Genomic DNA, 57,671 nt, shown 5'->3' with positions numbered 1-57,671 from the left:
GCATCACCACACCAAATGCCATTACAATCAGGGTAAGCCAGAGGCCGTTGGTGTAACTACCATCAACATCGGCCAGGTAACCCACCATGGCCAGCAATGAGCCAGATCAGCCAGTCTCCTGGCTCTAAAAATGGCCTGGGATGCACGATATCAAGTGTCCCACTCAGGGAACTGGTTTTCACCTGCTGTTTCACATAGGGCAAAACCGCAGGCGGCCACGCGTCAACGAGAGCAATAATGTGGGCGTCTGAAATGGTTTCCGGAGTCTTCCTGAACTGCATCCAGCCGCCAAGCTCCCGACCACCTTTGCCACTGAACGGCAGATTGCCAAAAGCCCAGCGCATCTCGATCTGTTGAATGAATTCCGGTGTAATTGCCTCAATATAATCCAATCCCTTGCATTGGCTCACCGGTTTCGTTTCCGCCTCGACCATCGGCTCCGGCAACTACCTACAGCCCCGCCAGCATTAGCCGTGTTAAAGACACAACAAACCAGTTATAATCCCCGACACAACATGCATTGCATTGCAATGCCCTACCCTTCGAATTCCGAGTACATTAATGTCTGAATTGTCTTTTGCCGAACTCGGCCTGGATCCAGCTGTTCTTGAAGCTGTTGCCGCCGTCGGCTATGAAAAACCCTCTCCCATACAGGCCCAGACTATCCCTGCGCTGTTGGCCGGCAAACACTTACTGGGTGTTGCCCAGACCGGTACCGGGAAAACGGCCGCCTTTGCGCTGCCGCTGCTGAGCCGCATCGACGCCTCCGTTATGGAGCCGCAGATTCTGGTGCTGGCACCCACACGTGAACTGGCCATCCAGGTGGCCGAGGCGTTCACCACCTACGCCAGCAAGTTCCGCAACTTCCATGTACTGCCAATTTACGGCGGCCAGGATTTCTATCCCCAGATCAAAGGCTTGCGCCGTGGCGCCCAAGTGATCGTGGGTACCCCCGGCCGCATGCTGGACCACCTGCGCAAGGGCACCCTGAAGCTGGATAGCCTAAAGGCCCTGGTGCTGGACGAAGCCGACGAAATGCTTCGTATGGGCTTCATCGATGACGTGGAAGCGATTCTGGCGAAGACACCTGAAAACTGTCAGCGCGCGCTGTTCTCCGCAACCATGCCGCCGCAGATCAAGAAAGTTGCCCAGACCTATCTGCGCGATGCGACGGAAGTAAAAATCGAGAGCGAAACCCGCACGGTTGAGCGTATTTCCCAGTTTGTATTGCCGGTATATGCCGAGCGCAAGCTGGACGCCCTGACGCGCATTCTGGAAGTGGAGCCTCTGGATGCGGCTATCATTTTCGTGCGCACCAAGGCGGAAACCACACTGCTGGCTGAAAAGCTGTCGGCCCGCGGGCACGCTGTCGCCCCGCTGAACGGTGACCTGAACCAGCGCCAGCGCGAGCAAACGGTCGAAGATCTCAAGCGCGGCAAGAAAGACATTATCGTAGCTACCGATGTCGCTGCCCGGGGCCTGGACGTGCCGCGGATTACCCACGTTATCAACTACGATGTGCCTTACGACACCGAGGCCTATATCCACCGGGTTGGCCGTACTGGCCGCGCCGGTCGTGAAGGCAAGGCAATCCTGTTGGTGACCCCGAGGGAACGCAGCTGGCTGCGCACCCTTGAGCGCGCAACCAACTCACCCATGGAGCCTTATGAGCTGCCCTCGCCCACGGATCTGAAAAAGATGCGTGAGCAGCAGTTCGAAGCGCAGCTGCTGGAGTTTGCCGAAGACGGGAAACTGGCCAAGGCGATGGCGCTGCTGGACGAGATTGCCGAGCGCAATGACATGGATATGGCGATGGTGGCAGGCGCCATGGCCTGCTGGATGGAAGCAGCTCAGCCAGGTTCCATGCCTCTGGAACAGCCGGAAGCGTTACCCGTGGTTTCTGCGACACCACCACGCCGGGATCGCAAAGGCGGTCGTCCGGGCGATGGTCGCAAGGGTGGCAAGCCCGGTTTCAAACCAGGCTTCAAGAAAGGTCCGAAAGGCCGCGGTGGCCCCGGCCCGAAGGGCAAGCCTCCCGGCAAGGGCGGCAAGCCCGCTGGCAAACGCCCTGCCCGTCAGGCTGACGCCAAGCGCTGATAGACGACGAAACTGTAGTCGTAAGGGTTGTTATCGGACGCGGAGAAATCCTCCCGTCCGATTTCTTCCCACTCATCCCAGTTCACTTCCGGAAAGAATGCATCCCCCTCAACCTCCGCGTGCACCTGGGTGATGTAGATTCGATCCACCATCGGCAGGGCTTCGGCGTAGATCTGCCCGCCCCCAATAATCATCACTTCGTCTCCGCCCTCGATTTCAGCCTGAGCTTCAGCTTTCACCAACGCTTCGTCCAATGACTTTGCTGCTACCGTTCCGGCAGGTGCTTCCCATTCCGGGTTCCGGGATATAACCACGTTCATCCGCCCGGGCAATGGCCGCCCAATGGAATCCCAGGTTTTCCGCCCCATAATGATGGGCTTACCCATGGTGGCCTGCTTGAAGTACCGCAGATCCCCTGGCAAATACCACGGCAACTTGTTGTTACGACCGATGACCCGATTGCGGGACATGGCAACTATCAGGGCTTTTCTCATTTTTTGTCCTCTTGGTTCTCAGGTCCTGGCTTTAAACTTTGGGGGCTGCAAGAGGGCGGGAAACAGTCTCCAAAAAGCGCCTCAAGACGTCCGTGTGCGGCTTCGGCTCCGCCATCCATGGCTCCGCAGATTTTTGGAGACTGTTTCCCGCCCTCTCGCGACTCGACATCGCAGTCAGATGTTCAGGATTCAAGGCTGAAGTATTTAGAACACACAACCCGGTGTAAATACCGCACACACGCCGTAATCGTTTCGATAAGCGAACTTTGTCGTCAGAACGCAGGGTTGCGGGTGGGGCTTTCCGAAAATCTGCGGAGCCATGGATGGCGGAGCCGAAGCCGCGCATGGATGCCTTGAGGCGTTTTTCGGAAAGCCCCACCCGCTACCCTGCCGCCCCCACATTCATCGGACTGGACCCAAGCCCAGGTCAGATCGCGATGGGAGCCTTAATTACAGGATGCGGCTCATACCCCTCAAACGAGAAGTCCTCCAGCTCGTACCCGAAGATCGACTCGGGCTTCCGCTTGATCACAAGCTTGGGTAGCGCCCGCGGCTCCCGCCTGAGTTGCTCGAAGACGATGTCGTCGGTCAGGTGATTTTGGTACAGATGACAATCACCAAAGGTGTGAACGAACTCCCCCACCCCCAGATCACATTGCTGGGCGATCATGTGGGTCAGCAACGCGTATGACGCGATGTTGAACGGTACGCCCAGAAACAGGTCGGCGCTGCGCTGGTATAGCTGGCAGGAGAGCTTGCCATCGGCAACGTAGAACTGGAACAGGCAGTGGCATGGAGCCAGCGCCATGCGGCCCTGGCGGACGTTGTCCTGGGGGCCGATGGATTCGTCCGGGAGTTCCGCCGGGTTCCAGGCGGAGACGATCAGCCGGCGAGAGTTGGGTTTGTTGCGGATCTGGTCGATGACGTCGCTGATCTGGTCAACGGTGCTGCCGTCCGGGCATTGCCAACTGCGCCACTGTTTGCCGTAGATGGGGCCCAGGTCGCCGTTTTCCAGGGCCCATTCGTTCCAGATGGAAACGTTGCGCTCCTTCAGCCAATTGTTGTCGGTGGAGCCCTGCAGGAACCACAGCAGTTCCTGGATGATGCTGCGCAGGTGAACTTTCTTGGTGGTGACCAGCGGAAAGCCTGCCTGCAAATCGAAGCGGATCTGGCGGCCGAAGACGGAGCGGGTGCCAACGCCGGTGCGGTCGCCCCGGTCCAGGCCGTTGTCTACTACGTCTTTCATCAAGTCGAGATAGGCTTTCATTCAACACCTCTGCGGTAAGCAATAACCATCAGGCCGGCGCCGGCCAGAATCATCGGGAACGACAACACCTGCCCCATGGTGAGCCAATCGAAGGCGAGGTAGCCCAGTTGCGGATCCGGCTGGCGTACGAACTCTACCAGGAAACGGAACACGCCGTAGCAGACCAGGAACAGGCCGGAGACCGCCATCCGCGGGCGGGGCCTGGAAGAGAACCACCAGAGGATGATAAAGAACACTACCCCCTCCAGGGCAAACTGATACAGCTGGGACGGATGGCGTGCCAGGGCATCCGGTGCCTGAGGGAACACCATGCCCCAGGCAACGTCCGTGGGCTTGCCCCAGAGTTCGCCGTTGATGAAGTTGCCGATGCGCCCGGCTCCGAGGCCGATGGGGACCAGCGGAGCCACAAAGTCCGCCATTTTCCAGAAACCGCTGCCGACTTTGCGACCGTACCACCACATGGCAAACATCACGCCCAGCAGGCCGCCGTGAAAAGACATCCCCCCTTCCCACACCCGCAGCAGCCAGAGCGGGTCGGCGATGAAGGCGTCGAAGTTGTAGAACACCACGTAACCGAAGCGGCCACCAAGGATGACGCCGAGGGCGATATAGAACAGCAGGTCACCCACCTGGTCTTCGCTCAGGGGTGACCAGGGTTTGCGGGCGCGGATCCGCCCCAGCCACCAGCCAGCAATAAAGCCGACCAGGTAGGTCAGACCGTACCAGTGGATTTTCAGGGGCCCCAGGGAAATGGCCACGGGATCAAACTGCGGGTGCTGCAGCATCAATAACCTCTCAGCTCAGAAGAAAGCGGATGCCGACCAGGATCAGCATGATGGCGAATATGCGTTTCAGTAACCGGGCGTTCAAACGGTGCGCGAGATTCGCTCCGACCCGGGCAAACAATACGCTGGTGAGGATAATACCGAACAGAGCTGGCAGATAGATGAAGCCAAAGCTCAGTTCCGGCAACTCCGGGTTTTCCCACCCGGTCCAGATATTGCCCAGGGCGCCAGCGATCGCGATCGGCAGGCCGCAGGCAGCCGATGTGCCCACGGCCTGCTGCATGTTCACGTTACACCAGCTCAGGTAAGGCACGGTCAGGGTGCCGCCGCCAATGCCGAAGATCGCGGAGGCCCAGCCAATACCGCCACCGGCGGCTCCAAGGCCGGTGGAACCGGGCACTACCCGGCCCGGCTTTGGGTTTACCTCAAGGATCATCTTCACGGCCACCAGAATGACAAAGATACCAATGATCAGTTCCAGCGCCGGCCCGCTCAGCAGGGAGGCCGTCCAGGCGCCCACCAGGGCACCGACTACAATGCCTGCGGTCATCGGTTTGAATATGTCCCAGCGTACCGCCGCATGAAGGTGGTGAGAGCGTATGGAACTCAGTGACGTGAACACAATGGTTGCCAGCGACGTACCGACGGCCATGTGCGCGGCGATTTCAGTACTGATACCCTGTAACCCGAAGCTGAATATAAGCACAGGCACAATAACCAGCCCGCCACCTATCCCGAACAGCCCGGCCAGCGTCCCGGCAAAGGCGCCGAGCGCAAGGTAGAGACCAAATACGCTTAACAGGGTCATAGCACAGCCACACGCAGTCAGAAAACAAGGCTGGTATGATACACACCGACGTCGCCGAGTTCATTATGAGAGCATCGATACCACCATGTGCCTGATTGCCTTTTCCCTGGGACAGAATCCTGACTATCCACTGGTGGTTGCCGCCAATCGCGATGAATTTTTCCGCCGGCCCACGGCTGCCATGGACTGGTGGCAGGACGCAGAGCAGCCTCCAATGCTCGCGGGCCGTGATTTGCTGTCCGGCGGCACCTGGCTGGCCGTCAGCCGGGACGGCCGGATCGCTGCGGTAACCAACGTTCGGGAGGGCACCGCCGAGCCCGGACGACTCAGCCGGGGCGAGCTGCCACTACAGGCGCTGAGGCTGCCTGGCGCCGAACTGGAACAGCAGTTGATGCACCGCCAGGATGACTATTCCGGTTTCAACCTGATCCACCTGGATGGGCAATCCGGCTGGTATTTCAGTAACCGGGACGCCCACCCCGGGCGCAAGGTCCATCGGGGGACCTATGGACTCAGCAACCATCTGTTGCAGACTCCGTGGCCAAAACTGCTGAAGCTCCGTAACGCCATGTCGCGCACGTTGGCAGACACGCCAGCGGGGTCGTCAGAACCGCTCCATGACGCCCTGATCAAACTGTTACAGGACACCACACCCGCTCCGGACCGGGATCTGCCCGATACCGGTGTCGGCCTGGAAACCGAGCGCTTCCTGTCCTCCCCCTTTATCGTCGGCAGCGATTACGGCACCCGCGCGACCACCATTGCGTCCGTCAGCCGCTCCGGGGAAATCCGGGTGACCGAACAGGGCTGGAACCCCATGGGCGAACCGGGCGAACGTCGGCAGTTCTGTTGGCAGCGGTAGCACGCAACCTTTGATATAATCCGCCAAAACCCGCGAAGCAACCGGAGGGCCTCCCATGGCCGGTGAACAAGGCGCAACATCCATCGCCGACTTTGAAAAATCCTTGGATGAGCTGGAAAAGCTGGTTCGTGACCTGGAGCAGGGCGAACTGTCCCTGGAGCAGTCGCTGACCGCCTTTGAACGGGGCGTCAAGCTGACCCGCGAGTGCCAGCAAGCCCTGAAAACAGCAGAACAGCGCGTTGAACAGCTGGTACAGAACAACGATGGCACCCTGGAAACCCGCCCCTTCACACCGGATGAGTCCGCCTGATGACCGCACAGCCCCTGATTGCGGAAGATTTTCTTGAAACCTCACGGGCCCGGGTGGATGCCGCACTGGATGAACGCATCGAAGCCGGTGGCCATGCGTCGGACCGCCTGCAGGAAGCCATGCGTTACAGCGTGCTGGGCGGTGGCAAGCGTATCCGACCGGCACTGTGCCTCGCAGCCGCGCTTGCAGTGGGCCAGACGTCGGAACGAGCGTTGGTTCCGGCCTGCACCCTGGAGCTGATCCATGCCTATTCGCTGATCCATGACGATCTTCCCGCCATGGACAACGATGAATTGCGCAGGGGCCGCCCCACGACCCACATCGCCTTCGACGAGGCCACCGCCATCCTGGCCGGTGATGCCCTGCAGGCGCTGGCCTTTGGCTGGTTGGCGGAAGCCCCCGCATTGAGCGATGCCACACGGCTGGCGATGGTTCGCGAGCTGGCCGCCGCCAGTGGCCACCGTGGCATGGTCGGCGGTCAGGCCATTGACCTGGCGTCCGTCGGCATGACCCTCAGCATTGATGCGCTGGAAAACATGCATCGCCACAAGACCGGCGCATTGATCGAAGCCAGTGTCCGCATCGGCGCCTTGACGGCAGAATCACTGCCGGATCAGCACCTCACTGCACTGACAGGCTACGCAAAAGCTCTCGGACTGGCGTTCCAGGTCCAGGACGACCTGCTGGACATCGAAGGCGATACTTCCGTCATCGGAAAACCCCAGGGCTCCGACCTTGCCAGGGGCAAACCCACGTTCCCGTCACTGCTTGGCAATGACGGCGCCAGGGAGCTTCTGTCACAGCTGTTGAAGACCGCTCTCGACCACCTGGACGACTTCGGGCCCGAAGCAGACCCGCTGAGAGCCATGGCGGATTACGTGGTCGCCCGGAGCCATTGATTGATCCGGGACAGGAAGCGCACACTGTCATTACCCCGTAGGTCGGATTAGCCCCAGGCGTCATCCGACAACCATTGATTCGTCACACAGATCGAGAAAGACCCGAGCAGATGCAGGACACATACATATTCAAGGAAATCCCGCCACAGCGGCCCAATACGCCGCTACTGGACAGGATCGATACTCCGGACCAGTTACGCGAACTGCCGGCCGAGCAGTTGACGCAACTGGCCCGCGAGCTGCGGGCGTTCCTGCTATGGTCCGTTGGCCAGACCGGCGGCCATTTCGGCGCGGGGCTGGGTGTACTCGAACTGACCGTTGCCTTGCACTATGTCTTTAACACCCCGGAGGACCGCCTGGTCTGGGATGTGGGTCACCAGGCCTACCCCCACAAGATCCTGACCGGCCGCCGCGGGCAGATGGGCAGCATTCGCCGCAAGGGCGGACTGGCGGGTTTCCCCAAGCGCGCTGAAAGCGAATACGACACCTTCGGTGTGGGACATTCCAGTACGTCCATCAGTGCAGCCCTGGGCATGGCCATGGCAGCCCGCATGCAGAACACCGGACGCAAGAGCATTGCGGTTATTGGCGACGGCGCAATGACAGCCGGCATGGCCTTCGAGGCACTGAACCACGCCGGTCACCTGCATGCCGACATGCTGGTGGTGCTGAACGACAATGACATGTCCATTTCCCGCAACGTTGGCGGGCTGTCCAACTACTTTGCCAAGCTGCTGGCCAGCCGTACCTACAACCAGGTCCGGGACAGCAGCAAGAAGGTCCTTCAGGGCGCGCCCCACCTGATGGCGCTGGCGAAGAAGACCGAAGAACACTTCAAGGGCATGATCGCCCCGGGCACACTCTTCGAGGAGCTGGGCTTCAACTACATTGGCCCGATCGATGGGCACGACCTGCCCCTGCTGATTGAAACCCTGGAGAACATCCGCGAGCTCGACGGCCCGCAATTCCTCCATGTAGTGACGACCAAGGGTAAGGGCTTTGCTCCAGCCGAGGCCGATCCGATCGGCTACCACGCCATCAACAAGATTGAGCCGGTGCCCGCCAGTAAGCCGGAACCGGTAAAACCCAAGCCGTCCAGGCCCAAGTACGCCAATGTGTTCGGTCAATGGTTGTGCGATGCGGCGGAACAGGATGAGCGGGTCGTCGGCATTACGCCGGCTATGTGTGAGGGATCCGATCTGCTGACCTTCTCCCAGCGCTTTCCGGATCGCTACCATGACGTGGCGATTGCCGAGCAACACTCCGTGACCCTGGCTGCCGGGCTGGCCTGTGATGGTGCAAAACCGGTGGTCGCCATATACTCCACCTTCCTGCAGCGCGCCTACGACCAGCTGATCCACGATGTTGCCATCCAGAACCTGGACGTGCTGTTTGCCATAGACCGCGCCGGCCTGGTCGGCGAAGACGGCCCGACCCACGCCGGATCCTTTGATATCAGCTACCTGCGTTGTATTCCCAATATGCTGGTAATGACACCGTCTGATGAGAATGAAACCCGGCAACTGCTTCACACCGGCCTGATGTTCCAGGGGCCGGCCGCTGTGCGCTACCCAAGGGGAACCGGGCCGGGAGCGGACATCGTCGAAGCGCTAACTCCCCTGCCCATTGGCGAGGGACGCATGGTGAAGGAAGGAAATGGTGTCGCCATTCTCAATTTCGGCACCTTACTGACGCCGGCGCTCGAGGCAGCCGAGGCCCTGGGAGCCACCGTGGCGGATATGCGGTTCGTGAAGCCTCTGGATGAAGAGCTGATCCTGTCACTGGCCGAACGCCACGAGCTGCTGGTCACCCTGGAAGAAAACAGCATCGCCGGTGGCGCCGGCAGTGCCGTTACTGAGTTTCTCAATGCGCACGACGTCAGCCAGCCGGTCCTGCAACTGGGGCTGCCGGACAGCTTTATCGATCATGGCAAGCACGGGGAATTGCTCAGTGACTGCGGGCTGGATGCAGACGGCATTCGCCGCTCGATTGAAATGCGCCTGGAGCGGCTTCGGCACCAGACCCTGAAAGCGGTCAAATAACCAACCGCCCAACCGGCACCCTGTTAAAAGGCGCCCCGGTTGAGCACGGTCGCTTTATTCTTGCGGATCGTCGTCCTGATGGGTCTCAAACCAGTGGCCCAGCTTGCTCTGCTTGGTGTTGAGGTAATGCTCATTGTGGGGGTTCCGGCCAACGTGCAACGGCACCCGTTCGGTGATATCGATGCCGTAAGACGTCAGGGCATCCACTTTACGCGGGTTGTTGGTCATCAGCCTGAGGCTCTTGATGCCCAGGTGTTCCAGCATGTCCTTGCACATGCTGTAATCCCGCAGATCCGCGGCAAAGCCCAGCTTCTCGTTAGCCTCAACGGTGTCCGCGCCCTGATCCTGGAGGTGATAGGCACGAATCTTGTTCAGCAACCCGATGCCACGACCTTCCTGGCGCAGGTACATCAGGATGCCACGGCCTTCGCGGGCAATACTGCGTAACGCTTCTTCCAGCTGATAGCCGCAGTCACAACGCATGCTGTAGAGAGCATCGCCAGTCAGGCATTCAGAGTGGGTACGTGCCAGCATCGGCTCATCGCTGTTCAGATCACCCAAGGTCAGAGCCACGTGCTCCTTTCCGGTGTCCGGCTCTTCGAAGCCGTGCATGTCGAAGACCCCGAACGGTGTAGGCAACCGGCAGGTCTGGATGTAACGAACAGCCACAGTGTTTCCTCGTGGTTCAATCAATCGGGCCGCGCATTCTATCACGTGGGCGCCCTCTTGGCGTAGTCTCTGCACCGTCGTCTCCAGCGCAATGGATTTTACGGACTTACGATCCGGACGGCGATGCGGACCAGTGGCCACTGCGACCACCTTTCTTTTCAAGCAGGCGAACCTGGTCTATCACCATGCCGCGATCAACGGCCTTGCACATATCGTACAGGGTCAGGGCCGCTACGCTGGCTGCAGTGAGCGCCTCCATCTCGACGCCAGTCTGAGCTGAGAGCTTACAGAACGTAGCGATATGTACGGATGCACCATCTTCCCCCGGCGTCAGTTCCACTTTGACCGATGAAAGGTTCAGCGAATGGCAGAGCGGGATCAGGTCATGGGTCTTTTTTGCCGCCATGATGCCGGCAATACGGGCAACCGCCAGTACATCCCCTTTCGGATGCTGACCATCCACAATCATCGCGAGCGTCTGTGGCGACATTCGTATCAGGGCCTCGGCGCGGGCCTCACGCTGGGTCACGTCCTTGGCGGTCACATCCACCATCCGGGCTTCGCCTTTCTCATCCAGGTGGGTCAGCTTGCTCACGCTTTCTCCTGTGTCCGGTTATCCGGCAATGCGATAATTGGAATGAATATCAGAGACTCCATGATAACAGAAGCCGACCTCCCAGCGACCTGACAATCGTCAGATCCCGGGCCACCAGAGACTGATACCGGCAATACCTTGTGCGCCCAGTCCGGTCGCGACGTCACCGTCATCCGGCGTGAGTCCCCCGAGGGCGTATACCGGCACCTGGGCGACGGCCACCTGCTGACGGAAGGACTCCCACCCCATGACCGGGGCACCGGGGTGGGAAGGCGTCGGCGAGACCGGACCGAGGGTGACATAGTCCGCCCCTATGGCTACTGCGTGGCTGACTTCAGCGTTATTGTGGCAGGACACCCCCAGCCATTTGTCAGCCGGAATCGGGCGATGCCCACACTCGCCGGCTTCACGCCATGGCAGATGCACGCCCGCAGCTTCAGGCACCATCTCCAACCGGTCAGCGGCGCCGTGAAGCAGAATCTCCACCCCCTGATCACGACCAACCATCACCAGATCGCGGGCAACCGCCTGGTATTCGATGGCGGTCAGCTTCGGAGCGCGCAGGATCACAAGCTCCGGCCGGGTCATGCGGATGCGCTCCTGAAACTGGTTCAGTATGTCCGCTGGCGCCCGGTATTCCCCGGTAATCGCCAGCCATGACGGCAGCTTGATCGCGCGGATAATCGGCCGGTTGGCAGCCGGAAACTCTTCATCCCGGAGTTCAGCCACCGACCGCCATTGTACCGGCTGGCCTTCCCGACCTTCCGCCTCGCCAATGGCGGCTTCGGTGCGCCAGACATCGAGAAAGACCCGTTTATCACCGTAATCATGGCGAATACCAATTACCGGGCTCAGGGACTCTACAGGCACCTGGAGACCGGTCTCTTCCTGAATTTCCCGGGCCAGGGCCTGTTGCACCGTTTCACCGGGCTCAACCTTGCCACCGGGGAACTCCAGAAGCCCGCCCTGATGGACGTGGTCCGGGCGGCGCGCGATCAGCACTCGGCCTTCGCGGATGATCACCGCTACAGCGACGTGGATTTCAGTAAGTGCCATGGTTCAGGTACGGTATTCGGCGTTGATGGTGACGTAATCGTGGGAGAAGTCGCAGGTCCAGACCCGCTCCATGACCGTTCCCCGCTTGAGGTCGATAGCGATGGTGATGTCCTCACGGTCCATCACTGCCTGCCCGCGCTCTTCGGAATAATCGTCTGCGCGCCCCCCATTGCGAACGAGACAGACGTCACCGAGGTAGATTTCCAGAGCGTTGAGATCCAGCCCCGCTACTCCGGCGCGACCAACCGCCGCAAGAATCCGCCCCCAGTTGGGGTCGGAGGCAAACAGCGCGGTCTTGACCAGCGGCGAGTGGGCAACGGTGTAGGCAACGTCCAGGGCCTCCTGCTGACTTGCCGCCTGACTGACTTCGATGGTAACGAACTTGGTGGCGCCTTCGCCGTCACGCACAATGGCGTGGGCCAGATCCAGATACACCTGCTGCAACGCCTCGCGCAGCTTGGGCAGCAGCGGGCTGTCTGATGTAATTTCCGGACCACTGTATTGGCCACTGGCAATCAGCATACAGGCATCATTAGTGGAGGTGTCGCCATCGATGGTGATGCGGTTGAAGGATACCTCCCCCAGCTCGGAAGACAGTGTCGCCAGCACATCCGGCGCAATCCTCGCGTCGGTGGCAATAAAACCCAGCATGGTGGCCATATTGGGACGAATCATGCCGGCGCCTTTGCTGATACCGGAGATCGATACGGTATGACCATCCAGATCCACCTGGCAGGACGCCCCCTTGGGGCGTGTGTCGGTGGTCATGATTCCGGAGGCTGCCTCCGCCCAGTGGTTCTCAGCGGCATCGCCCACGGTGGCGGGCAAGGCGGAGACGATCTTCTCCACCGGCAGCGGCTCTCCGATCACGCCGGTGGAGAACGGCAGCACCTCCGAGGCATCCACTCCGGCCGCATCCGCCAATGCCTGGCAGCAGGCCAGCGCATCGCTCATGCCCCGCTCACCGGTGCCGGCGTTGGCATTTCCGGTGTTGATCAGCAGATATCGCGGCGCGCTCTGGGCCAGATGTTGGCGACTCACGGTCACCGGAGCGGCACAGAACTGGTTTCGGGTAAACAGGCCAGCCACGCGGCTTCCCTGAGCCAGCTCAAAGACCACCAGGTCCTTGCGCCCCGGCTTCTTGATGCCTGCACTGCCAATGCCGAGCCTGACACCCGGAATCGGGAAAAATTCGGGCAAGGTACCGGGACCTACCGCCATGCTGCGTCTCCTTCAACTGTTCAAAATACGTGACTGTACAACGAAAAACCCGCAGCCTGGCGCTACCAGGTTGCGGGTCGTCGGGTTCATCGCGATATTACGGAGGTTAGGTTAGCTGACCTTGCCGCAACACTGCTTGTACTTCTTGCCGGACCCGCAGGGACAAGGCTCGTTTCGCCCCACCTTGCGCTCCTGTCGAACGAAGGTTTCCGGTGCCCCCTGCTGGTTACGATCCTGTTCGTCTTCGTTCTGCTTCTGCGCTGTGGCACTGGTTTCCTCATGCTGCAGCTTGGCTCTCGCCAGCTCCTGCTCCAGTTCCTGCTTGCGACGACGTTCAACCTCTTCCATCTCTTCCCGGCTCTGGACACGTACGTGGCAGAGCACGCGGGTGACATCCCGCTTCATGGTTTCAAGCATGGTCTCGAACAGGTTGAAGGCCTCACGCTTGTATTCCTGCTTCGGGTTCTTCTGGGCATAGCCACGCAGGTGAATACCGCGACGCAAGTGATCCATGTTCGAAAGATGCTCTTTCCAGAGCGTATCCAGCACCTGCAGGAAGACCTGCTTCTCGAACTTGCGCATGGACTCGGAGCCGGCAACCTCTTCCTTGGCTTTATACTCACCTACGATGGCATCCAGAACCTTCTGGCGCAGGCTCTCCTCATACAGCTTGCTGTCTTCGTCCAGCCACTTCTGAATCGGCAGGTCGATGGCCATTTCAGACTGCAGCTGGGACTCAAGACCCGCCACATCCCATTGCTCGGGCATGCTCTGCGGCGGAATGTATTCGCTGATCAACGCATCCACGACGTCCTCGCGAATGGTGTTAATCATTTCGGAAATGTCTTCCGAGGACATGACTTCGTTGCGCTGCTCGTAAATGACCGTACGCTGGTCATTGGCAACGTCATCATACTCCAGCAGGGTTTTCCGCATATCAAAGTTGCGGCCTTCCACCTTGCGCTGGGATTTTTCAATGGCGTTGGTCACCATCCGGTGCTCAATCGCCTCACCTTTCTTCATGCCCATGGCCTGCATCAGGCTCTTGACCCGATCCGGGGCAAAAATACGCATGAGATTATCTTCCAGGGACAGGAAGAAACGGGAGGAGCCCGGATCACCCTGGCGGCCGGCACGGCCACGCAACTGGTTGTCGATCCGGCGAGACTCATGACGCTCGGTACCGATGATATGGAGGCCGCCTGCGTCCAGCACCTGGTTATGGCGTTCAGTCCATTCCGCCTTGAGACGGGCAACTTCTTCCTCGGTCGGGTTATCCAGCCCCGCAACCTCAAATTCCCAGTTACCACCCAGCACGATGTCGGTACCACGACCCGCCATGTTGGTGGCGATGGTCACCGCGCCCGGCCGGCCGGCCTGGGCAATAATCTGTGCTTCACTTTCGTGCTGTTTGGCGTTGAGGATCTTGTGGTCGATACGTACCTTTTTAAGCAGCATGGACAACAGCTCGGACGCTTCGATTGAGGCGGTACCCACCAGAATGGGGCGGCCTTCCGCCGTGACATCCTTGATCTCATCGATGATCGCGTGGAACTTTTCTTCCTGCGTCAGATAAATCAGATCGTTGTAGTCGATACGCTGAATCGGCTTGTTGGGCGGAATCACCACCACATCAAGGCCATAAATCTGGCGGAATTCGAAGGCTTCAGTATCGGCGGTGCCGGTCATGCCCGCCAGCTTGTCGTACAGACGGAAATAGTTCTGGAAGGTCGTGGAGGCCAGGGTCTGGCTCTCGGCCTGGATACGCACGCCTTCCTTGGCCTCAATCGCCTGATGCAAGCCTTCGCTCCAGCGACGTCCGGGCATGGTACGACCGGTATGCTCGTCGACGATAACCACCTGGTCGCCCTGAACAATGTAGTCAACGTCTTTCTGGAACAGGTGATGGGCGCGCAGGGCCGAGTGCACATGGTGCAACAGGCTCAGGTTGGCAGCGGAGTACAGGCTTTCACCTTCCTTCAGCAGGCCACGCTCGAGCAGCAGTTCTTCGACTTTTTCGTGGCCACCTTCGGTGAGTTCCACCTGGCGGGATTTCTCATCAATGGTGAAATCACCACTGGGCTCGCCTTCCTCTTCGCTGACCTCACCCATTTCCAGATTGGGAATCAGGGTGTTAATGGCCTGGTAAAGCCTGGAACTGTCCTCAGCGGCGCCGGAGATGATCAGCGGGGTACGGGCTTCATCAATAAGGATGGAGTCCACCTCATCCACAATGGCATAGTGCAGACCGCGCTGGACCTTGTCCTCGGTGCTGAACGCCATGTTGTCACGCAGGTAATCAAAGCCGAATTCGTTGTTGGTACCGTAGGTGATGTCCGCCTGGTAGGCCGCACGCTTTTCTTCCGGAGCCTGGCCGGCCACCACAACACCCACCTGCAGGCCAAGGAACCGATAGAGCTTACCCATCCACTCGGCATCACGGCGGGCCAGATAGTCGTTTACGGTAACCAGGTGCACGCCCTTGCCGGACAGCGAGTTCAGGTATACAGAAGCCGTTGCCACCAGGGTTTTACCCTCACCGGTCTTCATTTCGGCGATGTGGCCTTCGTGCAGGGTAATGCCACCAATAAGCTGGACATCGTAGTGACGCATGCCCATCACCCGGCGACTGGCCTCGCGGACCGTGGCAAAGGCCTCCGGCAGCATGGCGTCGAGCTTTTCACCGTCATGAAGGCGGCGGCGGAACTCTGCGGTCTTACCTTGCAACTCGGAATCGGACAAATTGCCAAACTGCTCCTCAAGTTCATTAACGCGCATGACTGTCTTGCGCATTCTCTTGATTTCTCTGGCGTTTTTACTGCCGAACATCTTCGTTGCAAGCTTTGTGAACATAGACCACTGCTTCTTTGATTAATCGGAGGAAGCCGGCATTCTACCCTTATTTGCCGACAGTACAAAAGGCAGGGCTCACACCAGCGCGAATTGCGCCCATGATACGCCCCCGACCGGGGTAACGCTCTGATATTACGGGAGTGGTTTACAAAGGAAAAGGCGCGGGGGCTGGATCCGCCCCCGTGCAGGCGATGTCAGCGACTGGCGCGCTGGATATAGGTTTCCGGATTTTCGGATTTGCCGTTACGGATCACTTCGAAATGAACGTGCGGACCAGTGGACCGACCGGTGCTGCCCATCAGCGCAACCACCTGCCCCTTCTGGACCACATCCCCCACATTGACCTCAACGGACTTGGCATGGGCATAGCGGGTCAGCAGGCCATCACCGTGATCCACTTCCACCAGGTTGCCATAGCCGTATCGCTCATCGGCGTATGTTACAACCCCGCCTGCGACGGCGATAATGTCACTGCCTTCCTTGCCGGCCAGGTCCACCCCGGCATGCCAGGTACGCTTACCGGTAAAGGGGTCCGAACGATAGCCATAACGGGACGACAGCCACCCCCAGGTGATCGGACGTCCCTCGACAAACAGCTCGTCTTCCAGTTTTTTGCGGGACGCCACCTGATCCAGCAGGCGAAGCTGCTGCTCACGGTCGTCAATGCGTCGCGCCAACTGATCAATCATCGCGGTCAGTTCCGGGGCTGTGAACGAATCTCCGGAAAGGCCCGCGTCTTCCGGGCCACCCACGGCTGCCGGTTGATCAAAATCAAACTCGTCACTGGCCACCAGGCCGGACTCCACAAATCGCTGACCCAGTGCGTCCAGCCGCAACAGGCGACCCTGCATTTCACCCAGGCGCAGCGTCAGCGCATCAATCTGCTGCTGCACATTCTGCTCAATCTGGGCCAATTCGGATTTCTGGTTGCTGAGCTTCGCTTTCCACTCAACCACCAGATCCGAGGGTGTGGGTTTTGCCGCTTCGGCCTGGCTGACGGCAATCCGGTAACCGGACCAACCCACCAATACCAGCAAAGCTAGAATCCCCAACACCAGACCGGCGGCAACCGGGGCATTTACTGCGACCACTCTGGATCTTCCGTGGTGCTTGCCAACGAAAATTATATTCATATCGTCTTCTGGTTTCATAGAAGAGCCGCAACCTGATCCTGTAGTGTTGCGCCTCAGACGTTCTGGCCGGGCCTGCTATCCTTAGCAACAACTACGTATTTAATTACTCGCAGCCGCCCGTGGACATATACACATGAGACAATGTAAAAGGAGTGTAATACAGGCACTGCGCGCAAACCGTGCCGAAGTGTAACCAATCGTAACCGGAGTCGTCGAGAAAAACTGCGGCCATGAAAAAGACCTCTGATACCAAAATGACCCCGGAAACCTTCCGCCGGGCCCCCGTGCTTCGCGAACTGATGAGCAAGGCCGAGCTCCATCAGCAAGCTGAGGCAGTGGTACTGGCGGCGTTACCGAACCATCTGGCGACCGGCACCCGATTTGTCAGCTGCCAGGAAGGAGAGCTAGTGCTGTCGGCAGAAACCGGCGGCACCGCCAGCCAGATCCGCTTCCGTCAGCACGAGATCATGGAAAATCTCAGGAAGGAAGAGCTGTTCCGCTTTGTCTGGAAGCTGAGGGTAAAAGTAGCCCCACCGCGTTTCCGCGAAAAACCCAAAGTGGAAAAGGCACCCCTGAGCAAAGAAAATGCCCGACTCCTTAAGGAAGAAGCCGGGCACACGAAGGACAAACAATTACGCGAGGTTCTCGAAAAACTCGCAAGCCACGTCCGGGATTAAAGCGTCCCGCTTTAAGCCTGGGCCGCCAGCACAGGTTTCATATAGGAAATCGGGGCAGTGGCCTCGTCGTCGAAGGTCACCACTTCCCAGGCATCCTCTTCCGCCCTGAGCTTGCGCAGCAGCTTGTTGTTCAGGTCATGACCGGACTTGATGCCGCGGAACTCGCCAATCAGGCTGTTGCCCAGCAGGTACAGGTCGCCAATGGCGTCCAGCACCTTGTGTTTGACGAACTCGTCATCGTAACGAAGGCCGTCTTCGTTAAGAATCTTGTAGTCATCAACCACAATGGCATTATCCACACTGCCACCCAGCGCCAGGTTCATCGCCCGCAGCTTTTCGATATCACGCATGAAACCGAAGGTGCGTGCGCGGCTGACTTCCTTCACGAACGACGTGCTGGAGAAGTCAACGGTCGCGGTCTGGGCGCGCCCCTTGAACACAGGGTGATCAAAGTCGATCCCGAAGCTGACCTTGAAGCCTTCAAACGGCAGGAAGGTAGCCTTCTTGTCGTCTTCTTCAATGGTCACTTCGCGCTTGATGCGGATAAACCGCTTGGCGGCTTCCTGCTCGGCAATGCCGGCTGACTGCAAAAGGAACACAAACGGACCGGCGGAGCCGTCCATAATGGGTACCTCGGCAGCGCTGAGCTCCACAAAACAGTTATCAATCCCGAGACCAGCCATGGCCGACAGCAGATGCTCTACTGTTGCCACACGGACACCGTTTTTTACCAGCGTCGTGGACAGCATGGTCTCACCCACATTTTCCGCGCAGGCGCGAATCTCGACCATAGGGTCCAGGTCCGTTCTGCGGAAAATGATCCCTGAATCAACAGGCGCTGGCTTCAGGGTCAAATAGACCTTCTCCCCTGAATGCAAGCCTACACCGGTCGCACGGATAGTGTTTTTAAGTGTCCGTTGTCTGATCATCGGTTCATCATTCCGTCACAAATTGGCGATATTCTAGGCAAAAATCTGCCCCGGAGAATATCAGAAAGTAAGACTGAGTACCATTTAACCAGTGTGGCTTTGCCTTAAATTTACAATAAGCCAACACAAAGCAATCAGCCCACGTTCAATCCGGGCTATTGGCTCTCACATACTCCAGAAAACCGTTTCCGGATCACAGTTGAGACAGATTATCAATCAGCCTGACGGCGAAGGAATGCGGGAATATCGAGATAGTCGACTCCCTGCTCTTCGCTCTCTTTGCTCTGGTCAACGGCCACATTACCATGGGCAACCGCACGCCGACGCAGCACTGCAGGCCTATCGAGCTGATTGTAATCCGTTTTACCGTCCAGGGTGCGGGTGTTATCCACCACCTTGGTCGGCTTCTCACGATCACCGCCGAGGCCAGTCGCAACCACGGTAACCTTCAGTTCATCGGTCATCTCCGGATCAATCACGGTGCCGACAACCACGGTTGCGGAATCCGATGCGAATTCACGCACAATGTCGCCAACCTCGGAGAACTCGCCCAGGTTGAGGTCCATGCCCGCGGTGATGTTGACCAGAATGCCCTTGGCGCCCTGCAGGTTGATATCTTCCAGCAGCGGGCTGCGCACGGCGGCTTCGGCCGCTTCGCGGGCGCGGTTCTCGCCAGTGGCACGAGCGGTGCCCATCATGGCGTTGCCCATCTCGGACATCACCGTTTTCACGTCGGCAAAGTCGACGTTGATCATACCGTTACGGGTGATCAGGTCAGCAATGCCCTGAACCGCCCCAAGCAGAACATCGTTAGCGGAACCGAAGGCATCCAGCAGGCTGGTTTTCTTGCCCATGACCGCCAACAACTTTTCATTGGGAATGGTGATCAGTGAGTCAACCGTTTCTTCCAGCTCCTTGAGGCCGGCTTCTGCCACACTCATGCGCTTGCCGCCCTCAAACATGAACGGCTTGGTGACCACGGCAACGGTCAGGATACCCATTTCACGGGCCACTTCGGCCACAACAGGCGCCGCACCGGTACCGGTGCCACCGCCCATGCCCGCGGTAATAAAGACCATGTCGGCACCTTTCAGCGACTCGGCAATGCGGTCACGGTCCTCCAGAGCGGACTGACGCCCTACCTCCGGATTGGCGCCGGCACCCAGCCCCTTGGTGATGTTGCCACCAAGCTGGATGATCTGGCGTGCATCCAGGTCGGTCAGTGCCTGGGCATCGGTGTTGGCGCAGATGAACTCCACACCTTCAATGTCACTGTTAAGCATGTGGCGTACGGCGTTACCACCGCCACCACCTACACCCACTACTTTAATGACAGCGTTTTGCTGGACATTATCGACGAGTTCAAACATTCCCCTACTCCTTCGTGCTGTTTTCAGCCTTGTTCCAGGCTGTTTGTTCGAGATTGTGTTTTCGAGATACCTTCGTTTACTGCTATCCCGGAACCGTCAGAAGTGACCGGTGAACCAGGCTTTCATGCGCTCCAACAGCGAGGGTGCGTCTTCACCCTTGAGCACCGGCGTCCGCCCCAGATCCATCTGGCGGAAACCATGAATCAACAACCCCACGCCGGTGGCGTAGATCGGATTGTTGACCACTTCCGTCATACCGGAGACCGCCTGCGGACAGGCCAGCCTTACCGGCATGTGGAAGATCTCTTCGGCCAGTTCCACCACCCCTTCCATGGTGGAGGAACCGCCTGTAATGACGATGCCTGCGGGAATCAGATCCTCGAATCCGGACCGTCTCAGCTCCGACTGCACGAGGGTGAAAAGCTCCTCGTAGCGGGGCTCAACCACTTCCGCCAGGGCCTGACGGGACAGGTCCCGCGGTGCGCGGTCTCCGACACTGGGCACCTTGATGGTTTCATCCGCACCGGCCAACTGGGTCAGTGCGCAGGCATACTTGATCTTGATTTCTTCGGCATTCTGCGTGGGTGTGCGCAGGGCCATGGCAATGTCATTGGTGACCTGATCGCCGGCGATGGGAATCACCGCGGTGTGACGAATCGCACCGCCGGTGAACACGGCGATGTCGGTGGTGCCGCCGCCAATATCAACCACACACACGCCCAACTCTTTTTCGTCTTCCGTCAGGATGGCGTGGCTCGACGCCAGCTGCTCCAGAATGATGTCATCCACCTCCAGGCCGCAGCGCTTCACACACTTCTCAATGTTCTGAGCGGCATTCACAGCACAGGTCACCAGATGCACCTTGGCTTCCAGACGCACGCCGGACATGCCCATGGGCTCCTTGATGCCTTCCTGGCTATCGATGACGAACTCCTGCGGCAGTATGTGCAGGATTTTCTGGTCCGCCGGAATGGCCACCGCCTGAGCGGCGTCAATCACCCGGTCGATATCCGCCTGGGTCACTTCCCGGTCACGGATGGCGACAATGCCGTGGGAGTTGAGACTCTTGATGTGACTGCCAGCGATGCCGGCATACACCGAGTGAATCCGACACCCCGCCATGAGTTCGGCTTCTTCAACCGCGCGCTGGATGGCTTGCACGGTGGTTTCGATATTCACCACCACACCACGCTTCAGCCCCCGTGACGGGTGCGAGCCGATGCCCACCACCTCAATGGTCCCGTCCATCTTGCGCTTGCCGACAATCGCAACCACCTTCGAGGTTCCGATATCGAGGCCGACAATCATGTTTTCCGTTTCAACCGATGACATGTGTTTCACCAAACCGTAGGTCTGAATTTGACGTTGCTATGATTTTTTTCCGGAGCCAGACGCTTCCGACTTCCATTTCACCGCCACACCATTGCTGTAGCGGGCATCCACCCGACTGACTTCTTCCGCACGGGAGATCAGCCGGTTTTCATACACTGTAAGGAAACGCGTAAAGCGCTCTTCCACCAGATCACGCCCCAGCACCACTTCAATGCCGTTGGCCAGGCTGAGGGTCCAGGCGCCCCTTTGTTCCAGAGTCAGGCCAGCAAAGCCAAGGCCATGACCGTTCAAGGTATCGCTCATGGTTCGAGCCATGCGAATCACGTCCTTGACCCGCTCATCCGGCCCGGCAAGCCTGGGTAACCGGCCAGCCACTTCCGGATTGTCCGGAGAAAACAGTTCGCCGGCACGACTCACCAGACGATCTTTGTTCCAGTAAGCCAGCGGTTTCTTCTCACGAATTTCCACCTCCAGCCTATCCGGCCAGACTCGCCGAACCGCTGCCGATTCCACCCACGGGCGCTGCTCAAGATCACTCTTGATTTCGGACAGATCCGTGGCAAAGAAACTCTTGCCAATCCAGTCACCTGCCTTACGCTCCAGGTCGGTGCGACTCTCGCCCACCAGGGTGCCGGTTACATCAATGCCCATGATCTGGCGATCCATCGCGCTCAGCACCTGGCTGGTCCCCCAGGGCACCATCGCCGCTGCCAGAACAATCGCGGCGCCCATACCAACCTGTAGCCAGGGCACGGCCGCCAGCACTGCCTTCAACAATCCGAACCGGTTCCGCTCTGGCCCCAGGGTCGTTGCCCCCCGCCGCCGAGGGGGATCGGGCGGTACCGCCCGGCTCCGGATCAGAAGGCTGTCAAGCATGGCTGTCCTCCAGGGTGTCCTTGAGAATCCGTACCACCAGTTCTTCAAAGCTGATACCCGCCGCTCTTGCGGCCATGGGTACCAGGCTGTGATCCGTCATACCCGGAACGGTGTTGACTTCCAGCAACCAGAAACCGCCATCGCGGTCCTGCATGATGTCCACTCGCCCCCAGGTGCGACAGCCAACGACCCGGAAGGCGTCCAGGGCCAGATGCTGCAACTCCAGTTCAGTCTCCGGATCAAGGCCACAGGGAATGCGGTAACGGGTGTCGTCCGCCTCGTACTTTGCCTCGTAGTCGTAGAACACATGATCGGTGCTCAACCCGATGGCCGGCAGCGCCTGGTCCTGCAGCAGGCTGACCGTAAACTCCGGACCTTCAACCCACTCTTCCACCAGCACCAGCGAGTCCAGCGTGCAGGCCTCCTGATAGGCTTCCACCAGTTCGTCGCGATTGGTCACCTTGCGAATGCCAATGCTCGATCCCTCACGGGATGGCTTGACGCTCAGGGGCAACGACAGGCTCCGCAGAATGTCGTCAACTTCGCTCACCGCTCCCATGGCGCGAAACCTTGGCGTCGGCAGACCGCAACCCTCGAACACGTATTTGGTACGCAGCTTGTCCATCGCCAGAGCGGAAGCCAGCATTTCGCTGCCGGTGTAGGGAATACCGGCCTGAGACAGAATCGCCTGCAGGGTTCCGTCTTCACCGCCACGGCCATGAAGCGCAATGAACACCCGATCAAACTCCGGGCTGTCCACCGTACGCAACAGGCACCCCTTGACGTCAACGCTGTAGGCGTCGACACCGGCGGACTGCAGCGCGGCCAGGACCGCGTTCCCGCTTTTCAGGGACACTTCCCGCTCCGCGGAATCACCACCCATGAACACAGCTACGCGACCGAGCGCTCGCACTGTTTCCGGCGCCGCCTGATATCCCTGTGTATCCATGCGCTTTGCATCACTCACTGGCAATCACTCCTGCCGCCGCGAGGCGGGCAGCAACGCCGCCAATATCCCCGGCACCCTGGGTAATCAGCAGATCCCCGTCCCGCAAGGTATTGGCGAGCAACTGTTCAATTTCACTGTTGTCTTCCACAAACACCGGTTCCACGTTCCCGCGCTGACGGATGCTGCGGCACAGAGCCCGGCCATCGGCTCCGGGAATCGCGGGCTCGCCAGCGGAATACACATCCATCAGCAACAGTCCGTCCACCTCCGACAGCACCCGTACGAAATCTTCGTAAAGATCCCGGGTACGGGTGTAACGGTGAGGCTGGTAAAGCATCACCAGACGACGCTCGGGCCAGGCATCGTGCGCTGCGCGAATTACCGCTTCCACTTCGGTCGGGTGATGACCGTAATCGTCCACCAGCGTGATGGTGCCGTTAGGGGTCTGATAGTCGCCATACACCTGGAACCGGCGGCCCACGCCTGCAAATCCGGCCAATCCGCTACAAATAGCCGCGTCATCAACACCCTCATCAGTGGCTACCGCAATGGCCGCCAGGGCATTCAGTACGTTGTGACGGCCCGGCATCTTCAGTTCCACCTGCAGGTCCGCCCGGCCACCCGGCCGGCGTACCAGGAAGTGGGTACGCAAGCCGTCGGAGCTGATCTGTTCGGCACGGTAATCCGCATCCGGATTGTCGATACCGTAGGTAATAATCGCCCTGGAGATGCGCGGGATGATCTCCCGCACGTAGCCATCGTCCACACACATCACCGCAATGCCGTAGAACGGCAGGTTGTGCAGGAAATCGACGAAAGTTTGTTTCAGGCGCTCGACATCACCACCGTATGTGTCCATGTGATCGGCTTCGATGTTCGTTACCACCGAGATAACCGGCGTCAGGTGAAGGAAAGACGCGTCGCTTTCGTCCGCCTCCGCCACCAGATATCGGGAACCGCCCAATTGGGCGTTGGTGCCGGCGCTGTTCAGCTTGCCACCGATTACAAAAGTGGGATCCAGGCCGGCTTCGCCCAGTACCGAGGCAATCAGGCTGGTGGTGGTGGTTTTACCGTGAGTGCCCGCCACCGCAATGCCATGGCGATAGCGCATGATTTCCGCCAGCATCTCGGCACGGGGCACAATCGGCACCCGCCGGCTGCGGGCCGCTGCCACTTCCGGGTTATCACCGGATACGGCGGTGGAGACCACCACTACGTCCGCCTTGGCGCTGTTCGATTCCCGGTGGCCGATGTGGACTTCGACGCCCATGGCTTTCAGCCGGTCGGTGACCGCGCCTTCACGAATATCAGAACCCGACACGTCGTAGCCCTGGTTCTTGAGAACCTCGGCAATACCGCTCATGCCGGCACCGCCAATACCCACAAAATGGATATGACGAATACGGCGCATTTCCGGCACCTGATAGACCAGCGGCGGGTTGGTTGCGTCAGCCATTGGCGGCCTCCAGACAGTAATTCACGACTCTCTCCGTTGCATCCGGGCGGGCCAGCGATCGCGCAGCCTTCGCCATGTTCAGTACCCGGGACCGGTCGTTCGACAGGTCCCGTAACGTTTCCGCCAGCGATTGCGGGTTCAGCTTCGGCTGCGGAACAAGGACCGCCGCCTGAGCGCTTACCATGTGCTGGCCATTCATGGTCTGGTGATCGTCCACGGCATGGGGGAAAGGCACCAGGATCGCCCCCAGGCCCGCCACACAGAGCTCTGATACGGTCAGGGCGCCGGAGCGACACAACACCAGATCCGCCCAACTGTAGGCTTCTGCCATATCCTTGATAAACGGTTCCACGGACGCCTCAACCCCACTTTGCTCATAGGCATCCCGGGCGGCATCCGCATGTTTTTCACCACACTGGTGTCGCACCACTGGCCGTTCGGCTTGCGGGAGTTTCGCCAGGGCCTCGGGCACCTGCTGGTTAAAAACCTGCGCACCCAGGCTGCCACCGACCACCAGCAAACGCAGCGGCCCTTCCCGCTCCGCCATCCGCTGCTCCGGCGCGGCCAGTTCCGCCAGATCCTGCCGTACAGGATTACCGGTACAGCGAGTCACGACCTTGTCACCGAAGCTGCCCGGGAACGCTTCCAGAACGGTTTCGGCGAAACGTACCAGTAGACGGTTGGTCATACCCGCCACGGCATTCTGCTCATGGATCACCAGCGGGATACGGTTCAGCCACGCGGCAACACCCCCGGGCCCGGTCACGAATCCACCCATGCCGACCACGCAATCGGGCCGGATTCTGCGAATCACGGTGAAGGCTTCGCCTAGACCGCGCATCAGGCGGAAAGGCGCTGCCAGCAACGCCAGCTTGCCTTTGCCCCGTAGGCCGGAGACGTGAACCAGCGCCAGCGGAATGTCGGTTTCGTCGATCAGACGCTCTTCCATACCACCTGCGGAGCCGAGCCAGAACACCTCGTGGCCCTTTTGCTGCAGGGCACGCGCGGTCGCCAGTGCCGGGAACACATGCCCACCGGTGCCGCCGGCCATCATCAGGAAACGACGCTTGTCAGTCATACACTGCGCCTCCCCTGACCCGCTTTCCGGTTTTTTCCCGTGCCAGCCGCTCCCGATCCAGGCGTTCCATTTCCACGCGCGCCAGGATGCCCAGGGAGATGCAGGTAATCATCAGGCTCGATCCGCCGTAACTGACCAGCGGCAGGGTCAGCCCTTTGGTCGGCAACAACCCGGTACTCACCGCCATGTTGATTCCGGCCTGCAGGCCAATCAGTAGCGTAATGCCGTAGGAGAAACACGCGGCAAATGGCATATTGGCTAACTCGGCGCGACGGGCAATCACGAAGCCCGTTACCACCAGAACCGTAAACAGCCCCAGTACAACCAGCGATCCCATCAAACCGAACTCCTCGGCAATGATGGCGAAGATGAAATCCGTGTGAGCCTCCGGCAGATAGAACAGCTTCTGCACCGAGTTGCCCAGCCCGACGCCAGCCCACTCACCGCGCCCGAAGGCGATCAGTGACTGGGTCAACTGATAGCCGGTGTCAAACTGATCTTTCCAGGGGTCGAGATAGCTGACCACCCGCTTGAGGCGATACGGCTGGGTTACCACCAACACCACGCCAAGAACCACCAGGGTCCCGATCAGCGGCATAAACCGGGTCAGCCGGACGCCGCTCAGGAAAATCATGCCGGCGGCCGCGCTCACCAGTACCACCGTGGCGCCGAAATCCGGCTGAATAACCAGCAACATCGAAGCCACAGCCAACACGACCAGGGGCTTGATAAAGCCTGGCCAGGTGTTCAGTAATTCATCACGGCGCCGAACCACATACCCGGCCAGGTAGGCTATCAGACACAGTTTGGCCACTTCCGACACCTGGACATTGAACAGTCCGAACGGGATCCATCGAGTGGAGCCGTTGACGGTCCGCCCCATGGGAGTGAGCACCAGCACCAGTACCAGCAAGCCGACACCCAGCAGAAGCCATCCGCTACGCTCCCACCAGGATACGGGGACATTCACCGCCACCAGAGCCAGAAAGCACCCGATACCGGCGAAGATCAATTGCCGGATCACATAGTGGTAGCTGTTGCCGACGGTTTCCGCGGCTATATCCATGGAGGCAGAGGAGATCATGACCACCCCCATGACCAGCAGGGCCACGGAACTGAGGATCAGCAGTGGCAGTGGTCGCAGATCACTGAACAGCTGCTGCCGGCTCGGGAGTGTGAAATCAGTCTGCATCACAGCCCCTCCACTTGTTGCCGGAACTGATCCCCGCGATCGTTGTAGTCGCGGAACATGTCAAAGCTCGCACAGGCCGGGGACAACAACACCCGATCCCCTGGCTGAGCCAGGCCTGCCGCCTGGACAACCGCGTCCGCCATGGTCTCCGCATGGGCAATCACCGCCGCCGTTCCAATGTTTTCAGCAATGCGGTTGGCATCCTGGCCGATCAGCACGACGGCGCGGCAATGCAGGGTGACCGGCACTTCAAGTGGCGAAAAGTTAGCCCCCTTGCCATCGCCACCGGCGATCAGAACGATTTTCCCGTCCGCCGGGACCAGGCTCTCGATAGCCGCGGCCGTAGCGCCAACGTTGGTGCCCTTGGAATCGTTGATGTAATCCACATCGTTGACCCGGCGCACGAACTCACACCGATGCGGCAGGCCACGAAACTCCCGCGCCACCGTCAACATGGTTTCCATGGGCAAACCAGCCGCTTGCCCCAACGCCAGCGCCGCCATGACGTTGCTGATATTGTGGCGGCCCAGGAGTTTGAGCTCTTCCGCCAGCAACAGGTTGTCAAAACCGAAGGTGATCCAGGTGCCCTCATCATCGTCACGGGTACTGAACGTATCCGGATTCACCCGGTGAAAACCGAAGCACAGGAACCTCAGGTTATCCCGTGCCATCGGCGTGCTCAGGGCATCGTCCAGATTCACAATGGCGTTCTGGCAGCCCCGGAAAATACGTTGTTTGGCCTGGAAGTAGGCCATCTTGGACGGATAACGGTCCATGTGGTCGTCACTGACATTCAGTACCGTGGCCGCCAGGGCATTCAACTCATCGGTCGTTTCCAGCTGGAAGCTGGAGAGTTCCAGCACATACAGGTCAGCCTGACGCCCCAACAGGTCCAACGCCGGGGTACCGATATTACCGCCCACTTCGACCCGGCGCCCCGCCGCCCTGGCCATCTCACCCAGCAAGGTGGTGACCGTGGTTTTACCGTTGGAGCCGGTAATGGCAACAATGGGAGCATCCGCAGCCTCGGCAAACAGGTCGATATCGCCACGGATCTTCGCGCCCCCGGCAACCGCTTTGCGGATGGCGGGTGTTTCCACACTGACCCCCGGGCTGACCACCAGCTCATTGAAGCTGGCAAACCACTGCTCATCGAACGGCCCGGTCTGTACCGGCACGTCCGGCCATTCTGACGTCAGCTCGTCGAGACCCGGCGGATTGTGACGACTGTCAGCCACTGCAATCTCGCGCCCCTGCCCGCACAGATAGCGCACGCAGGAAAGCCCGGTTTTACCGAGCCCCACGACCAGTGTGCGACGATCTGACACGATGACACTCATAGAGACGCCATTCCCCTATCGCAGTTTCAGACTGGCAATGCCAATCAGAACCAGAACCACAGTAACGACCCAGAAACGCACGATAACTCGTGGTTCAGGCCAGCCTTTCAATTCAAAATGGTGATGCAACGGCGCCATGCGGAAGATCCTCCGACCGGTCAGCCGGTAGGACGCCACCTGCAGGATCACCGATACGGTTTCCATGACGAACACCCCGCCCATGATGAACAGCACAATTTCCTGGCGAACGATCACGGCCACGACCCCCAAGGCTGCCCCGAGGGCCAGGGCACCGACGTCGCCCATGAACACCTGGGCCGGGTAGGTATTGAACCAGAGAAAGCCGAGGCCGGCGCCAACCAGAGCGCCACAGAACACAATCAGCTCCCCGGTACCCGGCAAGTGCGGAATCAGCAGGTAATTGGCAAACTGGGCATGGCCGGACAGATAGGCAAACAGACCCAGTGCACCGGCTACCATGACCGTCGGCATAATCGCCAGGCCGTCCAGGCCATCCGTCAGGTTGACCGCGTTGCTGCTGCCGACAATCACGAAATAGGTCAGCAGGATAAAAATCACCGGCCCGAGGGTCAGCGATACGTTCTTGAAAAAGGGCACATACAACGACGTTTCCTGTGGCAACGAAGAACTGAAGAACAATGCAACCGCTGCGGCGCCACCAATCACCGATTGCCAGAAGTATTTCCAGCGGCCCGGCAGGCCCCGCGGATTGCGCTCCACAACTTTGCGGTAATCGTCGACCCAGCCGATAGCGCCAAACAGCAGCGTGACCAGAATCGTTACCCACACATAGCGGTTGCTGAGATCCGCCCACAGCAGAGTGCTGATACCAATGGCAACCAGGATCAGCGCGCCCCCCATGGTGGGCGTTCCGGCCTTGCTCAGATGCGTCTGCGGGCCATCGTCACGCACCGCCTGACCGATCTGATACTGACTCAGTTTGCGAATCATCACCGGACCGATCAGCAGCGATATGGCCAACGCCGTCAGCGTGCCCAGAATCCCGCGCAGCGTCAGATACTGAAACACCGTCAGGGCGGTAAAATATTGTGATAGAACCTCTGTTAGCCAGAGCAGCATGAGTTATTCACCTTTTCTTTCATCCCCTCCACCACGCGATCCATGGCGGAACTGCGAGAACCCTTGACCAAAACGGTCATCGGAAGCTGCGGGCCAGCCAACAGGCGGTCCACGGCATCATTGTGGGACGGGCATATTTCAGCCGTTTCCCCAAAACCTTCGACATACCCCTCACACCCCGGGCCCACGACCACCAGGCGCTCTATCCCGCGGTCGCGGGCATGGGCGCCCACGTCGCGATGCAACGCCAGGCTCTCGGGCCCGAGCTCCGCCATGGCGCCAAATACCGCTACGCGGGTACCCGGCCTGGCCGCCAGCACATCAATGGCGGCCTTCATGGACGACGGGTTGGCGTTATAACTGTCGTCGATCAGCGTCAGATCCCCGGACAGCGCCACCATCTGCAACCGCCCCTTCACTGCCTCCAACGCCGCCAGCCCTTCGCGGATGGCGTCATCCGTCGCCCCGAGCTCACGGGTAGCCGCGATAGCCAGAAGGGCATTGGTGATATTGTGTTCGCCCTGGAGAGCCAGGGAGACGCTACACTGCCAGTCATCGGCACCATGTGCGATGAAACTTTGTTCATCGATATCAACGCTGATCCCGGACGGGTAATAATCCACTGAGTCCCGGGCCTTGCCACTGATGGCAACGACCCTTCGTTCGCCCGCCCGCTGCTGCCATGTGCCAAACGCAGGATCATCGCCGTTAAGAACCACCAGTCCGTCGGGGCCAACACCATCAATGATCTCGCCTTTGGCGCGGACAATGTTCTCGTAACTGCCAAACCCCTCCAGGTGGGCCTGACCGGCATTGGTCAGGATGGCCACGTCCGGACGGGTAATCGCCACTGTGTGGGCAATTTCCCCCAGCCCACTGGCGCCCAGCTCAATGGCGCCAAAACGGTGTTCCTTCTCCAGCCGGAACAGGGTGAGAGGAACACCGATGTGGTTGTTCAGATTGCCCTCTGTCGCCAGGGTGGTTCCCATCTGTGACAGAATGGACGCCACCATTTCCCGAACCGTGGTTTTGCCGCTGCTGCCGGTGACCGCCACAAACCGGGCGGCACTCTCGTTACGGTTGCCTGCAGCCAGCTGCGCCAATGCCTCCACTGTGTCCGCGACCACAATCTGCGGTATATCCACGGACCGGTCTTCGGTATCCACCACCGCACCCACGGCGCCGGCATCCCGAGCGGTCGCAAGGAACTGGTGACCGTCAAAGTGTTCGCCCCGCAGCGCCAGAAACAGATCCCCACGGCCAATCCTGCGAGTATCCGTAGAAACACCGGAAAACAGACGCTGCCCGGCGTCGGCCGCCCGACACTGGCCGCCTGTCAGCGCGATGGCTTCCGCCAGCGAGAAGGCGCGAATCACGCCACACCTCCATTGAGCTGGAGAATATGGCGAACCTGTTCCGCGTCGCTGAAATGGCTCCTCTGCCCGGCGATTTCCTGGTAGGTCTCATGGCCCTTGCCAGCGATCAGCACGACATCACCCTCGCCAGCCTGACGGACCGTTCGGGCAATCGCCTCAGCGCGATCATGAATCACCGCAACCTGGCCCGGATCTGAAAACCCTTCCAGAATATCGCGGGCAATGGCGTCCGGATGCTCACCCCGGGGGTTGTCATCCGTCACCACGACAACATCCGCACCCTTTTCCGCTTCCGCCGCCATTTCGGGACGCTTGCCGCTATCCCGGTCACCACCACAACCGAACACACAGAACAACCGGCCTTTTACATGGGGGCGAAGCGCCGCCAGCGCATTGGCCAGGGCATCCGGCGTGTGGGCATAATCCACCACCACACGCACGCCATTGGCGCCGGTGAACGGTTCCAGCCGACCGGGCGGGGGTTGCAGCGACTCGACTGCTTTCTGAACCCGCTCTACCGGCACGCCAAGACTGAGCACAGCTGCCATCGCCGCGAGCACGTTGCTGGCGTTGAAGCTGCCCATCAACGGCACACTGATGTCGAACGCGCCCCATTCGCCATCCACTGAAGCGCTGAACCCGTGCAGGGTTGGCTCGAATTCCGTCAGCCACAATTCCGTCTGGGCCTCGTGCAGGCTGTAGCGCACACGATCACATTTGCCTTCAAGCTGCTCGTACAGCTGACGTCCGAACGGGTCATCAAAATTGACCACGGCGAAGTGCAGTTCCTCTCGTTCAAACAGGCGGGCCTTGGCCGCGCCGTAGGCTTCCATGGAGCCGTGATAATCAAGATGGTCCCGGGTCAGGTTGGTAAACACGGCACCCGTCATGGTGAGCCGGTCGATCCTGCCCTGGGCAAGCGCGTGGGAAGACACTTCCATCGCTGCGGCACGGCCACCCTGCGCCAGGATCCGGGATAACACCCGGTTGACCTGAACCACATCCGGCGTGGTGTGGGATGCCACCTGAAGCGCACCCGGCATGCCGTACCCCAGGGTACCCAGCACCCCACAGGGTGTTCCGGTCTGCTGGAGCAGCTGTGCGATGTACTGACTGACCGAGGTTTTGCCATTGGTTCCGGTCACCCCGATCAGGCGCAGGCGCTGGGAGGGGTGCTCGAAAAATCGATCGGCAATCTTGCCCAGCTTGCTTCGCAGGCCGGTGACAGGAACGATCAGGGCACCGTGGTGTTCACGGCACTCGCCGGGCTCATCGACCTCAAGAATAATGACGGTTGCTCCCGCCGCCACGGCCTGATCGACATAATGATCGGCAGGCGTCTGGCTGCCAGCCAGTGCAATAAAGGCATCCCCCGACGTCACCTTCCGGCTGTCCGTTTGCAAGCCGTGGATGGTCACGTCGAAGACCGACGGTACCGGTGCGATACCCTGTAACAATGTGCTGAGTGATGTGATACACATAGCCTACCCCCGCTCCCCGGGTGTTTTCGGTCCTGCTGGTGCGTCACCGACTTCCAGTTCCGGTTTCACATTCAGCAGCCGCAGCGCATCGCTCATGACTCTGGCAAATACCGGTGCCGCCACTTCGCCACCGTAATATTCACCGGATTGAGGTGCGTCTACCGCCACCACTGTTACGATTCTCGGATGATCAATAGGTGCCATACCGGCGAAGATGGCCTTGTACTGACTGTCTTCATAGCCACCTTTCCCCACCAGGTGCACGGTACCGGTCTTGCCGCCGGCGGAATAAAAACCCGGCTGCGCGCGTTTGCCCGTGCCATGCTCAACGGCCTCGCGCAGCATTTCCCGTATCTGAAATGAGACCTTTTCAGACAGCACGCGTTCCCCCGGTGGCCGTTCTTCCCGCTTCAGCAGACTCAATGGATAGCGAATGCCGCCATTGGCCAGCACCATGTATGCCTGCGCCAGCTGCAGGGCGTTCACGCTCATGCCATAGCCATAGGACAATGTCGCCTCCTCAACGGGGCGCCACTTGGGCGGTGCCGGCAGAACGCCAACGGCTTCGCCGGGGAACCCGATCCCTGTCGGCTGGCCAATACCGAGGCGGGAGTAAAGATCCCGGATGACGTCACCACCAAGCTCTGTGGCAATTCTGCTCATCCCCACGTTGCTGGACTTGGAAATGACGGTGGTCATGTCTATCACGCCGTAATTGCGACTGTCGCGGATGGTAAAACGACCAAAGCGCCGGTAGCCCGGCGCTGTATCAATCGTGCTGTTGTGATTGAACTTTCCGGACTCCAGGGCCGCCGCCATAGTGACCGGTTTCATGGTGGAACCGGGCTCAAACAGGTCCGTAATGGCCTTGTTCCGCAACCGGTCCGCACTCAACTGACTCCGATCATTGGGGTTGTAGGAGCCCTGGTTGACCATCGCCAGCACTTCCCCGGTATCCACGTCCAGCATGACCAGGGTTCCGCCGCGGGCACTGTGTGCTCCGACAACCGCCTTGAGTTCCCGATAGGCCAGGTACTGAAGGCGCAGATCAATGCTTAAGGCGAGATCTCTTCCGGGTCTGGCATCACGGATCAGCGTCAGATCCTTGATGACCCGTCCACGATTATCCTTGAGCACCCGCTTGCGGCCACTCTCGCCGCTCAGCCACTGGTTGTAGGCCAGTTCTATGCCTTCCTGCCCGCTTTCATCTATGTTGGCAAACCCGACCACATGGGAAGTCACCTCGCCCGCCGGGTAATACCTGCGATATTCCTGGCGGCTGTATACCCCCGGGATACCCAGCGCCAACGCCTGTTCGGCTAGGCCCGGCTGGATCTTGCGACGAAGGTACATGAACTCACGACCTTCATAGGATGCCAGCCGCTGCCGTAAACGAGCTTCATTGATGTCGAGCAGGCGCGCCAGATGACTTAAACGGGGTTCGTCCGGGCCCAGTTCGGATGGATTGGCCCACACCGTCTGTACCGGCGTGCTGACCGCCAGGGATTCCCCATGACGATCCGTGATAACACCCCGGTGGGCATCGATGGATTCCACGCGGATGGTGCGCACATCGCCCTGCTTGCGCAGGAATTCGTTATCGACCACATGCAGGTCCACCAGGCGCCAGCCGAGAACGACCACCACAATCAGGAAAACGCCCAGCACAGAGCCATAGCGCCAGGCTTTCAGCCCGGCAGCCAATCGCTGACTCCATGTTGAGTTCTTTCCCTGATCGGACAAAGCAGTCACCCTGAGTTAGTTATTATCAGTGTTCAAAGGCCCGCTACCGGCGTCATCAGCGGCACCAGCACAATATCCTCTTTACCGGGCACAACCATTCCAAAGCGCTGGGCCGCAAGAGCTTCCACCCGACTATGGGCACTTAATGCGCTCTGCTCCAGCAGCAACTGGCTCCATTCACGCTGGTACTGATCCCGCTTCCCCTGGAGCTGCGACAAGGTGTTGAACAGCTCCCGGTTCTCATGGGCGCTCACAACCACGCCAATGGAAGACGCAATCAGCAAGCCCACCAGCGCAACGGAAATCAGCACCCGTTTTTGTTGCAACGACTCAAAAACCTGCTGCGACACACGAACCGCACTCGCCAGCCCGTCCTTGACCTTCTGCTTGTTCAGACCCGCGGTCTTGACCGCTGGCGCAATAGCTACGGCGCCCATACTCATGCGCTCCCCTGTAAACCCTGTTTGTTATGAACACGCTCAAGCACTCTCATGACTGCGCTCCGCGCCCGAACGTTATCACTCACTTCTTCCGTATTGGCCTTACTGGCCTTGCCGATCAATCGAAACTCCGATGCCTCCTCGGCAGCCGTCACCGGCACCCCTTTCGGCAACCTGGGCCCACGGGCAATATCCCGCATGAACCGTTTGACCAATCGATCCTCCAGCGAGTGGAAACTGATCACCACCAGACGTCCACCCGGTACAAGCCGCTCCGCCGCCGCAGCAAGCACCACCTCCAGATCCTCAAGCTCCCGATTGATAAAAATCCGGATTGCCTGAAATGTCCGGGTTGCGGGATGCTTGTTTTTTTCCTTTTTCGGGACCGCCTGGCTGACCAGTTCCGCCAGCTCCCGGGTGGTCTGAAGCGGCGCTTCCTGCCGACGCTCGACGACACGGCGAGCGATGCGACGGGAGAAACGTTCCTCACCGTAGCGGTAGATGACGTCCGCAATTTCGCGTTCCTCTGCCTTCGCCAGCCACTGCGCGGCGCTGGGCTCCTGCTCGGGATTCATGCGCATATCCAACGGACCATCGCGCATGAAGCTGAATCCACGGGCGGCGTCATCCAGTTGCGGCGAAGACACCCCCAGATCCAGCAACACCCCGTTCACACTTTCCCATCCCTGCTCCCGGATAGCCGCATCAAGCTCGGCAAAAGAACCGTGGTAACAGGAAAAGCGCGCGTCTGCGGAAGCCAGCTCACGAGCCGCCCGAATTGCCTCGGGATCCTTGTCTATTCCCAGCAACCGGCCCTGCTCCCCGAGCTTTCCGAGCACCAAACGGCTGTGGCCACCACGACCAAAGGTGCCATCGACGTACAACCCATCGGGGTCATTAATCAGATAATCGACCGCCGAATCCAGGAGCACGGAGCGATGCGAGAACTTCTGGCCCGCAACCCCCTGCTTGCGATCGGAGGTCATAAGGAAAGTGCCTCCATCTCTGGCGGCATGTCTTCGTCGTCCGAGGACTCATCCAGCCAGGCGAACCAGCGCTCTTCGCTCCAGAGCTCCAGCTTTTTGCCTTGCCCGATCAGCATCAGTTTTTTCTCCAGGTGCGCATAACTGCGCAATGTAGGCGGAACAAGAATGCGCCCCGCACCATCAAGCTCCATGGGCGCAGCATTACCCAGAATCAGGCGCTGCAGCCGACGGGCCGCTTTGTTCATGTTGGGCAAGGCTTCAATCTTGGGCCGGAGGATTTCCCATTCCGGCTCCGGATACACCAACAGACAGCGCTCTTCATCCGCATTGGCAGTCAATACAATGCGACCACCACAGGCTTGCGCGAGTTCCTCACGCACCTTGGCGGGGATCGCCAAGCGACCCTTCGCATCCATATTGATGGCATGACTGCCAAGAAAGTTGCTCATTTGCACCGACTCTGGGGTTCAGAAACCAAAAAAAACCACTAAAAACCACTTTTTCCCACTTCTGCACACTATAGAAACACGCAATACACAATGCAAGCGCCGCTAACGGCGTCGCACCTGTAAAAGTTCCTTTTATGACAAGAGGTTACAGCTCAGGATTCACCAGGGGGCACAGATTACGAAAAAGAAAGGGATAAAAATCATAGACCTGCAAATAGGTCTGAAGATGGCAAGTGAGGTTTAAGATTTTTTGGCTATAAAAGACGCTGTCTGAGAATGACAAACAGCAAAGGCAGGAAAAACGAGCTCGCCGATAAGCCGGGTTCTGTCGTGGACAGTCATTCATCTAGGGCCTGCGTCACCACAGGCCTCAAGCAACCTACCCGAATCCAGCGCGGGCCACGCCATTGGATTCCTATTTGGTCTTGCTCCAGGTGGGGTTTACCATCGCCGTGAACTGTTACCAGTCACGCGGTGCGCTCTTACCGCACCGTTTCACCCTTACCGGCGCCCGAAGGCGCTTAGGCGGTCTGCTTTCTGTTGCACTTTCCGTCGGCTCACGCCGCCCAGGCGTTACCTGGCACCTTGCCCTGCGGAGCCCGGACTTTCCTCCCCCAGCGTACTGGCGGCGACTGTCTGGCGAGCTCGGGCACGACAATACTCCTGCGATCGAAAGCGTGCAAGCGAAACCCGCTCACTCACTCCGGTTTCAGGGCCAACACGCGCTGATACAATTCGTTTTTGGAGCGCCCCGTCAGTTCCGCCGCTATCTTCGCCACCTTCTTGACCGGCAATTCGGCCGCCAGCAACTGCAGCAGTTTATCCGTATCGACAGCCCCGGCGTCATCCACGTCCGACTCACGGCGCACCCCATGGATCATCACCACAAACTCACCACGAGCCCCATTGGGGTCTGCCTCAATAACCTGACAGACCTCTCCCGCCGGCCCGGCGTAGAATGTTTCGAAGGTTTTCGTAAGTTCGCGACCAAGGACGATTTCACGCTCACTCCCCATCACATCGCGAATTTCAGCAACGGTTTCCAGAATCCGGTGGGGCGATTCATAAAAGACCAGCGTAGCCGTCTCCGTAGCCAGCGCCTCCAGCTCGGACCGACGGGCGCCACGCTTGGAGGGCAAAAATCCAGCAAACAGGAAACGATCCGTAGGCAGGCCGGCCGCGCTCAGGGCAGTCACCAGGGCACAAGGACCGGGAACCGGGCTCACCCTGATGCCCCGCTCCCTCGCCTGGCGCACCAGCACATAACCCGGGTCAGAAATCAACGGCGTTCCGGCATCGGATACCAGCGCCACATCCTCCCCGGCTTCCAGTCGATCGAGCAACCGGGAAGCCCTGTCGCGCTCGTTATGATCGTGAAGCGCCAGCATCGGCTTGCTGATACCAAGGTGCTGCAACAGCCGACCACTGTGGCGCGTATCCTCAGCGGCAATCACGGCGACACTTGCCAGCGTTGAGGACGCCCTGGGGGACAGGTCCTCCAGATTACCAATGGGCGTCGCCACAATGTATAGGGTGCCTGACCTGGCCTGGGAACCGGGGTCTGAATTCACTTATGCCTCTCTTGTCTGGGGACCATGACACCAACGTCATGTGAAATGGCCCGGGAGCTGTTAAACTTGCCAGCCTGAGAATGATACAGGGGAGCCCGTCAAATTCCGGGCTCCCGGCATGATGCCGTCGTTTATCCAGCGTCACAAGCGTATTTACCCGGAGTATCGTGAGCCCGCCATGACCAAACACTGTCTGACCCCGAGAACTTTCATCACCGTTCTGCTACTGACAATGCTGGCCGCCGGATGTGCCAGCGTCAACCTGGAGTCCGAGGTGGCCGAAACCGCCAGCCAGGCCATTGAGACCGCTAGTGGCCATAGTGACCGGAACGAGGCTCAGAAATACCTGCTACGCACCGCAGACCGGTTCCAGAATCAGGGTGACCACCAAGCCGCACGAACCATTCTACAGAGCGACCTGCTGAGCCAGACCACTGGCAACCTGATGGATCAGTATCTGTTACTTTCGATGGGCAGCGCCACCACCCTGGAGGATCGGGCATGGGCCGACGAACTCTCCAGCAGCCTGCAACCAGACCAGTTCCTGAACTATGAGCGAGGCCTGATGGCGCGCGCTGCCAACCTGCAGGCCGACACCCTGCAGCTGGCTGGCGACAACCTGTCCGCCGCAGCTACCCTGATACTGCTTGCACAATCGGACTCCCGCCAGGATATGCAGGAGATCCACGACCGCATCTGGCAAGCCCTCAAGGCCACCTCAGACAAGCAGCTATCAGAGGACAGCGGTCAGATCATCGGATACGAAGGCCAGGGCTGGATAGAGCTTGCCGGGATGTTGAGGGAACCCGGCATGAACCTGGATGAGCAGGGTCGCACAGTACGCCAGTGGCAAAACAACTGGCCAGGACATCCCGCCGCCATCGCCATGCCTTCCGAGCTTCAGTTGATCGCCAGCCTGGCTGAGACCCGGCCAGAGCGAATCACGCTCGCACTGCCGCTTGATGGCCCATTGGCAAGCGCGGGCAAAGCCATCAGGGACGGTTTTTTTGCCGCCTACTATGATGACCAGTCCGCGGACCGCAGCAAAACCGAGATTCGGGTAGTCAATTCTGCCGGCAAGGACTTTCGGGACCTCTACCAGGAGTTTGCGGCGGACGGTCAGGACCTTGTTGTCGGCCCGCTGGAAAAAGAGGCGCTGGCCAGCCTTGCCGAGATGGAGTCCATGCCGGTGCCGGTACTTGGCCTGAACTACCTGCCGCAGGGCTCTGAAGCGCCATCCGGCCTTTACCAGTTTGGCCTCTCCGCCGAAGACGAAGCCCGCCAGATCGCCGACCGGCTTGCCAGCGAAAACAATGACCAGGTACTGGCATTGATTCCCCAGAGTGAATGGGGGGACCGCCTGGAATCCGCGCTGCTGGAGCGCATGGCAGAGAACGGCAGTGTCGCGCTGGACATTGAACGCTATTTCAAGGAAGACAATTTCCGGGCAATAACCGCCGACTTGCTGGGCATCACCGCTTCCCGCGAGCGGGCGATTGATGTAGAGCGAACCGCAGGAGTGAATGTCGAGTTTGAACCCCGTCGCCGGCAAGACGCGGATGCCGTGGTGATGGTCGCCGAACCCACCATTGCCAGACAGTTCAAGCCATTGTTTGCTTTCTATTTTGGCGGTGATCTTCCCGTGTATTCACCGTCCATGGTGTATGAGGGTAATGAGGATCCCTCTCGGGATCGCGATCTCAACAACGTCATCTTCACTGACATTCCCTGGGTTCTTGATGACGAAAACGAGTTCCGCAATACTGCGCTCCAGGCACTACCGGACATGCGGGGGCAGCTGGGCAGATTGTTCGCCATGGGCGCGGATGCGTGGAACCTGAGCAAACGCCTGCCACTTCTGAGGCAGGTTGAAGGAACGAACATCAAGGGTCAGACCGGGGTTCTGACCATGGCGCCGCAAGGGAGCATTCACCGCCAACAGCTGTGGGCACGCTTCTCGGGCGGGACACCAGAACTGTTAACATCCGTGCCGGAAGAGGACACCACCAGGGAAGAAGAATAACCACCAGAAAACGGGGAACTCGCCATGGACGGCAAACCAGGCAGCAAAGCCATTGGGACCCATACAGAGGCTGTCGCCGCAAGATACCTGCAGAGCCGCGGCGTCACCATCCTGGAACGCAACGTGTTCAGTCGTGGTGGCGAAATTGACCTCATCGGCCGCGACGGTGAATCACTGGTCTTCTTCGAAGTCCGCTACCGCGGCCATGGCAGCTTCAGTGGCGGCGCGGAGTCTGTGACCCGGGAAAAACAGCGCAGACTGGTGAAAGCAGCATCCTATTATCTGCATCGAAACGGACTCTGGAACGTGCCCAGCCGCATTGATGTCATTGCGATCGCGCCCGGCGATATCAAAAAATACCGGGTACAATGGATAAAAAATGCAATTCAGGCGTGAACATGACCGATACCGAACAACAGATCAACCAGTGGTTTGCTGCGCACATGGAGCACACCGCCCACGCTGCCAGCACGACAGCGCCCGCCATTGAAGCAGCGGCGGATGCCTTTGTGCACACCCTCCTGAGCGACGGCAAGATCATCACCTGCGCCAACGGGAATGCCAATATCCTTGCCCAGTACTTCTGCACGGCGCTGCTGAACCGCTTTGAAAATGACCGACCAGCACTCCCCGCCATCAACCTCGGCGCGGACGCCACCACCTACTCCGCTATCTGTCGCGACAACCGGTTTAATGACACGTTTTCCAGGCAGGTTCGCGCCATCGGCAAGGCCGATGACCTGCTCTTTGTCATTGTCGATGACGGGCACAAAGCAAACCTTATCCAGGCCATCCAGGCCGCCCATGACCGGGAAATGCGGATAGTGGTTCTGAGCGCGAAGGAAAAATCCGACATCACCTCCCTTCTCCACCCGGAAGACCATGAAATTGCCCTGGACAACCTGTCCGCCACCGCGGCAACGCCATTGCTGCTTGTCATTATCAATGCCCTCTGCGGACTGATCGACGGCAAACTTTTCGGCGGGTAATAAAAAAGCCAGCGGAATGCTGGCTTTTTTACTTCTGGACGTCTACTTGACGACCTTCAGTGTCGGACGACCTGACGGACGTTCTCCGGAGTTTTGACCACTTCCCCCGGAATCATGGGTGCCGTCGTCATCAGGATCGGGGGAGCCCGGCTCACTGCCAAACACCATCCCTTCTCCATTCTCCTTGGCATAAATGGCCATGACCGCCTGCAACGGTATAAACACCTGCATCGGGACGCCACCAAACCGGGCGCTGAACTCCAACGCACCGTTACCGATCACCAGCCCACGCACCGCGCCCGGACTGATGTTCAGAACAATCTGCCCATTGGCTACATGCTCGGTTGGCACCTGAACCCCCTGCACACCCGCATCAACGACGATATAGGGAGTACAGTCATTGTCCAGGATCCACTCATTGAACGCCCTGACAAGGTATGGGCGACTGGACGTCATGGTAACTTTGCTATCAGGCACTGCCTTTCTCCTGACCCGTTCTTCAGGCCCTGCATTGCTGTATTAGCTACGGATATCTTCTTCCAGATCGGAAAGGCTCGCCTTGAACCCTTCACGACTGAAGATACTTTCCATGTATTTCTGTAATGGCTTGGCCTGCTTGTCGTCAAGCTCAATCCCCAGAGCCGGAAGACGCCAGAGGATCGGAGCGATACAGCAATCCACGATCGTGAACTCTTCGGACAGGAAGAATGGCATCTCTCCGAACAGGGGCGCTGTCGCCAGCAGGCTTTCCCGCAGTTCCTTGCGGGCAGCCTCGGAAGCCTTGGCTCCCGGTTGTGCCAGGATCTGGTCTACCAGGCCACACCAGTCTTTCTGGATCCGATGGATCATCAGCCGGCTATTGGCACGCGCGACCGGGTACACCGGTAGCAACGGCGGATGGGGAAAACGCTCATCCAGATATTCCATCATGATATTCGGTTCATAGAGAACCAGATCACGATCCACCAGGGTAGGCAGGGCATTATACGGATTAAGGTCGGCCAACTCCGCCGGGGGGTTATCCGGGTCAACATCGACGACATCAACCGTTACACCCTTCTCTGCCAGTACAATGCGCACACGATGACTGTAATGGCTGGCCGGGTCCGAGAAAAACGTCATTGATGACCGCTTGGTCACAACGCCCATAGAACTACCTCACGAGTAAACAAACCGAAATGATCCTGAAAAACGCAAAAATCCAGCGGGCCGGCAATTGCCCGCTGGAACTCAGGGTACGAGATTATACCTGAAATCTCAGTGTACGTCCTTCCAGTACTCCCGATTGAGCAGGTAGGCGAAAATAAAGAAGACCGCCACGAAGATCAGTACGAAGATCCCCAGACGTTCACGCTCCAGTTTCACCGGGTCGCCCATATAGGACAGGAAGTTGGTCAGGTCGTACATTGCCCGATCAAACTCCGCTGCAGACATGCTGCCCTCAATGGCATATTCAGGGCAGACATCGGCATTGTTAATGTTACCGCTCAACGGATCAACGCTGGAACCCTCACCAATTCTGGGCTCAACCGCACACAGCCCCTGCAAGTCAGCCATAACATGGGGCATGCCAACATTTTCAAAGACAACGTTGTTCACGCCGAGTGGACGGGTGTCGTCCTTGTAGAAACCCCGAAGGTAGGAGTAAATCCAGCTCTCGCCACGCAGACGGGACTCCAGGGTCAGGTCGGGAGGAGGCGCACCAAACCAGTCAGCGGACTGGTCCTTGCTCATAGAAACCTTCATCAGCTCGCCAATCTTGGCACCGGTGAAGATCAGGTTCTCCTCGTACAGCTCTGCCGGAATGCCCAGATCGTCGGACACACGCTTGTAACGTGCAAACTCGGCAGAGTGGCAACCCATGCAATAGTTGGTGAACAGGGCCGCACCACGCTGAAGAGATGCCTTGTTAGCGTGGTCGGGCTCCATGGTGTCCAGAGACACGGCGGCACCCGCTGCCAGCCCGAGGGCTGGCAGGATCGCGATGAAAAGACCAAAAATCAGCTTTCTCATTATCCTGTCACCCTCTCTGGTACTGGCTTGGTTTTCTCCATGCGCGTATAGAACGGCATGAGAATGAAGTAGAGGAAGTACAGCGTTGTCAGAATCTGAGCAACGAGTGTCCGCCCTTCTGTTGCCGGTACGATACCCAGGTAGCCCAGAATCACAAAGCTGACGGCAAAGATCGCCAGGGCAACCTTGCTGATCCAGCCCTTGTAACGCATGGAACGCACCGGGCTCCGGTCAAGCCAGGGCAGGACAAACAGGATAGCGATGGCCGCACCCATGACGACAACGCCCCAGAACTTCGCGTCGAGACCGAACAGATCCACCGTGACCGCGCGCAACATTGCGTAGAATGGCGTGAAGTACCAGACCGGCGCGATATGATCCGGCGTCTTCAGAGCATTGGCAGGTTCGAAGTTTGGTTTCTCCAGGAACAGGCCACCCATCTCCGGGAAGTAGAAGACCACGATAAAGAAAATGAAGAAGAACACACCCACACCGAGCAAATCGTGGACGGTGTAATACGGATGGAAGGGAATACCATCCTTGGGGATACCGTTCTCGTCTTTGTTCTTCTTGATATCGATGCCATCGGGGTTGTTGGAACCCACTTCATGGAGCGCCAGGATGTGCAGCACGACAAGACCAAGGAGAACGATCGGCAGAGCGACCACATGGAGCGCAAAGAAACGGTTCAGGGTGATGCCGGAGATCAGATAGTCACCGCGAATCCACAGAGACAGGTCATCACCGATAACCGGAATGGCGCCAAACAGGTTAACGATAACCTGAGCACCCCAGTAGGACATCTGGCCCCAGGGCAGCAGGTAGCCCATAAAGGCTTCTGCCATCAGTACCAGGTAGATCAACATGCCGAAGATCCAGATCAGTTCCCGGGGCTTCTGGTAGGAACCGTACATCAGACCACGGAACATGTGGAGGTATACCACCACGAAGAACGCCGACGCACCGGTGGAGTGCAAGTAGCGGAGCAGCCAGCCCCACTCGACATCACGCATGATGTATTCGACCGACGCAAAGGCGCCCTCGGCGGTCGGGTTGTAACTCATGGTCAGCCAGATACCGGTAATCAGCTGATTGACCAGCACGAGCATGGCCAGTGAGCCAAAGAAGTACCACATGTTGAAGTTTTTTGGCGCGTAATACTTGCCAACGTGTTTGTTCCAGGCGTCAACAACCGGAAGACGCTCATCAATCCAGGATACTAGCTTTTGCATTACGCTGCCCCCTCCGGATCAAGACCTATGGTCAGAGTGCTCTCATCATCGAAACGATACGGAGGAACCTCCAGGTTCTGCGGTGCCGGCTGGTTTGCATAGACACGTCCGGCCAGATCGTACCGGGAACCGTGACAGGCGCAGTAGAATCCGCCCAGCCAGCTCTCTCCCAGATCGGCAGGAGACACTTCGGGGCGGAACTGCGGCGAGCAGCCAAGGTGTGTACAGATACCGACCAGAACCACGTATTCTTCCTTAACGGCACGGTAAATGCCTTCTATGTAGGCAGGCTGAGCGGCATCCTCTGACTGGGGATCCTTGACCTCATCGTTCAGCTTCTCAATGTTGTCGAGCATTTCCTGCGTACGGCGGATAACCCAGACAGGCTTACCCCGCCATTCCACGGTCATCTGCTGACCCGGCTCCAGTTTACTGACATTAGCGGTAACCGGCGCACCAGCTGCTTCCGCTTTGGCGCTGGGATTCCAGGACGCCACGAAAGGGACTGTCGCACCGACGACGCCGACTCCACCTACCACCGACGTAGCACCGATCAGAAACCGGCGCCGGCCTTGGCTCACGTCGCCATTACTCATTATGGTTTTCTCCCATCAGGCGAGGCGCAGAGCACCGCGAATCGGCGCTGCCACACTTCATAAAGGACTTCACAACCCAAAATTATAAGCGCACAAATGGTAATGAAATTACCCTGACCTTACAAGTCGGAAAGCCGGAGACAAACCCACCGCCCAACCTCCCGACAGATTGGAACACACTTTCCAAACAATAAAAAACCCGACCATCGGGCCGGGTTTTCTGGACTGCTGCAATGCTCCAGCGAAATTAACGCTTGGAGAACTGAGGACGCTTACGCGCCTTGCGCAGACCCACTTTCTTACGCTCAACTTCACGCGCATCACGGGTAACGTAACCCGCTTGACGCAGCGCCGGGCGCAGAGTCTCATCGTAATCCATCAGGGCACGAGTCAGGCCGTGGCGAATTGCACCTGCCTGGCCACTGATACCACCACCTTTAACAGTGATGTTGATGTCAAAACGATCAGTAGACTCAGCAACAACCAGCGGCTGACGAACGATCATGCGCAGGGTCTCACGACCGAAGAAATCTTCGATGGAGCGACCGTTGATTGAGATGTTACCGCTTCCCGGCTTGATGAAAACCCGAGCCGTGGATGTCTTGCGGCGACCAGTACCGTAATTTTGTGCTACAGACATATCCGCCTTCCGTTAAATGTCGAGTTCTTTGGGCTGCTGGGCTGCGTGAGGATGCTCAGCGCCGGCATAGATTTTCAGCTTCTTGAACATGGCGCGGCCGAGCGGACCACTCGGAAGCATGCCTTTGACAGACTTCTGAATGATTTGCTCAGGAGCCTTGTCGACCAGCTTCTCGAAGTTGATGGACTTGATTCCACCCGGAAAGCCAGTGTGGCTGTAGTACATCTTTGCAGATGCTTTTTTCCCGGTAACCCGGACCTGGCTTGCGTTGATAACAACGATGTAATCGCCAGTGTCTACATGAGGGGTATACTCAGGCTTATGCTTGCCCCGCAGACGACGGGCGATTTCGGTTGACAGACGACCCAGCGTCTTGCCGGCTGCGTCTACAACGTACCAGTCACGTGTTACTGTTTCTGGTTTCGCACTCAGAGTCTTCATTGATTCCGCCTTGAACGCTATATAAGAAACGTTAAAAACCACCACCGGTAAACGCTTGGCATCCGGAGGGGTTCTGTACCTGTATTGATTGGCAGTGACATCATTCGGGGCTGAGATGATGGCATCGCCTTGAAAAGCCAGGGCGCGAAGTATATCCGAACCTCACAGGAAAGCCAACCCCGAAGCTCGGTGTTTCGTTATTCCCTTACACCTGCAGCTTCCAGTCATAAAGCCGGTAGGCGTTATCCCTAAGCTGCTCGGCCAACTGATCGGCGTTTTCGTGGCGCAGCCCTGCGAGCGCACTGAATATCCGGGGCAGGAAAACGGGCGAATTCGCACCCTTCTTCACACCCTCCGGCGGCATGTCCGGCGCATCGGTCTCCAGCACCAGAGCTTCCAGCGGCAGGCGCGCCACCGTATCTCGCGTCTTCTTCGCGCGCGGATGGGTAATGACACCACCAACACCGATATAACACCCGAGGTCCACCAGTTTGCGGGCCTGCTGATAGCTCCCTGAGAACCCATGGACCAGCGCTTTGCCGTGAAAGCCCCGAGCCCTCAATATTCCATGGATTTCATCGTGGGTTCGTACCGAGTGGATAACCAGGGAACGCCCCAGCCGACCGGCCAGGTCCACCTGCACCTCGAACCACGGAATCTGGCTGGACAACTCGCCCCTCAGGCGATCCAGCCCGCACTCCCCGAGCCCTACGCAGCGCCTGTCCTGGCCTGAAAGCAACGTTTCCAGGACGACCAGATCGTCCTGCTGGTGCTCATCAACAAACCACGGATGGATGCCCAGACAATAAGACACGCCGGGCAAACTGGCGGCGGTCGCGATAACCCGCTCCCAATTCTGTCGATCAACACCGGGTATCACCAGCCGGGAAACGCCTGCATCGCGCGCCTGGTCAAGCACCCTCTCTCGCTGCCCGTCAAATTCCGGGAAATCGAAGTGACAGTGGGCATCGACCAGTTCCATAGCGTTCCGCCGTGATTAATGTTCCCGGGTCTTGTGGAACTGGATGTCGGGATAACGCTCCTGGGCCAGCTGCAGGTTCACCATGGTCGGTGCGATGTAGGCCAGCTGGTCGCTGCCATCCAGTGCCAGGTAATCATTGTTCTTGCGCTGAAACTCGTCCAGTTTACGCTCATCACTGCTGCTTACCCAGCGCGCGGTCGCCACATTGATCGCCTCGTACACCGCCTCGACCTTGTACTCACTCTTGAGACGACTAACCACCACATCGAACTGCAGAACACCGACGGCCCCCACAATCAGGTCGTTGTTCTTGAGCGGCCGGAATACCTGGACGGCGCCTTCCTCGGACAGCTGGATCAGCCCTTTTTGCAATTGTTTGGACTTGAGCGGGTCCTTGAGGCGGATACGACGGAACAGTTCCGGGGCGAAGTTCGGAATACCGGTAAACTTCATACTCTCACCGGAGGTGAAGGTGTCACCGAGCTGAATGGTACCGTGATTGTGAAGCCCGATAATGTCCCCGGCAAAGGCTTCCTCCGCATGTTCACGATCACCTGCCATGAAGGTCAGCGCATCAGAAAAACGCACCTCTTTGCCAATCCGCACATGGCGGGCCTTCATGCCCTGATTGTAACGACCCGACACGATCCGCAGGAACGCTACCCGGTCCCGGTGCTGGGGGTCCATGTTCGCCTGGATCTTGAAGACAAAGCCGGAAAACACATCTTCAGCCGGCTCCACCGGCCGCAAATCGGTCTCCCTTGGCTGCGGCGCCGGCGCCCACTCCACCAGCCCGTCCAGCATATGGTCGACGCCGAAGTTCCCCAGGGCGGTCCCGAAGAAAACCGGGGTCAGTTCGCCCTTGAGAAACGCGTCGTGATCGAACTCGTGGGAGGCCCCTTTGACAAGTTCGATTTCATCACGCAGCTCGGAGGCATAAGCGCCCAGTACGTCATCCAGCTCCGGATTGTCCAGACCGGAAATTACACGACGCTCCTGGATCATATGACCCTGCCCCGACTGGTACAGAATCACCTCATCACGCAGCAGGTGGTAAACCCCCTTGAAATTCTTGCCCATGCCAATGGGCCAGGTCACCGGGGAGCAAGCGATCTTGAGGATATCCTCCACTTCGTCCATCAGCTCCACCGGATCCCTTGTATCCCGGTCAAGCTTGTTCATGAACGTCAGGATCGGGGTATCCCGCAGACGGGTGACCTCCATCAATTTGATGGTCCGTTCCTCAACACCCTTGGCACTGTCAATCACCATCAGGCAGGAATCGACCGCCGTCAGCGTGCGGTAGGTATCCTCGGAGAAGTCTTCGTGACCCGGCGTGTCCAGCAGGTTCACCAAACGGTCGCCATAGGGGAACTGCATCACGGAGGTGGTCACCGAGATGCCCCGCTCTTTCTCCATCTCCATCCAGTCGGACTTGGCATGCTGGCCGGACTTCTTGCCTTTGACGGTTCCGGCTTTCTGGATCGCCTGCCCGAACAACAGGACCTTTTCCGTGATGGTGGTCTTACCGGCGTCGGGGTGCGAGATGATCGCAAAGGTACGACGTTTGGAAACTTCTTGTGAAAGGGTGGACATAATGGACAGCAACCTGAATCAAATACGCTGAAAAGGCCGCCATTATAGGGGGAATAAGATCCAGACGCGAACACTGTAGCCGCTGGAAAGTCGTGGATAGCCCCTAGGCGCCGGACAAGCCGAAGGCCATGACAATGGCGTCCTCCCGCCCGTCGGGCGCAGGGTAATAGCCGGGCCTCTCCCCGATAACCCGAAACCCTTCCGACTGGTAGAGCGCCGCTGCATTGCGATTGGACGCACGGACTTCGAGAATAACCTGCTGCATCCCGTCGTGCGCCGCGTATGCCAACAGATGCCGCAGCAACTGACGACCGGCTCCTTCCCGGCGAATGTCCGGGGCAATGCACAGGTTCAGCAGGTGTGCTTCGTCATACAGGTACGCAACAATCGCGTAGCCGCTCAGCGTGCCTCCGCAATCGTAGGCCCACAGTCGGTAATGCTGCCGGAAACAGTCACGGAACACGGACTCGCTCCAGGGGTGGGAATAGCACCGCAGTTCGATATCCAGAACATCCGGCAAGTCGTCGGGCAACAGCGGGCGGATCACCCGGTCATTCTGGCGAACCTGATCGTATTGCGATTGGGTCACGCCCGGGACCTTGTCAACGGTTTGAGTTGCTCCCAGAGTGCGCGCTTGTAGGAAGGCACCGCAGCCAGCTCGGCCAGGGTGTGGGGGAAATCAACGGCCACTTGCCCCAGCGTGCTGGCCAGCCACGAATCGCGATCTGCGGGCAGACTCCCGGGCAATACTCCGAGCAGGATGACCCGCCGCCCCTCGCGCTCACCCGCCAGAGACTTCAACACCCGGGTAAAATCGGCGAAGCCGTTCCCCGGCACCAGCGGGTTGGCAAAGACTGGCCATTGCAGACTCTCAGTCTTCGCCTGCTCCGCATAACCCAGGGCCTTGAGAATATTGCCGGCAAGAGAGTCCTGCAGACGGGTACTGGCGTCATCCGACATTTCTCCCACCAACAGTGCGCCATCAACCGCCCATAGTCCGAGGGCTACCTTCAGATCGGCTCCTTTCAATGGCGCCTGACTCAGCTCCTCAGGCACCTCATTCACATCGTCCGCCGATGCCTGCCGGGACGCGACATCGTCAGTCCCGGACTCCGTCGTCGCTTCCGGGGCAGAGGTATTCGCAGGTGTGTTTTCTCCGGCCATCAGCGCCTGCAGATGAGCAATCCGCTCACCAGCCCGCCCCGCCACTTCCGGAGCAGGCTTCCTGTTGGCCGACGTTTTCGCAGCCGCCGGGGCAACGCGGGTCTCTGGCGCCGCCAATGCGGGCGGCGCGACCTCCTCGGGAAACTCGAAAACCGGACTGGGAGCCGCGCCCGGCAGGGGCTCACGGGCATACCATGTACGGATACCTGCGACCCCGAGATAGAACTGCCTCTCTGCTTCCGACACTCTCATCCGAACGCCCCGGTTAGTACTTTCACATCGAACACATCAAACATCGGCAACCTGGGGGTGCTGGCGAATGCCACCCCGACTGATCAGGTTCAGGGCCTCGATATAGGCCTTGGCGGAAGCGATGATAATATCGGTATCCGCGCCAACGCCATTCACAATCCGACCACCTCGCTCCAGGCGAACCGTCACTTCGCCCTGGGCATCGGTGCCACTGGTAATATTGTTTACTGAATACAGCTGCAGATTACAGCCGGAGTCTACCAGGGATTCTATCGCCTTGAAGGTGGCATCCACCGGCCCACTACCCTCGGCTTCAACCTTGTGCTCCCTGCCGTCCATCAGCAACGTGAGGCTGGCCCTGGGGACGACGCCGGTTTCCGAACATACCTGCATGCACACCAGCCCGAACCGGCCTTCTTCCTCTTTTTGCCGAGTGTCGCTGGCAATTGCCTGCAGATCCTCGTCAAAAATCTCGTGCTTAAGATCCGCCAGTGCCTTGAAGCGGGTGAAGGCTTCGTTAAGCTCGGTCTCTGTCTCAAACTGGATACCCAGTTCAAGCAGGCGGGTGCGGAACGCATTTCGCCCGGAGTGCTTGCCCAGGACCAGACTGTTGGTGTGCCAGCCGACGTCCTGGGCCCGCATGATTTCGTAGGTTTCACGATGCTTGAGCACGCCATCCTGATGGATGCCGGATTCATGGGCAAAGGCGTTGGCACCAACAATCGCTTTGTTGGGTTGCACCGGGAAGCCGGTAATGGTCGAAACCAACCGGGAGGCCGGGACAATGTGTTGGGTGTCGATGCGGGTATCGATGGAGAACAAATCCTGGCGGGTACGCACCGCCATGACAATTTCCTCCAGCGAAGCATTCCCTGCCCGCTCACCGAGACCGTTGATCGTACATTCAACCTGGCGCGCGCCCCGACTGACTGCGGCCAGCGAGTTGGCTACAGCCAGGCCCAGGTCGTTGTGGCAATGCACGGAAAATACCGCCTTGTCAGCATTGGGAATACGGTTCAGCAACTGATGGATGGTTTCCCCGAACTGTTCCGGGATGGCGTAACCAACGGTGTCGGGAATATTGATCGTGCGGGCACCGGCATCAATGGCCGCCTCAATGATGCGGCACAGGAAATCCAGCTCGGAGCGACCGGCATCCTCACAGGAGAATTCAACATCGTCGACATGGCCACGGGCCCGTTTCACCGCCCGGACAGCCTGCTCTACGACTTCGTCCGGCTGCAGCTGCAGCTTGTGCTTCATGTGAATCGGGGAAGTCGCGATAAAGGTGTGAATACGACCGCTTTGCGCGGGCTGTATGGCTTCGGCTGCGCGGTCTATGTCGCCGTCTGTCGCACGTGCCAGGCCGCAAACGGTGGAATCCTTGATGGCCTCTGCAATGGACTTTACCGCGTCAAAATCGCCTTGACTGGCAATGGGGAAGCCGGCCTCGATGACGTCCACCCGAAGCTTCTCCAGTACCTTGGCAATACGCAGCTTCTCTGCCTTGGTCATGGTAGCGCCAGGGCTCTGCTCGCCATCCCTCAGGGTGGTATCAAAAATGACCAGGTGATCTTGGACCGGCATTTGATTCTCCATGGCAACGGAACGTTATCGTGTCGGGAGAGTATACCATTAGTAATCGAGCAGCAGGGCAGCCAGCAAGACCAGATTGAGCATCAGTGACAGGGCCGCGATAAAACGCCAGTCCTTGGATGAAACACGTTCCACCAGAGGGCCACGGGTGGAAGGTGCGAGAGAAGGATTCGGGAACTCAAGATCCCTCAGGAACTCCGACAAGGCGGAATACCGGGCGTCCGGCTTCAAAGCCACGGCCTTCTGCAGGCAGGCATCCAGCCATACCGGCAAATCCGGGTTAACCTCCCGGGCGCTCCGATAGACCAGCTTATGCCGACTGGACGGCCTTGGGGGCTTGTCGTACGGGAGGCGACCGGTTAACAGCTCATAGGCAATCACTCCCAGGGAGTACCGATCGGAGGCGGCAGTGGCCAACTCCCCCTCCAGACATTCAGGTGCGGCATAGCTTTCCGTACCCAGGCGCGCATCATGCCCCCAGGGCACGTCGATCTGCTCGATACCCCGGATACGGACCGCACCCAAATCTATGATTTTGATGGTGCCTTGCTGGTCGATCACCAGATTTTCCGGCTTCAGGTCCTGATGCACCATTTCCAGGCGATGCAGTGCACGCAGTCCGGACACCACCTGCCGTACCATACCCCTCACCACAGCCGGAGCGGGCATGGGGTTATCATTCATCCACTCGCGCAAGGTCTGACCTTCAATGAATTCGGTCAGGCAATAGAGGCATTGGCGATTCTGGGGGGGATCAAGAAAACGCACGATATGCGGGCTCTGAATCCGATTTGCCACCCAGGATTCGGTAAGGAAGCGATCAATGTAGGCTGCATCATCGACAAAATTGGGCGAAGGCGTTTTCATGGCCACCAGCTCCCCGCTCTCCTGCGACTCCGCGAGATACACCTGGGTTCGGCTGCTGGCATGAATCTCCCGAACGATGCGATAGCCATCAAGACGTTGACCGGGCTCCAGGGGCGGCGGAAACGGCAAGGCTAGCAGACGTTCGTAATGGGCCTCGATATCTTCCTCTGGCAGTCTGTCCACCACCAACACCTGAGCGCTCAGGTTATCCGGACTGCCCTGCTCCATGGCCGCCTCTACCAGGGCCCTGGCAGCATCCTCCGGATGAGCGTCGCGGACCTTTTCAATCATCGCCGTATCACTCAGGTAACCATGAACGCCATCCGTGGTCAGCACCAGGCAGTCTCCCGGCTGCAAACCGACCCGATTCATGTCGATTTCGACGTTGAGTTCCACGCCCATGGCACGGGACAAGGCCGTTCTGTCAGATCCCAGCAGAACGTGATGGTCGCGAGTCAGGCACTCCAGCCGTCCGTCACGGTACAGATAGACACGGCTGTCCCCCACATGGAACACGTAGGCACGATTATTCTTGACCACCACCAGGCTACAGGTGCATACCATGCCCCTGGCATCACCATGACTGCGGTGTCCCCGGCCATGCAACCACCGGTTCAGGGCTCCGAGCACCCGCCCGACTGACGTTTCCACCGACCAGGAGTCGGGGGTGCTGTAGTAATCGTGCAATACGCCCTTGACGCATGCCTCAGCCGCCTCGCGCCCGGACTCGGAAGCACTGACGCCGTCAGCAACAACCGCCACAACCCCCTTCAAAGCAAGCGCCTCACCCTCCGGATAACAGACGCCCAGGCTATCTTCGTTGGTCTCCTTGCGACCGGCCGAGCTGTGTTGGCCGATTCGCAGGTGCAATTGCGGGCTCATGTCACATCAATCATCCGTACGGAACCATCCGGCATAACTTCGCTCGTCTGCGGGCTGGGCTCATCCATGAAGATCATCACCATCGCCATGATCACCACAGCTATCCCACCCAGCACCAGGAAAAACACCTTGGGCGTCACCATCGCCAAAACCACCAGGAACACCACACCACCAACGTTGCCATAGGCTCCGGCCATACCGGCCACCTGCCCGGTCAACCGGCGCTTGACCAGCGGTACGGAAGCATACACCGCGCCGCAGCCTCCCTGCACAAACACAGAACAGAACAGAACCAGGGCCACAGCTACCGGCAATGGCCAATGGCTATCGATCTGCGCCATCAACAAATAGCCCAGGGCAATACCTGCCAACATCACCAGAGTAATGAACTTGCGGCCAAACCGATCGGCAAGGTATCCGCCGCCCGGACGACCAAACAGGTTCATCAGTGCAAAACTGCCACCCAACATACCGGCCAGTACCGGTGAAATATCAAAGGTATCCAGGAAGTACAGTGGCAGCATGGACACCACGGCAAGCTCGGAACCAAAGCTGGCCATGTAAACCAGATTCAGAAGCGCCACCTGCTTGAAAGGGTAGCGGTCAAAAGCCGGCACCGGGCGCTGGAATACATGGCCGTTGATTTGCCAGATACGGACAACCTGCACCACCAGCATCAGCAGAATGACACTGTATAAAACGTAGGTTGTTACCGTGCCCAGCATGCCCAGCTTTTGCGGGCCCAATTGCCAGACGATTAATCCGAGAGCCAGGAACAATGGCAGGTTCATGACCACATAGAGAATAAAATCCCCCCGACTGGTCACTTCCATGGCGCCGCCGCGCTTGGGTTTGAAATAGGTAGAGCCCTTGGGCGTGTCCCTGACCTGATGGTAGAACACTGCTGCATACAGGATGGCAATAACACCGGTTGTACCTATGGCCCAGCGCCAACCATCATCGCCCCCATACCAGAGCGCCAGGGCGGGCAGTGACAGACCAGCAAAGGCAGCACCAAAATTTCCCCAGCCTCCGTAAATACCCTCGGCCAGCCCCAGTTCCCGGGCCGGGAACCACTCGCTGATCAAGCGAATCCCGACCACGAATCCGGCACCGACAAACCCCAGCAGGAAGCGGGTAAAAGCCAACTGTTCAAAGGTGGTCGACAACGCAAACGCTACACACAGAACACCTGAGATGACCAACACCAGACTGTAAACCTTACGCGGTCCGAGCCCGTCAACCAGCATACCGATCAGGATGCGTGCCGGTATAGTCAGTGCCACATTGAGCAACAGCAGTGTATTGACCTCCGCTGCACTGAGGCCAAACTGCTCGCGGATTGCAGACATCAGCGGTGCGTGGTTAAACCACACCAGAAAGCTGATAAAAAAGGCCACCCAACTGAGGTGGAGCACCTTGATTTTTCCGGCATAGGAAAAGAAGCGAAAAGCTGTATCCGTCATGGCTGATCCTGTCAAAACCTGGCAAATGGTCCCACCGGGTTGAATGAAGCCTACAGATACCAACGAGGGAAACTGATCTGGATCAGGAACCGACCTGGTCGACACCGGGTGACTTCATGCGACGGCGCCGTTGCCGATTGCCTGATGGGGAATTGTTCACCGGAACTACAGCAAGATACATTCCACAGATGTATTTGTTATATTAATCAACACCCTACAACCCAATGGCCGGGCAGGAGTCACTAAGAACGCACTATAGGAAGGCGACGCACACATGGGACGCACCGGAATGTGGCAGCTGGATGAACTTTTCTTTCGGGCATAAAAAAGCCCCGGCAGCATACGCTGTCGGGGCTGTTTTATTTAGGAGCCTGACGATGACCTACTCTCACATGGGCAACGCCACACTACCATCGGCGCAGGTCTGTTTCACTTCTGAGTTCGGGATGGGATCAGGTGGTTCCAGACCGCTATGGTCGTCAGGCAAAACGGTTGATCACTGGGTGGACGAGATGGAACGTGTGTCTTTCGACTGTGATATCGATTTCGTTGCGTTATCCGCAATTGTCTTGGGTGTTATATAGTCAAGCCTCACGAGCAATTAGTATCGGTTAGCTCAACGCCTCGCAGCGCTTACACACCCGACCTATCAACGTCCTGGTCTTGAACGGCTCTTCAGGGACCTCAAGGGTCCAGGGAGATCTCATCTTGGAAGGGGCTTCCCGCTTAGATGCTTTCAGCGGTTATCCTGTCCGAACATAGCTACCGGGCAATGCGTCTGGCGACACAACCCGAACACCAGCGGTTCGTCCACTCCGGTCCTCTCGTACTAGGAGCAGCTTTCCTCAAATCTCCAACGTCCACGGCAGATAGGGACCGAACTGTCTCACGACGTTCTAAACCCAGCTCGCGTACCACTTTAAATGGCGAACAGCCATACCCTTGGGACCGGCTTCAGCCCCAGGATGTGATGAGCCGACATCGAGGTGCCAAACACCGCCGTCGATGTGAACTCTTGGGCGGTATCAGCCTGTTATCCCCGGAGTACCTTTTATCCGTTGAGCGATGGCCCTTCCATACAGAACCACCGGATCACTATGACCTACTTTCGTACCTGCTCGACGTGTCTGTCTCGCAGTTAAGCGGGCTTGTGCCATTACACTAACCGCACGATGTCCGACCGTGCTTAGCCCACCTTTGTGCTCCTCCGTTACGCTTTGGGAGGAGACCGCCCCAGTCAAACTACCCACCACACAGTGTCCTCATCCCCGATCAGGGGACCAAGTTAGAACCTCAAACATGTCAGGCTGGTATTTCAAGGTTGGCTCCACGAGAACTGGCGTTCTCGCTTCAAAGCCTCCCAGCTATCCTACACAAACATGCTCAAAGTTCACTGTGAAGCTATAGTAAAGGTTCACGGGGTCTTTCCGTCTAGCCGCGGATACACCGCATCTTCACGGCGATTTCAATTTCACTGAGTCTCGGGTAGAGACAGCGCCCCCATCGTTACGCCATTCGTGCAGGTCGGAACTTACCCGACAAGGAATTTCGCTACCTTAGGACCGTTATAGTTACGGCCGCCGTTTACCGGGGCTTCGATCAAGAGCTTCGCACGAATGCTAACCCCATCAATTAACCTTCCGGCACCGGGCAGGCGTCACACCGTATACGTCCACTTTCGTGTTAGCACAGTGCTGTGTTTTTAATAAACAGTCGCAGGGGCCTGGTATCTTCGACCGGCTTCCGCTCCACCCGCAGGGGCTTCACGTACATACCGGCGTGCCTTCTCCCGAAGTTACGGCACCATTTTGCCTAGTTCCTTTACCCGAGTTCTCTCAAGCGCCTTGGTATTCTCTACCTGACCACCTGTGTCGGTTTGGGGTACGGTCTCGAATCACCTGAAGCTTAGAAGATTTTCCTGGAAGCAGGGCATCAATGACTTCCCGCTCGCATGAGCAGTCGTCGTCGCGTCTCAGGATTGAGGACCCGGATTTGCCTAAGTCCTCTCCCTACTCGCTTAAACCGGGACAACCGTCGCCCGGCTCACCTAGCCTTCTCCGTCTCTCCATCGCAGTGATCCAAGGTACGGGAATATTAACCCGTTTCCCATCGACTACACCTTTCGGTCTCGCCTTAGGGGCCGACTCACCCTGCGCCGATTAGCGTTGCGCAGGAACCCTTGGTCTTCCGGCGTGGGAGTTTTTCACTCCCATTGTCGTTACTCATGTCAGCATTCGCACTTCTGATACCTCCAGCATGCTTCTCAACACACCTTCGCAGGCTTACAGAACGCTCCCCTACCCCGCATACAAAGTATGCAGCCGCAGCTTCGGTGACCAGTTTGAGCCCCGTTACATCTTCCGCGCAGGCCGACTCGACTAGTGAGCTATTACGCTTTCTTTAAAGGATGGCTGCTTCTAAGCCAACCTCCTAGCTGTCTGAGCCTTCCCACATCGTTTCCCACTTAACTGGTACTTGGGGACCTTAGCTGGCGGTCTGGGTTGTTTCCCTCTTCACGATGGACGTTAGCACCCACCGTGTGTCTCCCGGATAGTACTCACAGGTATTCGGAGTTTGCATCGGGTTGGTAAGTCGGGATGACCCCCTAGCCGAAACAGTGCTCTACCCCCTGTGGTATTCGTCCGAGGCGCTACCTAAATAGCTTTCGGGGAGAACCAGCTATCTCCGGGCTTGATTAGCCTTTCACTCCGATCCACAAGTCATCCCCTGGCTTTTCAACGACAGTGGGTTCGGTCCTCCAGTTGATGTTACTCAACCTTCAACCTGCTCATGGATAGATCGCCCGGTTTCGGGTCTATGCCCAGCGACTAAATCGCCCTATTCAGACTCGGTTTCCCTACGGCTCCCCTATACGGTTAACCTCGCCACTGAACATAAGTCGCTGACCCATTATACAAAAGGTACGCCGTCACGGAACAAGTCCGCTCCGACTGCTTGTACGCATACGGTTTCAGGATCTATTTCACTCCCCTCACAGGGGTTCTTTTCGCCTTTCCCTCACGGTACTGGTTCACTATCGGTCAGTCAGGAGTATTTAGCCTTGGAGGATGGTCCCCCCATGTTCAGACAGGATGTCTCGTGTCCCGTCCTACTCGATTTCACTGGACTCAGGTTTCGGATACGGGGCTATCACCCACTATGGCGGCTCTTTCCAGGGCCTTCTCCTACCAGTTGTCCAGCTTAAGGGCTGGTCCCCGTTCGCTCGCCGCTACTGAGGGAATCTCGGTTGATTTCTTTTCCTTCGGGTACTTAGATGTTTCAGTTCCCCGAGTTCGCCCCGTACGGCTATGTATTCACCGCACGGTACCGACCCGAAAGTCGGTGGGTTTCCCCATTCAGAGATGTCCGGATCACAGCTCGTTTGCCAGCTCCCCGAACCTTATCGCAGGCTTCCACGTCTTTCATCGCCTCTGACTGCCAAGGCATCCACCGTATGCGCTTAGTTGCTTGACTATATAACCCCAAGACAACTGA

At 58.6% G+C, this 57,671-nt stretch carries 51 protein-coding genes, 2 rRNA genes and 1 other RNA gene; 9 read left to right on the top strand and 45 right to left on the bottom strand.

Annotated elements, in window-relative coordinates; all coding sequences use genetic code 11:
• Window positions 1–62: 62 nt before the first annotated feature.
• On the bottom strand, window positions 63–434 hold the full coding sequence (locus ACJO5Y_RS08335) for a thioesterase family protein (protein ID WP_406986068.1): 372 nt from the start codon (window positions 432–434) through the stop codon (window positions 63–65).
• 127 nt (window positions 435–561) lie between these two features.
• Between ACJO5Y_RS08335 and ACJO5Y_RS08330 the strand changes: the two genes are divergently transcribed.
• The gene (locus ACJO5Y_RS08330; RefSeq protein WP_406986066.1) at window positions 562–2,097 is read left to right on the top strand and encodes a DEAD/DEAH box helicase; all 1,536 of its coding nucleotides are present in this window, start codon (window positions 562–564) and stop codon (window positions 2,095–2,097) included.
• Here ACJO5Y_RS08330 and ACJO5Y_RS08325 read toward each other — a convergent pair.
• The 4 genes from ACJO5Y_RS08325 to ACJO5Y_RS08310 form a co-directional block, all read right to left on the bottom strand.
• A complete protein-coding gene (locus ACJO5Y_RS08325) occupies window positions 2,076–2,591 on the bottom strand; it encodes a dihydrofolate reductase (protein WP_406986063.1) in 516 nt (171 codons plus the stop codon). The two genes, ACJO5Y_RS08330 and ACJO5Y_RS08325, sit on opposite strands and share 22 nt — an antisense overlap.
• A 427-nt stretch (window positions 2,592–3,018) precedes the next feature.
• Window positions 3,019–3,858 (bottom strand): thymidylate synthase, encoded by an 840-nt coding sequence (locus ACJO5Y_RS08320; RefSeq protein ID WP_406986060.1) that lies wholly within the window; start codon window positions 3,856–3,858, stop codon window positions 3,019–3,021.
• Window positions 3,855–4,643, bottom strand: a complete 789-nt coding sequence (gene lgt / locus ACJO5Y_RS08315) for a prolipoprotein diacylglyceryl transferase (protein ID WP_406986057.1) — start codon at window positions 4,641–4,643, stop codon at window positions 3,855–3,857. Before lgt ends, ACJO5Y_RS08320 begins: the two co-directional genes overlap by 4 nt.
• A gap of 10 nt (window positions 4,644–4,653) precedes the next feature.
• Window positions 4,654–5,451 carry a sulfite exporter TauE/SafE family protein gene (locus ACJO5Y_RS08310; RefSeq protein WP_406986055.1) on the bottom strand — a complete coding sequence of 266 codons (798 nt, stop codon included), beginning with the start codon at window positions 5,449–5,451 and terminating at the stop codon, window positions 4,654–4,656.
• 85 nt (window positions 5,452–5,536) lie between these two features.
• Between ACJO5Y_RS08310 and ACJO5Y_RS08305 the strand changes: the two genes are divergently transcribed.
• The 4 genes from ACJO5Y_RS08305 to dxs all read left to right on the top strand — a co-directional run bounded on the left by ACJO5Y_RS08305 (window position 5,537) and on the right by dxs (window position 9,564).
• Window positions 5,537–6,313 carry an NRDE family protein gene (locus tag ACJO5Y_RS08305; RefSeq protein WP_406986052.1) on the top strand — a complete coding sequence of 259 codons (777 nt, stop codon included), beginning with the start codon at window positions 5,537–5,539 and terminating at the stop codon, window positions 6,311–6,313.
• A 55-nt stretch (window positions 6,314–6,368) separates the two neighbouring features.
• On the top strand, window positions 6,369–6,623 hold the full coding sequence (locus ACJO5Y_RS08300; protein ID WP_127330714.1) for an exodeoxyribonuclease VII small subunit: 255 nt from the start codon (window positions 6,369–6,371) through the stop codon (window positions 6,621–6,623).
• On the top strand, window positions 6,623–7,522 hold the full coding sequence (locus ACJO5Y_RS08295; protein ID WP_406986049.1) for a polyprenyl synthetase family protein: 900 nt from the start codon (window positions 6,623–6,625) through the stop codon (window positions 7,520–7,522). Before ACJO5Y_RS08300 ends, ACJO5Y_RS08295 begins: the two co-directional genes overlap by 1 nt.
• 110 nt (window positions 7,523–7,632) lie before the next feature.
• Complete coding sequence (gene dxs, locus ACJO5Y_RS08290) at window positions 7,633–9,564, top strand: 1-deoxy-D-xylulose-5-phosphate synthase (protein ID WP_406986046.1); 1,932 nt, start codon at window positions 7,633–7,635, stop codon at window positions 9,562–9,564.
• A gap of 54 nt (window positions 9,565–9,618) precedes the next feature.
• Here the strand turns inward: dxs and ribA are convergent, their stop codons facing one another.
• The 6 genes from ribA to ACJO5Y_RS08260 form a co-directional block, all read right to left on the bottom strand.
• Complete coding sequence (gene ribA, locus ACJO5Y_RS08285) at window positions 9,619–10,233, bottom strand: GTP cyclohydrolase II (protein ID WP_406986044.1); 615 nt, start codon at window positions 10,231–10,233, stop codon at window positions 9,619–9,621.
• Between the two features lie 106 nt (window positions 10,234–10,339).
• A complete protein-coding gene (gene moaC / locus ACJO5Y_RS08280; RefSeq protein WP_406986043.1) occupies window positions 10,340–10,828 on the bottom strand; it encodes a cyclic pyranopterin monophosphate synthase MoaC in 489 nt (162 codons plus the stop codon).
• A 99-nt stretch (window positions 10,829–10,927) separates the two neighbouring features.
• Window positions 10,928–11,884: a Nudix family hydrolase gene (locus ACJO5Y_RS08275; protein ID WP_406986040.1), complete on the bottom strand. Its 957-nt coding sequence runs from the start codon at window positions 11,882–11,884 to the stop codon at window positions 10,928–10,930.
• A 3-nt stretch (window positions 11,885–11,887) separates the two neighbouring features.
• On the bottom strand, window positions 11,888–13,105 hold the full coding sequence (gene argJ / locus ACJO5Y_RS08270) for a bifunctional glutamate N-acetyltransferase/amino-acid acetyltransferase ArgJ (protein ID WP_406986037.1): 1,218 nt from the start codon (window positions 13,103–13,105) through the stop codon (window positions 11,888–11,890).
• A gap of 111 nt (window positions 13,106–13,216) precedes the next feature.
• Entirely contained in the window at window positions 13,217–15,958 is a 2,742-nt protein-coding gene (gene secA / locus ACJO5Y_RS08265) for a preprotein translocase subunit SecA (protein ID WP_406986035.1), read from the bottom strand.
• Window positions 15,959–16,152: 194 nt separating this feature from the next.
• Window positions 16,153–17,109, bottom strand: a complete 957-nt coding sequence (locus tag ACJO5Y_RS08260) for a M23 family metallopeptidase (protein ID WP_406986032.1) — start codon at window positions 17,107–17,109, stop codon at window positions 16,153–16,155.
• 212 nt (window positions 17,110–17,321) lie between these two features.
• Here ACJO5Y_RS08260 and ACJO5Y_RS08255 point away from each other — a divergent pair, with 212 nt between their 5' ends.
• The gene (locus ACJO5Y_RS08255; protein ID WP_406986029.1) at window positions 17,322–17,768 is read left to right on the top strand and encodes a DciA family protein; all 447 of its coding nucleotides are present in this window, start codon (window positions 17,322–17,324) and stop codon (window positions 17,766–17,768) included.
• 11 nt (window positions 17,769–17,779) lie between these two features.
• On the opposite strand, the gene lpxC is transcribed toward ACJO5Y_RS08255, so the two are convergent.
• The 18 genes from lpxC to rsmI all read right to left on the bottom strand — a co-directional run bounded on the left by lpxC (window position 17,780) and on the right by rsmI (window position 37,437).
• Window positions 17,780–18,697 carry a UDP-3-O-acyl-N-acetylglucosamine deacetylase gene (gene lpxC / locus ACJO5Y_RS08250; RefSeq protein ID WP_406986027.1) on the bottom strand — a complete coding sequence of 306 codons (918 nt, stop codon included), beginning with the start codon at window positions 18,695–18,697 and terminating at the stop codon, window positions 17,780–17,782.
• Between the two features lie 212 nt (window positions 18,698–18,909).
• The gene (gene ftsZ / locus ACJO5Y_RS08245; RefSeq protein WP_406986024.1) at window positions 18,910–20,067 is read right to left on the bottom strand and encodes a cell division protein FtsZ; all 1,158 of its coding nucleotides are present in this window, start codon (window positions 20,065–20,067) and stop codon (window positions 18,910–18,912) included.
• Between the two features lie 96 nt (window positions 20,068–20,163).
• Window positions 20,164–21,399 (bottom strand): cell division protein FtsA, encoded by a 1,236-nt coding sequence (gene ftsA, locus ACJO5Y_RS08240; protein ID WP_213479051.1) that lies wholly within the window; start codon window positions 21,397–21,399, stop codon window positions 20,164–20,166.
• 36 nt (window positions 21,400–21,435) lie between these two features.
• Window positions 21,436–22,275, bottom strand: coding sequence for a cell division protein FtsQ/DivIB (locus ACJO5Y_RS08235; protein WP_406986021.1), 840 nt, complete (start codon window positions 22,273–22,275; stop codon window positions 21,436–21,438).
• On the bottom strand, window positions 22,268–23,224 hold the full coding sequence (locus tag ACJO5Y_RS08230) for a D-alanine--D-alanine ligase (RefSeq protein WP_406986219.1): 957 nt from the start codon (window positions 23,222–23,224) through the stop codon (window positions 22,268–22,270). Before ACJO5Y_RS08230 ends, ACJO5Y_RS08235 begins: the two co-directional genes overlap by 8 nt.
• 10 nt (window positions 23,225–23,234) lie before the next feature.
• A complete protein-coding gene (gene murC / locus ACJO5Y_RS08225; protein WP_406986018.1) occupies window positions 23,235–24,680 on the bottom strand; it encodes a UDP-N-acetylmuramate--L-alanine ligase in 1,446 nt (481 codons plus the stop codon).
• Window positions 24,673–25,758 carry an undecaprenyldiphospho-muramoylpentapeptide beta-N-acetylglucosaminyltransferase gene (murG, locus tag ACJO5Y_RS08220; protein WP_406986016.1) on the bottom strand — a complete coding sequence of 362 codons (1,086 nt, stop codon included), beginning with the start codon at window positions 25,756–25,758 and terminating at the stop codon, window positions 24,673–24,675. The genes murC and murG overlap by 8 nt, the downstream gene beginning before the upstream one ends.
• On the bottom strand, window positions 25,751–26,950 hold the full coding sequence (gene ftsW / locus ACJO5Y_RS08215; RefSeq protein ID WP_406986015.1) for a putative lipid II flippase FtsW: 1,200 nt from the start codon (window positions 26,948–26,950) through the stop codon (window positions 25,751–25,753). The genes murG and ftsW overlap by 8 nt, the downstream gene beginning before the upstream one ends.
• The gene (murD, locus tag ACJO5Y_RS08210; RefSeq protein ID WP_406986012.1) at window positions 26,950–28,290 is read right to left on the bottom strand and encodes a UDP-N-acetylmuramoyl-L-alanine--D-glutamate ligase; all 1,341 of its coding nucleotides are present in this window, start codon (window positions 28,288–28,290) and stop codon (window positions 26,950–26,952) included. The genes ftsW and murD overlap by 1 nt, the downstream gene beginning before the upstream one ends.
• A 15-nt stretch (window positions 28,291–28,305) precedes the next feature.
• Window positions 28,306–29,391 carry a phospho-N-acetylmuramoyl-pentapeptide-transferase gene (gene mraY, locus ACJO5Y_RS08205; protein ID WP_406986010.1) on the bottom strand — a complete coding sequence of 362 codons (1,086 nt, stop codon included), beginning with the start codon at window positions 29,389–29,391 and terminating at the stop codon, window positions 28,306–28,308.
• Window positions 29,376–30,767 carry a UDP-N-acetylmuramoyl-tripeptide--D-alanyl-D-alanine ligase gene (locus ACJO5Y_RS08200; protein WP_406986008.1) on the bottom strand — a complete coding sequence of 464 codons (1,392 nt, stop codon included), beginning with the start codon at window positions 30,765–30,767 and terminating at the stop codon, window positions 29,376–29,378. The genes mraY and ACJO5Y_RS08200 overlap by 16 nt, the downstream gene beginning before the upstream one ends.
• Window positions 30,764–32,248 carry a UDP-N-acetylmuramoyl-L-alanyl-D-glutamate--2,6-diaminopimelate ligase gene (locus tag ACJO5Y_RS08195; protein ID WP_406986006.1) on the bottom strand — a complete coding sequence of 495 codons (1,485 nt, stop codon included), beginning with the start codon at window positions 32,246–32,248 and terminating at the stop codon, window positions 30,764–30,766. The genes ACJO5Y_RS08200 and ACJO5Y_RS08195 overlap by 4 nt, the downstream gene beginning before the upstream one ends.
• Window positions 32,249–32,251: 3 nt before the next feature.
• A complete protein-coding gene (locus tag ACJO5Y_RS08190; protein WP_406986004.1) occupies window positions 32,252–33,991 on the bottom strand; it encodes a peptidoglycan D,D-transpeptidase FtsI family protein in 1,740 nt (579 codons plus the stop codon).
• A 32-nt stretch (window positions 33,992–34,023) separates the two neighbouring features.
• A complete protein-coding gene (gene ftsL, locus ACJO5Y_RS08185; protein WP_406986217.1) occupies window positions 34,024–34,428 on the bottom strand; it encodes a cell division protein FtsL in 405 nt (134 codons plus the stop codon).
• A 2-nt stretch (window positions 34,429–34,430) separates the two neighbouring features.
• Entirely contained in the window at window positions 34,431–35,417 is a 987-nt protein-coding gene (rsmH, locus tag ACJO5Y_RS08180) for a 16S rRNA (cytosine(1402)-N(4))-methyltransferase RsmH (protein WP_406986002.1), read from the bottom strand.
• Window positions 35,414–35,866, bottom strand: a complete 453-nt coding sequence (gene mraZ, locus ACJO5Y_RS08175) for a division/cell wall cluster transcriptional repressor MraZ (protein ID WP_406985999.1) — start codon at window positions 35,864–35,866, stop codon at window positions 35,414–35,416. Before mraZ ends, rsmH begins: the two co-directional genes overlap by 4 nt.
• A 298-nt stretch (window positions 35,867–36,164) precedes the next feature.
• An RNA gene (gene rnpB, locus ACJO5Y_RS08170) (RNase P RNA component class A) lies at window positions 36,165–36,514 on the bottom strand.
• Between the two features lie 50 nt (window positions 36,515–36,564).
• Complete coding sequence (gene rsmI, locus ACJO5Y_RS08165) at window positions 36,565–37,437, bottom strand: 16S rRNA (cytidine(1402)-2'-O)-methyltransferase (protein ID WP_406985996.1); 873 nt, start codon at window positions 37,435–37,437, stop codon at window positions 36,565–36,567.
• Window positions 37,438–37,555: 118 nt separating this feature from the next.
• On the opposite strand from rsmI, the gene ACJO5Y_RS08160 reads away from it, so the two are divergent.
• The 3 genes from ACJO5Y_RS08160 to ACJO5Y_RS08150 are packed head-to-tail and all read left to right on the top strand — an operon-like array spanning window position 37,556 to window position 40,449.
• On the top strand, window positions 37,556–39,460 hold the full coding sequence (locus ACJO5Y_RS08160; protein ID WP_406985994.1) for a penicillin-binding protein activator: 1,905 nt from the start codon (window positions 37,556–37,558) through the stop codon (window positions 39,458–39,460).
• A 24-nt stretch (window positions 39,461–39,484) separates the two neighbouring features.
• A complete protein-coding gene (locus ACJO5Y_RS08155; protein WP_406985991.1) occupies window positions 39,485–39,856 on the top strand; it encodes a YraN family protein in 372 nt (123 codons plus the stop codon).
• 2 nt (window positions 39,857–39,858) lie between these two features.
• Window positions 39,859–40,449, top strand: a complete 591-nt coding sequence (locus ACJO5Y_RS08150; RefSeq protein ID WP_406985989.1) for an SIS domain-containing protein — start codon at window positions 39,859–39,861, stop codon at window positions 40,447–40,449.
• A gap of 42 nt (window positions 40,450–40,491) precedes the next feature.
• Here the strand turns inward: ACJO5Y_RS08150 and ACJO5Y_RS08145 are convergent, their stop codons facing one another.
• The 16 genes from ACJO5Y_RS08145 to ACJO5Y_RS08070 form a co-directional block, all read right to left on the bottom strand.
• Complete coding sequence (locus ACJO5Y_RS08145) at window positions 40,492–40,905, bottom strand: ClpXP protease specificity-enhancing factor (RefSeq protein WP_406986216.1); 414 nt, start codon at window positions 40,903–40,905, stop codon at window positions 40,492–40,494.
• Between the two features lie 63 nt (window positions 40,906–40,968).
• Window positions 40,969–41,598, bottom strand: coding sequence for a glutathione S-transferase N-terminal domain-containing protein (locus tag ACJO5Y_RS08140; protein ID WP_406985986.1), 630 nt, complete (start codon window positions 41,596–41,598; stop codon window positions 40,969–40,971).
• A gap of 108 nt (window positions 41,599–41,706) precedes the next feature.
• The gene (locus ACJO5Y_RS08135; protein WP_406985983.1) at window positions 41,707–42,462 is read right to left on the bottom strand and encodes a cytochrome c1; all 756 of its coding nucleotides are present in this window, start codon (window positions 42,460–42,462) and stop codon (window positions 41,707–41,709) included.
• A complete protein-coding gene (locus ACJO5Y_RS08130; protein WP_406985981.1) occupies window positions 42,462–43,694 on the bottom strand; it encodes a cytochrome b in 1,233 nt (410 codons plus the stop codon). Before ACJO5Y_RS08130 ends, ACJO5Y_RS08135 begins: the two co-directional genes overlap by 1 nt.
• Complete coding sequence (gene petA, locus ACJO5Y_RS08125; RefSeq protein WP_406985978.1) at window positions 43,694–44,290, bottom strand: ubiquinol-cytochrome c reductase iron-sulfur subunit; 597 nt, start codon at window positions 44,288–44,290, stop codon at window positions 43,694–43,696. Before petA ends, ACJO5Y_RS08130 begins: the two co-directional genes overlap by 1 nt.
• A 247-nt stretch (window positions 44,291–44,537) precedes the next feature.
• The gene (gene rpsI, locus ACJO5Y_RS08120) at window positions 44,538–44,930 is read right to left on the bottom strand and encodes a 30S ribosomal protein S9 (RefSeq protein ID WP_012139002.1); all 393 of its coding nucleotides are present in this window, start codon (window positions 44,928–44,930) and stop codon (window positions 44,538–44,540) included.
• Window positions 44,931–44,942: 12 nt separating this feature from the next.
• Complete coding sequence (gene rplM / locus ACJO5Y_RS08115) at window positions 44,943–45,371, bottom strand: 50S ribosomal protein L13 (protein WP_012139003.1); 429 nt, start codon at window positions 45,369–45,371, stop codon at window positions 44,943–44,945.
• A 205-nt stretch (window positions 45,372–45,576) separates the two neighbouring features.
• Complete coding sequence (locus ACJO5Y_RS08110) at window positions 45,577–46,353, bottom strand: TatD family hydrolase (RefSeq protein ID WP_406985975.1); 777 nt, start codon at window positions 46,351–46,353, stop codon at window positions 45,577–45,579.
• A gap of 15 nt (window positions 46,354–46,368) precedes the next feature.
• Window positions 46,369–47,949 carry a peptide chain release factor 3 gene (gene prfC, locus ACJO5Y_RS08105; protein ID WP_406985974.1) on the bottom strand — a complete coding sequence of 527 codons (1,581 nt, stop codon included), beginning with the start codon at window positions 47,947–47,949 and terminating at the stop codon, window positions 46,369–46,371.
• Between the two features lie 103 nt (window positions 47,950–48,052).
• Window positions 48,053–48,538, bottom strand: a complete 486-nt coding sequence (rimI, locus tag ACJO5Y_RS08100) for a ribosomal protein S18-alanine N-acetyltransferase (RefSeq protein WP_406985972.1) — start codon at window positions 48,536–48,538, stop codon at window positions 48,053–48,055.
• The gene (locus tag ACJO5Y_RS08095; protein WP_406985969.1) at window positions 48,535–49,365 is read right to left on the bottom strand and encodes a 2-isopropylmalate synthase; all 831 of its coding nucleotides are present in this window, start codon (window positions 49,363–49,365) and stop codon (window positions 48,535–48,537) included. Before ACJO5Y_RS08095 ends, rimI begins: the two co-directional genes overlap by 4 nt.
• Window positions 49,366–49,401: 36 nt before the next feature.
• Window positions 49,402–50,952, bottom strand: coding sequence for a 2-isopropylmalate synthase (locus ACJO5Y_RS08090; protein ID WP_406985967.1), 1,551 nt, complete (start codon window positions 50,950–50,952; stop codon window positions 49,402–49,404).
• 48 nt (window positions 50,953–51,000) lie between these two features.
• The gene (locus tag ACJO5Y_RS08085; protein ID WP_406985964.1) at window positions 51,001–52,710 is read right to left on the bottom strand and encodes a bifunctional protein-serine/threonine kinase/phosphatase; all 1,710 of its coding nucleotides are present in this window, start codon (window positions 52,708–52,710) and stop codon (window positions 51,001–51,003) included.
• Complete coding sequence (locus ACJO5Y_RS08080) at window positions 52,707–54,176, bottom strand: MFS transporter (protein WP_406985961.1); 1,470 nt, start codon at window positions 54,174–54,176, stop codon at window positions 52,707–52,709. The genes ACJO5Y_RS08085 and ACJO5Y_RS08080 overlap by 4 nt, the downstream gene beginning before the upstream one ends.
• A gap of 369 nt (window positions 54,177–54,545) precedes the next feature.
• Window positions 54,546–54,660, bottom strand: a 5S ribosomal RNA gene (gene rrf, locus ACJO5Y_RS08075).
• Window positions 54,661–54,756: 96 nt separating this feature from the next.
• A 23S ribosomal RNA gene (locus ACJO5Y_RS08070) occupies window positions 54,757–57,650 on the bottom strand.
• Between the last annotated feature and the right edge of the window lie 21 nt (window positions 57,651–57,671).

Origin of the sequence: Marinobacter alkalisoli (assembly GCF_045449855.1) — a bacterium.
Classification (GTDB): domain Bacteria; phylum Pseudomonadota; class Gammaproteobacteria; order Pseudomonadales; family Oleiphilaceae; genus Marinobacter.
Note: the sequence above shows the minus strand (reverse complement) of the source record. Positions and strands in the feature narration are given on the sequence as shown.

Bases quoted from the DNA above. Each gene is read 5' to 3' on its own strand.
- ftsA (WP_213479051.1), bottom strand. From the start codon at position 21,399: ATGTCATCGGTTGAAACGGAAAACATGATTGTCGGCCTCGATATCGGA.
- ACJO5Y_RS08255 (WP_406986029.1), top strand. From the start codon at position 17,322: ATGAAAAAGACCTCTGATACCAAAATGACCCCGGAAACCTTCCGCCGG.
- ACJO5Y_RS08080 (WP_406985961.1), bottom strand. From the start codon at position 54,176: ATGACGGATACAGCTTTTCGCTTCTTTTCCTATGCCGGAAAAATCAAG.
- murC (WP_406986018.1), bottom strand. From the start codon at position 24,680: ATGGCTGACGCAACCAACCCGCCGCTGGTCTATCAGGTGCCGGAAATG.
- ACJO5Y_RS08195 (WP_406986006.1), bottom strand. From the start codon at position 32,248: ATGTGTATCACATCACTCAGCACATTGTTACAGGGTATCGCACCGGTA.
- ACJO5Y_RS08140 (WP_406985986.1), bottom strand. From the start codon at position 41,598: ATGGGCGTTGTGACCAAGCGGTCATCAATGACGTTTTTCTCGGACCCG.
- murD (WP_406986012.1), bottom strand. From the start codon at position 28,290: ATGAGTGTCATCGTGTCAGATCGTCGCACACTGGTCGTGGGGCTCGGT.
- lgt (WP_406986057.1), bottom strand. From the start codon at position 4,643: ATGCTGCAGCACCCGCAGTTTGATCCCGTGGCCATTTCCCTGGGGCCC.
- ACJO5Y_RS08130 (WP_406985981.1), bottom strand. From the start codon at position 43,694: ATGCAAAAGCTAGTATCCTGGATTGATGAGCGTCTTCCGGTTGTTGAC.
- ACJO5Y_RS08150 (WP_406985989.1), top strand. From the start codon at position 39,859: ATGACCGATACCGAACAACAGATCAACCAGTGGTTTGCTGCGCACATG.
- ACJO5Y_RS08235 (WP_406986021.1), bottom strand. From the start codon at position 22,275: ATGCTTGACAGCCTTCTGATCCGGAGCCGGGCGGTACCGCCCGATCCC.
- murG (WP_406986016.1), bottom strand. From the start codon at position 25,758: ATGACTGACAAGCGTCGTTTCCTGATGATGGCCGGCGGCACCGGTGGG.
- rsmH (WP_406986002.1), bottom strand. From the start codon at position 35,417: ATGACCTCCGATCGCAAGCAGGGGGTTGCGGGCCAGAAGTTCTCGCAT.
- ACJO5Y_RS08230 (WP_406986219.1), bottom strand. From the start codon at position 23,224: ATGGATACACAGGGATATCAGGCGGCGCCGGAAACAGTGCGAGCGCTC.
- ACJO5Y_RS08135 (WP_406985983.1), bottom strand. From the start codon at position 42,462: ATGAGAAAGCTGATTTTTGGTCTTTTCATCGCGATCCTGCCAGCCCTC.
- ACJO5Y_RS08295 (WP_406986049.1), top strand. From the start codon at position 6,623: ATGACCGCACAGCCCCTGATTGCGGAAGATTTTCTTGAAACCTCACGG.
- ACJO5Y_RS08275 (WP_406986040.1), bottom strand. From the start codon at position 11,884: ATGGCACTTACTGAAATCCACGTCGCTGTAGCGGTGATCATCCGCGAA.
- ACJO5Y_RS08110 (WP_406985975.1), bottom strand. From the start codon at position 46,353: ATGGAACTGGTCGATGCCCACTGTCACTTCGATTTCCCGGAATTTGAC.
- ftsW (WP_406986015.1), bottom strand. From the start codon at position 26,950: ATGCAGACTGATTTCACACTCCCGAGCCGGCAGCAGCTGTTCAGTGAT.
- ACJO5Y_RS08305 (WP_406986052.1), top strand. From the start codon at position 5,537: ATGTGCCTGATTGCCTTTTCCCTGGGACAGAATCCTGACTATCCACTG.
- ftsL (WP_406986217.1), bottom strand. From the start codon at position 34,428: ATGGGCGCCGTAGCTATTGCGCCAGCGGTCAAGACCGCGGGTCTGAAC.
- argJ (WP_406986037.1), bottom strand. From the start codon at position 13,105: ATGGCGGTAGGTCCCGGTACCTTGCCCGAATTTTTCCCGATTCCGGGT.
- mraZ (WP_406985999.1), bottom strand. From the start codon at position 35,866: ATGAGCAACTTTCTTGGCAGTCATGCCATCAATATGGATGCGAAGGGT.
- ACJO5Y_RS08085 (WP_406985964.1), bottom strand. From the start codon at position 52,710: ATGAGCCCGCAATTGCACCTGCGAATCGGCCAACACAGCTCGGCCGGT.
- ACJO5Y_RS08320 (WP_406986060.1), bottom strand. From the start codon at position 3,858: ATGAAAGCCTATCTCGACTTGATGAAAGACGTAGTAGACAACGGCCTG.
- ACJO5Y_RS08260 (WP_406986032.1), bottom strand. From the start codon at position 17,109: ATGAAACCAGAAGACGATATGAATATAATTTTCGTTGGCAAGCACCAC.
- ACJO5Y_RS08095 (WP_406985969.1), bottom strand. From the start codon at position 49,365: ATGAGAGTGTCGGAAGCAGAGAGGCAGTTCTATCTCGGGGTCGCAGGT.
- ACJO5Y_RS08155 (WP_406985991.1), top strand. From the start codon at position 39,485: ATGGACGGCAAACCAGGCAGCAAAGCCATTGGGACCCATACAGAGGCT.
- mraY (WP_406986010.1), bottom strand. From the start codon at position 29,391: ATGCTGCTCTGGCTAACAGAGGTTCTATCACAATATTTTACCGCCCTG.
- prfC (WP_406985974.1), bottom strand. From the start codon at position 47,949: ATGTCCACCCTTTCACAAGAAGTTTCCAAACGTCGTACCTTTGCGATC.
- ACJO5Y_RS08330 (WP_406986066.1), top strand. From the start codon at position 562: ATGTCTGAATTGTCTTTTGCCGAACTCGGCCTGGATCCAGCTGTTCTT.
- ftsZ (WP_406986024.1), bottom strand. From the start codon at position 20,067: ATGTTTGAACTCGTCGATAATGTCCAGCAAAACGCTGTCATTAAAGTA.
- secA (WP_406986035.1), bottom strand. From the start codon at position 15,958: ATGTTCACAAAGCTTGCAACGAAGATGTTCGGCAGTAAAAACGCCAGA.
- lpxC (WP_406986027.1), bottom strand. From the start codon at position 18,697: ATGATCAGACAACGGACACTTAAAAACACTATCCGTGCGACCGGTGTA.
- rpsI (WP_012139002.1), bottom strand. From the start codon at position 44,930: ATGTCTGTAGCACAAAATTACGGTACTGGTCGCCGCAAGACATCCACG.
- ACJO5Y_RS08325 (WP_406986063.1), bottom strand. From the start codon at position 2,591: ATGAGAAAAGCCCTGATAGTTGCCATGTCCCGCAATCGGGTCATCGGT.
- ACJO5Y_RS08145 (WP_406986216.1), bottom strand. From the start codon at position 40,905: ATGACGTCCAGTCGCCCATACCTTGTCAGGGCGTTCAATGAGTGGATC.
- ACJO5Y_RS08300 (WP_127330714.1), top strand. From the start codon at position 6,369: ATGGCCGGTGAACAAGGCGCAACATCCATCGCCGACTTTGAAAAATCC.
- rplM (WP_012139003.1), bottom strand. From the start codon at position 45,371: ATGAAGACTCTGAGTGCGAAACCAGAAACAGTAACACGTGACTGGTAC.
- petA (WP_406985978.1), bottom strand. From the start codon at position 44,290: ATGAGTAATGGCGACGTGAGCCAAGGCCGGCGCCGGTTTCTGATCGGT.
- ACJO5Y_RS08310 (WP_406986055.1), bottom strand. From the start codon at position 5,451: ATGACCCTGTTAAGCGTATTTGGTCTCTACCTTGCGCTCGGCGCCTTT.
- ACJO5Y_RS08335 (WP_406986068.1), bottom strand. From the start codon at position 434: ATGGTCGAGGCGGAAACGAAACCGGTGAGCCAATGCAAGGGATTGGAT.
- ACJO5Y_RS08160 (WP_406985994.1), top strand. From the start codon at position 37,556: ATGATGCCGTCGTTTATCCAGCGTCACAAGCGTATTTACCCGGAGTAT.
- ACJO5Y_RS08090 (WP_406985967.1), bottom strand. From the start codon at position 50,952: ATGCCGGTCCAAGATCACCTGGTCATTTTTGATACCACCCTGAGGGAT.
- dxs (WP_406986046.1), top strand. From the start codon at position 7,633: ATGCAGGACACATACATATTCAAGGAAATCCCGCCACAGCGGCCCAAT.